Origin of the sequence: Streptococcus sp. ZY19097, from assembly GCF_040731245.1 — a bacterium.
GTDB classification, from domain to species: domain Bacteria; phylum Bacillota; class Bacilli; order Lactobacillales; family Streptococcaceae; genus Streptococcus; species Streptococcus orisratti.
In genome coordinates, this window is sequence record NZ_CP160400.1 from 1730148 (window position 1) to 1787818 (window position 57671).

At 38.3% G+C, this 57671-nt stretch carries 52 protein-coding genes (1 of these 52 only partly in view); 11 read left to right on the plus strand and 41 right to left on the minus strand.

What is annotated here, in order from left to right:
- Positions 1-82: 82 nt before the first annotated feature.
- The 7 genes from ftsX to ABZ559_RS08755 all read right to left on the minus strand — a co-directional run bounded on the left by ftsX (position 83) and on the right by ABZ559_RS08755 (position 8497).
- The gene (gene ftsX, locus ABZ559_RS08725; protein WP_018375907.1) at positions 83-1012 is read right to left on the minus strand and encodes a permease-like cell division protein FtsX; all 930 of its coding nucleotides are present in this window, start codon (positions 1010-1012) and stop codon (positions 83-85) included.
- A complete protein-coding gene (gene ftsE, locus ABZ559_RS08730; protein WP_026217154.1) occupies positions 1005-1697 on the minus strand; it encodes a cell division ATP-binding protein FtsE in 693 nt (230 codons plus the stop codon). The genes ftsX and ftsE overlap by 8 nt, the downstream gene beginning before the upstream one ends.
- Before the next feature lie 129 nt (positions 1698-1826).
- Positions 1827-2922, minus strand: a protein-coding gene (prfB, locus tag ABZ559_RS08735) for a peptide chain release factor 2 (protein WP_156812745.1) whose coding sequence is annotated in 2 segments (ribosomal slippage) — positions 1827-2849 and positions 2851-2922 — 1095 coding nt in all. Because the reading frame shifts where the segments join, the coding sequence is not laid out codon by codon here.
- Positions 2923-2971: 49 nt separating this feature from the next.
- Entirely contained in the window at positions 2972-4090 is a 1119-nt protein-coding gene (gene queG / locus ABZ559_RS08740; RefSeq protein ID WP_367006016.1) for a tRNA epoxyqueuosine(34) reductase QueG, read from the minus strand.
- Between the two features lie 98 nt (positions 4091-4188).
- Positions 4189-4845: an HAD family phosphatase gene (locus ABZ559_RS08745; RefSeq protein ID WP_273413986.1), complete on the minus strand. Its 657-nt coding sequence runs from the start codon at positions 4843-4845 to the stop codon at positions 4189-4191.
- 324 nt (positions 4846-5169) lie between these two features.
- Positions 5170-7851, minus strand: a complete 2682-nt coding sequence (locus tag ABZ559_RS08750; RefSeq protein WP_367006018.1) for a cation-translocating P-type ATPase — start codon at positions 7849-7851, stop codon at positions 5170-5172.
- A gap of 259 nt (positions 7852-8110) precedes the next feature.
- The gene (locus ABZ559_RS08755; protein ID WP_018375930.1) at positions 8111-8497 is read right to left on the minus strand and encodes a DUF1934 domain-containing protein; all 387 of its coding nucleotides are present in this window, start codon (positions 8495-8497) and stop codon (positions 8111-8113) included.
- A gap of 388 nt (positions 8498-8885) precedes the next feature.
- On the opposite strand from ABZ559_RS08755, the gene ABZ559_RS08760 reads away from it, so the two are divergent.
- Positions 8886-10187 (plus strand): HD domain-containing protein, encoded by a 1302-nt coding sequence (locus tag ABZ559_RS08760; protein ID WP_367006020.1) that lies wholly within the window; start codon positions 8886-8888, stop codon positions 10185-10187.
- A gap of 260 nt (positions 10188-10447) precedes the next feature.
- Here the strand turns inward: ABZ559_RS08760 and ABZ559_RS08765 are convergent, their stop codons facing one another.
- Entirely contained in the window at positions 10448-10996 is a 549-nt protein-coding gene (locus tag ABZ559_RS08765; protein ID WP_367006021.1) for a GNAT family protein, read from the minus strand.
- A 139-nt stretch (positions 10997-11135) separates the two neighbouring features.
- Here ABZ559_RS08765 and yidA point away from each other — a divergent pair, with 139 nt between their 5' ends.
- The 3 genes from yidA to ABZ559_RS08780 are packed head-to-tail and all read left to right on the plus strand — an operon-like array spanning position 11136 to position 14379.
- Positions 11136-11945 carry a sugar-phosphatase gene (yidA, locus tag ABZ559_RS08770; protein WP_367006023.1) on the plus strand — a complete coding sequence of 270 codons (810 nt, stop codon included), beginning with the start codon at positions 11136-11138 and terminating at the stop codon, positions 11943-11945.
- Positions 11945-13156: an aminoacyltransferase gene (locus ABZ559_RS08775; RefSeq protein WP_367006025.1), complete on the plus strand. Its 1212-nt coding sequence runs from the start codon at positions 11945-11947 to the stop codon at positions 13154-13156. The genes yidA and ABZ559_RS08775 overlap by 1 nt, the downstream gene beginning before the upstream one ends.
- Positions 13156-14379, plus strand: a complete 1224-nt coding sequence (locus tag ABZ559_RS08780) for an aminoacyltransferase (RefSeq protein ID WP_367006027.1) — start codon at positions 13156-13158, stop codon at positions 14377-14379. Before ABZ559_RS08775 ends, ABZ559_RS08780 begins: the two co-directional genes overlap by 1 nt.
- Before the next feature lie 93 nt (positions 14380-14472).
- Here ABZ559_RS08780 and tpiA read toward each other — a convergent pair whose 3' ends face one another.
- The 5 genes from tpiA to ABZ559_RS08805 all read right to left on the minus strand — a co-directional run bounded on the left by tpiA (position 14473) and on the right by ABZ559_RS08805 (position 19777).
- Positions 14473-15231, minus strand: a complete 759-nt coding sequence (tpiA, locus tag ABZ559_RS08785; RefSeq protein ID WP_018364060.1) for a triose-phosphate isomerase — start codon at positions 15229-15231, stop codon at positions 14473-14475.
- Positions 15232-15462: 231 nt separating this feature from the next.
- Positions 15463-16659 carry an elongation factor Tu gene (gene tuf / locus ABZ559_RS08790; RefSeq protein WP_018375936.1) on the minus strand — a complete coding sequence of 399 codons (1197 nt, stop codon included), beginning with the start codon at positions 16657-16659 and terminating at the stop codon, positions 15463-15465.
- A 119-nt stretch (positions 16660-16778) separates the two neighbouring features.
- Positions 16779-17759, minus strand: a complete 981-nt coding sequence (locus ABZ559_RS08795) for an anti sigma factor C-terminal domain-containing protein (RefSeq protein ID WP_367006029.1) — start codon at positions 17757-17759, stop codon at positions 16779-16781.
- Positions 17746-18252: an RNA polymerase sigma factor gene (locus tag ABZ559_RS08800; protein ID WP_367006030.1), complete on the minus strand. Its 507-nt coding sequence runs from the start codon at positions 18250-18252 to the stop codon at positions 17746-17748. The genes ABZ559_RS08795 and ABZ559_RS08800 overlap by 14 nt, the downstream gene beginning before the upstream one ends.
- 247 nt (positions 18253-18499) lie before the next feature.
- Positions 18500-19777, minus strand: coding sequence for an FtsW/RodA/SpoVE family cell cycle protein (locus ABZ559_RS08805; protein ID WP_367006032.1), 1278 nt, complete (start codon positions 19775-19777; stop codon positions 18500-18502).
- Positions 19778-20083: 306 nt separating this feature from the next.
- On the opposite strand from ABZ559_RS08805, the gene ABZ559_RS08810 reads away from it, so the two are divergent.
- A complete protein-coding gene (locus tag ABZ559_RS08810) occupies positions 20084-20536 on the plus strand; it encodes a universal stress protein (RefSeq protein ID WP_018375940.1) in 453 nt (150 codons plus the stop codon).
- A gap of 48 nt (positions 20537-20584) precedes the next feature.
- Here the strand turns inward: ABZ559_RS08810 and ABZ559_RS08815 are convergent, their stop codons facing one another.
- On the minus strand, positions 20585-21982 hold the full coding sequence (locus ABZ559_RS08815; protein WP_273414012.1) for an HAD-IIB family hydrolase: 1398 nt from the start codon (positions 21980-21982) through the stop codon (positions 20585-20587).
- Positions 21983-22050: 68 nt separating this feature from the next.
- On the opposite strand from ABZ559_RS08815, the gene ABZ559_RS08820 reads away from it, so the two are divergent.
- On the plus strand, positions 22051-23019 hold the full coding sequence (locus ABZ559_RS08820; protein ID WP_367006033.1) for an asparaginase: 969 nt from the start codon (positions 22051-22053) through the stop codon (positions 23017-23019).
- 35 nt (positions 23020-23054) lie between these two features.
- On the plus strand, positions 23055-23228 hold the full coding sequence (locus ABZ559_RS08825; protein ID WP_018375943.1) for a hypothetical protein: 174 nt from the start codon (positions 23055-23057) through the stop codon (positions 23226-23228).
- 448 nt (positions 23229-23676) lie between these two features.
- Here the strand turns inward: ABZ559_RS08825 and ABZ559_RS08830 are convergent, their stop codons facing one another.
- The 12 genes from ABZ559_RS08830 to celB all read right to left on the minus strand — a co-directional run bounded on the left by ABZ559_RS08830 (position 23677) and on the right by celB (position 39575).
- Positions 23677-24591: an aldo/keto reductase gene (locus ABZ559_RS08830; RefSeq protein WP_367006035.1), complete on the minus strand. Its 915-nt coding sequence runs from the start codon at positions 24589-24591 to the stop codon at positions 23677-23679.
- Positions 24592-25251: 660 nt separating this feature from the next.
- Entirely contained in the window at positions 25252-25614 is a 363-nt protein-coding gene (locus ABZ559_RS08835) for a hypothetical protein (RefSeq protein ID WP_367006036.1), read from the minus strand.
- 337 nt (positions 25615-25951) lie between these two features.
- Positions 25952-27967, minus strand: a complete 2016-nt coding sequence (gene recG, locus ABZ559_RS08840; RefSeq protein WP_367006037.1) for an ATP-dependent DNA helicase RecG — start codon at positions 27965-27967, stop codon at positions 25952-25954.
- Between the two features lie 45 nt (positions 27968-28012).
- On the minus strand, positions 28013-29617 hold the full coding sequence (locus ABZ559_RS08845) for a CHAP domain-containing protein (protein ID WP_367006039.1): 1605 nt from the start codon (positions 29615-29617) through the stop codon (positions 28013-28015).
- 83 nt (positions 29618-29700) lie between these two features.
- Entirely contained in the window at positions 29701-30804 is a 1104-nt protein-coding gene (alr, locus tag ABZ559_RS08850) for an alanine racemase (RefSeq protein WP_367006040.1), read from the minus strand.
- Between the two features lie 350 nt (positions 30805-31154).
- Positions 31155-31511, minus strand: a complete 357-nt coding sequence (gene acpS / locus ABZ559_RS08855; RefSeq protein WP_367006041.1) for a holo-ACP synthase — start codon at positions 31509-31511, stop codon at positions 31155-31157.
- A gap of 70 nt (positions 31512-31581) precedes the next feature.
- Positions 31582-32643, minus strand: coding sequence for a 3-deoxy-7-phosphoheptulonate synthase (locus ABZ559_RS08860; RefSeq protein ID WP_367006043.1), 1062 nt, complete (start codon positions 32641-32643; stop codon positions 31582-31584).
- 1 nt (position 32644) lies between these two features.
- A complete protein-coding gene (locus ABZ559_RS08865) occupies positions 32645-33676 on the minus strand; it encodes a 3-deoxy-7-phosphoheptulonate synthase (RefSeq protein ID WP_018375952.1) in 1032 nt (343 codons plus the stop codon).
- 190 nt (positions 33677-33866) lie between these two features.
- Positions 33867-36395 (minus strand): preprotein translocase subunit SecA, encoded by a 2529-nt coding sequence (secA, locus tag ABZ559_RS08870; RefSeq protein ID WP_277291275.1) that lies wholly within the window; start codon positions 36393-36395, stop codon positions 33867-33869.
- Positions 36396-36513: 118 nt separating this feature from the next.
- Entirely contained in the window at positions 36514-37467 is a 954-nt protein-coding gene (gene manA / locus ABZ559_RS08875; protein ID WP_277291274.1) for a mannose-6-phosphate isomerase, class I, read from the minus strand.
- A 75-nt stretch (positions 37468-37542) separates the two neighbouring features.
- The gene (locus ABZ559_RS08880; RefSeq protein ID WP_018375955.1) at positions 37543-38268 is read right to left on the minus strand and encodes a GntR family transcriptional regulator; all 726 of its coding nucleotides are present in this window, start codon (positions 38266-38268) and stop codon (positions 37543-37545) included.
- 38 nt (positions 38269-38306) lie between these two features.
- The gene (gene celB, locus ABZ559_RS08885; protein ID WP_367006046.1) at positions 38307-39575 is read right to left on the minus strand and encodes a PTS cellobiose transporter subunit IIC; all 1269 of its coding nucleotides are present in this window, start codon (positions 39573-39575) and stop codon (positions 38307-38309) included.
- Positions 39576-39721: 146 nt separating this feature from the next.
- Here celB and ABZ559_RS08890 point away from each other — a divergent pair, with 146 nt between their 5' ends.
- On the plus strand, positions 39722-41119 hold the full coding sequence (locus tag ABZ559_RS08890) for a glycoside hydrolase family 1 protein (RefSeq protein WP_367006047.1): 1398 nt from the start codon (positions 39722-39724) through the stop codon (positions 41117-41119).
- Between the two features lie 265 nt (positions 41120-41384).
- Here ABZ559_RS08890 and ABZ559_RS08895 read toward each other — a convergent pair whose 3' ends face one another.
- From ABZ559_RS08895 to ABZ559_RS08920, 6 genes are all read right to left on the minus strand, one after another.
- Positions 41385-41798: a cupin domain-containing protein gene (locus ABZ559_RS08895; RefSeq protein WP_367006048.1), complete on the minus strand. Its 414-nt coding sequence runs from the start codon at positions 41796-41798 to the stop codon at positions 41385-41387.
- Positions 41799-41862: 64 nt separating this feature from the next.
- On the minus strand, positions 41863-42177 hold the full coding sequence (locus tag ABZ559_RS08900) for a PTS cellobiose transporter subunit IIA (RefSeq protein WP_018375959.1): 315 nt from the start codon (positions 42175-42177) through the stop codon (positions 41863-41865).
- Positions 42178-42187: 10 nt separating this feature from the next.
- The gene (locus ABZ559_RS08905; protein ID WP_367006049.1) at positions 42188-42502 is read right to left on the minus strand and encodes a PTS cellobiose transporter subunit IIB; all 315 of its coding nucleotides are present in this window, start codon (positions 42500-42502) and stop codon (positions 42188-42190) included.
- Positions 42503-42532: 30 nt separating this feature from the next.
- On the minus strand, positions 42533-43411 hold the full coding sequence (locus ABZ559_RS08910) for an ROK family protein (RefSeq protein ID WP_367006050.1): 879 nt from the start codon (positions 43409-43411) through the stop codon (positions 42533-42535).
- Between the two features lie 188 nt (positions 43412-43599).
- Positions 43600-44481, minus strand: coding sequence for a fructokinase ScrK (gene scrK, locus ABZ559_RS08915; RefSeq protein WP_018375962.1), 882 nt, complete (start codon positions 44479-44481; stop codon positions 43600-43602).
- 144 nt (positions 44482-44625) lie between these two features.
- Complete coding sequence (locus ABZ559_RS08920) at positions 44626-46563, minus strand: sucrose-specific PTS transporter subunit IIBC (protein WP_273414417.1); 1938 nt, start codon at positions 46561-46563, stop codon at positions 44626-44628.
- A 203-nt stretch (positions 46564-46766) separates the two neighbouring features.
- Here ABZ559_RS08920 and ABZ559_RS08925 point away from each other — a divergent pair, with 203 nt between their 5' ends.
- The 3 genes from ABZ559_RS08925 to ABZ559_RS08935 all read left to right on the plus strand — a co-directional run bounded on the left by ABZ559_RS08925 (position 46767) and on the right by ABZ559_RS08935 (position 51157).
- Entirely contained in the window at positions 46767-48206 is a 1440-nt protein-coding gene (locus ABZ559_RS08925) for a sucrose-6-phosphate hydrolase (protein WP_367006053.1), read from the plus strand.
- Positions 48206-49171, plus strand: a complete 966-nt coding sequence (locus tag ABZ559_RS08930) for a LacI family DNA-binding transcriptional regulator (RefSeq protein ID WP_273414415.1) — start codon at positions 48206-48208, stop codon at positions 49169-49171. The genes ABZ559_RS08925 and ABZ559_RS08930 overlap by 1 nt, the downstream gene beginning before the upstream one ends.
- A gap of 636 nt (positions 49172-49807) precedes the next feature.
- Entirely contained in the window at positions 49808-51157 is a 1350-nt protein-coding gene (locus ABZ559_RS08935) for a hypothetical protein (RefSeq protein ID WP_367006055.1), read from the plus strand.
- Between the two features lie 194 nt (positions 51158-51351).
- Here ABZ559_RS08935 and tnpA read toward each other — a convergent pair whose 3' ends face one another.
- The 9 genes from tnpA to ABZ559_RS08980 all read right to left on the minus strand — a co-directional run.
- Positions 51352-51825: an IS200/IS605 family transposase gene (gene tnpA, locus ABZ559_RS08940; protein ID WP_002891962.1), complete on the minus strand. Its 474-nt coding sequence runs from the start codon at positions 51823-51825 to the stop codon at positions 51352-51354.
- Positions 51826-52023: 198 nt separating this feature from the next.
- Positions 52024-52452 carry a transcription antitermination factor NusB gene (nusB, locus tag ABZ559_RS08945; protein WP_273414414.1) on the minus strand — a complete coding sequence of 143 codons (429 nt, stop codon included), beginning with the start codon at positions 52450-52452 and terminating at the stop codon, positions 52024-52026.
- On the minus strand, positions 52445-52834 hold the full coding sequence (locus tag ABZ559_RS08950) for an Asp23/Gls24 family envelope stress response protein (RefSeq protein ID WP_018375968.1): 390 nt from the start codon (positions 52832-52834) through the stop codon (positions 52445-52447). Before ABZ559_RS08950 ends, nusB begins: the two co-directional genes overlap by 8 nt.
- Before the next feature lie 34 nt (positions 52835-52868).
- Complete coding sequence (efp, locus tag ABZ559_RS08955; protein WP_018375969.1) at positions 52869-53429, minus strand: elongation factor P; 561 nt, start codon at positions 53427-53429, stop codon at positions 52869-52871.
- A 376-nt stretch (positions 53430-53805) separates the two neighbouring features.
- The gene (locus ABZ559_RS08960) at positions 53806-53949 is read right to left on the minus strand and encodes a hypothetical protein (protein ID WP_367006056.1); all 144 of its coding nucleotides are present in this window, start codon (positions 53947-53949) and stop codon (positions 53806-53808) included.
- A gap of 20 nt (positions 53950-53969) precedes the next feature.
- Positions 53970-54431, minus strand: coding sequence for a deaminase (locus tag ABZ559_RS08965; protein ID WP_367006058.1), 462 nt, complete (start codon positions 54429-54431; stop codon positions 53970-53972).
- A gap of 157 nt (positions 54432-54588) precedes the next feature.
- Positions 54589-55650: a Xaa-Pro peptidase family protein gene (locus ABZ559_RS08970; protein ID WP_367006059.1), complete on the minus strand. Its 1062-nt coding sequence runs from the start codon at positions 55648-55650 to the stop codon at positions 54589-54591.
- 281 nt (positions 55651-55931) lie between these two features.
- The gene (locus ABZ559_RS08975; protein ID WP_367006061.1) at positions 55932-56516 is read right to left on the minus strand and encodes a methyltransferase domain-containing protein; all 585 of its coding nucleotides are present in this window, start codon (positions 56514-56516) and stop codon (positions 55932-55934) included.
- A gap of 182 nt (positions 56517-56698) precedes the next feature.
- A protein-coding gene (locus ABZ559_RS08980) for a low temperature requirement protein A (RefSeq protein ID WP_367006062.1) crosses the window boundary here: on the minus strand, positions 56699-57671 show its 3' portion. The gene runs 176 nt beyond the window's last position; 973 of the gene's 1149 nt are visible here — the last part of the coding sequence; its start codon lies off the right edge, out of view — the gene reads right to left on this strand; its stop codon occupies positions 56699-56701.

Genomic DNA, 57671 nt, shown 5'->3' on the forward strand with positions numbered 1-57671 from the left:
TTCGGAACCACTAGCACAGCTAGTGGTTTTCGTGAGACAAAAAATCCCCCTCTCGTTGTTTGACGAGAAGGGGTTATTATTTTTAGAATTTTAAATAACGTCGCATTGAAAGTACCGATCCTATCGCACCGATAATAATACCGATAATAAAGAGAGAACCGACAATTGCTGGGACGAAGTAACCTGAAGGGTAAAGTGATAACCCTTGTACTTGAAGTTGTAAATTGAACTCATCGTATGCAAAATTGTACAAGAAATACACAATAGCAGCTGGTGCAATAGCACCTAAGAAACCAACCCATGCTCCTTCATAGAAGAATGGTCCACGAATATATGAATTCTTAGCACCTACCAAACGCATAATTTCAATATCACGGCGACGTGACATGATAGTAATACGAATCGTATTAGAAATTAAGAAGATAGCAACAAAAATCAACAAGCCTGTACCAACCAAGCCCCATGTACGGATAATACGAGCAACTTTGAAAAGATTATCCGAATCGGAACCACCATAGTTAACTGATTCAACACCAGCAACCTTACGAATGGCTTTAGCAAGTGATTTTACATGTGAAGGTTGATCTGCCTCTACAATGTAAACATCTTGCAACGGGTTAGAATCTCCATCAAAAAGTTTCCAATCATCGCCATAAGTCTCTTTCAGCTTAGCCAACTGCTCATCCTTACTAGAATAGGTTACAGAAGATACATGGCTTAACTTTTCAATTGCTTTCTTAACTACTTGATAGTTTTCATTAGCAACATCTTCACCAGCTTCGTTTTTTACTGTTTGCACATTATCTGTTGAATTAACATCAAGATAAACATTAATTTGAATGTTCTTCTCAACTCCTGTTGCTAAACGTTCTGTATTCAATAGCACTGCAGCAAAAATACCAAAAAGGGTCAGAGTAATTGCCACCGTACTGACAGAAGCCAAAGTCATCCAAAAATTTCGTTTCAAACTTTTAATGGCTTCCCACTGGTGACGGAAAAAATATCTAATCATCGTAACCGTAGTCCCCTTTCTCTTCATCACGAACAATACGTCCGTCTTCAATTGCAATAACACGGTGTCGAAGAGCATTCACAATTTGGCTATTGTGCGTTGCCATCAACACTGTTGTACCTTGCAAATTGATACGCTCTAGCAATTGCATGATTTCCCACGAAATTTCTGGATCAAGGTTTCCTGTTGGTTCATCAGCAATCAAAAGCTTTGGACTGTTGACAATAGCTCTGGCAATGGCTACACGTTGCTGCTCACCTCCAGACAGTTGTTCTGGAAAAGAGCGCATTTTATGTTTGAGCCCAACCAAATCTAATACCTCAGGAACACGTTTTTTGATATTACGGCGTTTTTCACCGATAACTTCCATGGCATAAGCCACATTTTCAAAAACAGTTTTGCGTGGTAGCAGTTTGTAATCTTGAAATACCACTCCTACTGAACGACGTAAGAGGGGGATTTCACGTTTTTTCAATTTATTCAAATCAAACTCGCCAACATGTAAACTTCCACTTGTAATCTTTTCTTCGCGGTAAAGCAGCTTGATAAAAGTTGATTTACCCGCCCCAGAGGGACCAACTATATAGACAAATTCACCTTGATTTACGGAGACGTTGATATCTCTCAAGGCCGTTGTAGAGCGATGATACTTTTTGGTAACATCCTTCATTTCAATTAAAGCCATAATAAAACTTGTTTGAGCGTCATAAGAGTGGCAAGTCAGTGACTTATCCTCATAGTGCACTCAGCCTTTTTCCTTTCGTTAGTGTTCAGAGAAAAATTCTCTCTGATGAGTTGGAATGTTACTTTCTAATCAATCCAAACGCCATTTAAGATAGGCATCAATAAAACCTTCTATATCCCCATCCATGACTTTGTCCACTTGGGCAACTTCAAAACCTGTGCGGTGGTCTTTAACCATGGTATAAGGAGTGAAAACGTAAGAGCGGATTTGACTGCCCCATGTGATTTCCTTCTTATCTCCTTTGAGAGCATTAACTTCTTCAGCCTTCTTCTCTTGTTCCAATTGATAGAGTTTAGCTTGAAGCATCTTCATAGCGCGATCACGGTTACCGTACTGCGTGCGGTCAACTGTTGAAGCTACGACAATTCCTGTAGGAATATGGGTCAGACGAACACCTGTTGATACCTTATTGACATTTTGTCCACCAGCACCGCCTGAACGGAAGGTATCCATCTTGATATCGTCATCACGAATCTCAACCTCAATGGTATCATCCAACTCTGGCATGACTTCAACAGAAGTAAAAGAAGTGTGGCGACGTTTGGCAGAATCAAATGGCGAGATACGCACCAAACGATGAACTCCCATCTCTGATTTTAAAAGACCATAAGCATTAGGACCTTCAAACGAAAGAGTCACCGACTTAATACCTGCTTCATCTCCTGCTTGATAATCTAATGTTTCCACTTTGAAGCCCTTGGCATTTCCAAAACGAGTGTACATACGAAAGAGCATATCCGCCCAATCCTGTGCCTCAGTGCCACCAGAACCTGGGTGGATTTCCAAGATGGCATTATTGTGGTCATAAGGCTCAGACAAGAGAAGAGTCATCTCATAGCTCGTCATCATCTTATCCAGCTTTTCAAGACTTTCTTCTAAGTCTGCTTGAACGCTATCATCTTCGTCTAGCATTTCCAAATAAAGCTCAGTTTCATCGGAAAGCTCCTGCATATCGTTGAAAGTCTGATAGGTTTGTTTCAAATCATTTAATTCTTGCGATGTTTTCTGGGCCGCAATATTGTCATTCCAGAAATCTGGCTCTGTCATTCGATTTTCAAGGAGGGCAATGTCCTCTTCCAAACGATCTAAGTCAAAGAGACCTCCTGAAGCTAGTCAACTTCTCTTGATTTTCTACTATTTTTTGGCGAATTTCAGCCACTTCCATGAGTTTACTCCTTTTTTCTTAAAATCTAATTAATTGTAACACAAGCTATCTAAAATTGCCATTTTGCACGCACGAGTTCCAACTCTTTTTGGCTTTCTTCCTCTTTGGGACAAAGGCTGCGCATAAAGTCCAGCATAGCTTCATCTGGTTTTTTGACAATCTCACCTAGCGCCCATATGGCTGTTGCGGTATGAATCGGATTGTTATTCTTATCAATGATTTCCATGAGTTTGACAATAGCACTTCTATCATGAGCATTAGCGAGCGCAATAATAGCATTACGTTGCAGAATGTTTTTCCCCCGCCAGCTCCCCGCAATCATGCCAAATGTTTCTTTGAAAGACTTATTGGTCAATTCTAGAAAGGGAATGAGCTCAGGCTCTGCTAATTCAGGGTTAATCTCACTCGCCATCGGGTTGCTTAGGCCTTTATTGTAAGGACAGGAAATCTGACAAATATCACAGCCATAAATGACGGTCTTGATTTTCTTACGAAATTCCATAGCCATCATGCCCTTGTCCTGCGTCTGAAAGGACAAACAACGACGAGCATTCATAGTCCCGTCACCAATCAAGCAGGACGTTGGACAAGCATCTAAGCAACGCTGACAATTTCCACAATCATAGCTAACAGGCTGGTCTGGCTCGATTTCCAAATTGGTAATCAATTCACCTAAATACATGTAAGAGCCGAATTCCTTTGAAATGACTAAACCATTTTTACCAATGAAACCAATACCTGCTCGCTTGGCAACAGCTGTGTCAACCAGAGCACCCGTGTCAACCATGCCTTTATACTCAAAATTTTCCGTTAGTTTTTCAATGCCCTCTGCCAGACGTTTGAGTTTATCCTGAAGAACATAATGATAGTCAAGTCCCCAAGAATTTGGTGTGATTTTCCCACGTTTATACTGGGTTTTGAGCGGCTTAACGGGTAATTTATGCGGATAGGCCACTGCAATGGAAATAATGGTCTTGGCGGATTCCAAAGATAACTTTGGATAAATCCTTTCCTCAATCACCTTGTGTTCAAAGCCAGTTGTCCTATCCTCTTCTACTCCCAAACGCAATGATTTTTCCAAATACTGAAAATCGTCTGCTGTGGTAAAACCAATCTTGGAAATGCCAATTTCCTTAGCTATTTGCTGAATTTCCGCCTTAATATCCATGTTCTTATTTTACGGAAAAATTGTAAAAGTCGCAAGTCGCAATGGTTACAAATGATGTCAAAGATGTCAAAAAGATTGAGAGAGTTTCCCAATCTTTTTTAACAATTATTTCTTTCCTCTTTAACATAGGCTAAAACATCCATCAAATCTTCTACAATTATATCAGCCTGAGACTGATCTATCCCAAAAATCTTATCTCGGATAGCCATTACATCTATTCCCGCTGCTTTGCCTGCTGCTATTCCTTTTTCACTATCTTCAATAATCAAAGTCTCAGCTTTATCAAAGCCCAACTTGTCACAGGCAACGTTGTAAATTTCAGGATTGGGTTTTGCTTGTGTAAAATCACTCCCCGACAGCACTACTGAAAAATATGAAGCAATCCCTGAACTTTCCAAAGCCAACTTAATATCTGACAGTTCTGAATTTGAAGCTAATCCCATCTGAATGTTCATTCGATAAAGCGTTTCCAGAACCTCCTTAACATCTGGAAAAATCAAATCAGCATAAGGTGCCTTATGTTGACTTTTATAGGCGGTATACTCTGCTCGAAGTTCTTTAACATCAAAGTGCAAATCATAATGCGCCAAAAATTTTCGCCAAACTTCTTCAAGCCGACCACCAATAAATTCTTTGGCATCAACATGAGAAATCGAAATACCCTTTTCTGCCAAAAATGTTTCCCTACGTTTCAAATAAAAATTTTCCGTATCAAACAGAACACCGTCCATATCAAAAATAATTGCTTTTATCATGCCTACCTCATTTCTGACTTCTATTTTAGCATAATCCCTGCTGTTAGTCATTCCCTTAAAAAGCCTATATCAGGCTGGATATATTGGGATTGTAGAAATCAGAAAGAGAATACTTTTATGGTATTAAATCACCTTTAAAGTTGATATTTGATAAACTTCGTTTGCATCTTTAATTTTTATGCGTACGCATATGTCTCCAAAAGATTATGCAAAAAGAGCTCCCTTACTTCCACATAATTCAAAAATTCAGTGAATCTTTTAAACATGGAAATGAAGTGAACTCTAGATGAATTTGGACTTTCTCACAAACCCTTTTGTATAGTCTTAAATAGCTTTTTCATCTTGTCCAAGTGCTCGTTGCACAGCTTTGACCACTTCAACAAGAACAAGCATTAACAAACTTCCAATAATAACTGCTCCCCATTGTGTCACTGACAAATGCGAAACATGGAACAGAGTGTTAAAACCTGGAACTACGATTGTCAACATCAAAAGAACGAAGGCAACAGGAATTGACCAGTTAAAGGTTTTATTCTTAAAAGCACCAACAGTAAAGATAGATTGGTAAACAGATTTCACATTGAAAGCATGAATCAATTGAATAAGACCTAGTGTGGCAAAAGCCATTGTCAACGCATCTTCGTGCATCATGTGGGTTTCCGTGTGTTCTGGATAAAGGAGTGCCCATCCATAAACACCAAGAACTAAAAGCGTTTGGAAAATTCCTTGATAAATAATAGCTCCCATAACACCACCATCAAAGAAACTTGACTTACGTCCGCGAGGCTTGTGGGTCATAACACCTGGCTCAGCTGGTTCAACACCAAGAGCAATTGCAGGAAGGGTGTCAGTTACCAAGTTAATCCACAAAAGATGGACAGGCTCAAGTACGTCCCAACCAAAGAGCGTGGCAAAGAAAATAGTAAAGACTTCAGCCATATTAGCAGATAGTAAGTATTGAATCGATTTTTGAATGTTTGAGAAGACTTTACGTCCTTCTTCAACGGCAACAATAATCGTTGCAAAATTATCATCAGCCAAGACCATATCTGAAGCACCCTTAGATACTTCTGTACCAGTAATTCCCATACCAATCCCGATATCAGCTGTCTTAAGAGATGGTGCATCATTAACACCATCACCTGTCATGGCAACTACCTTGCCTTCATTTTGCCAAGCTTTAACAATACGAACCTTATGCTCTGGAGACACGCGCGCATAAACAGAGTATTGTTTAAAGACTTTTTGGAATTCTTCGTCGGACAATTCATTGAGTTCTGCACCCGTAAAGACATGATCTTCACCATCATCTTCGATAATACCAAGACGTTTAGCAATGGCTTCCGCAGTATCCTGATGGTCACCAGTAATCATGATTGGACGAATACCTGCTTCTTTGGCTACTTTAACAGCATCTGCTGCCTCAGGACGTTCGGGGTCAATCATCCCAACCAAACCTGAGAAGATAAGGTCTGCTTCAACAATTTCTGTTTCAAGTGTAGGAACTTCTGACACATATTTATAAGCCATCATTAGGACACGTAGGGCTTGTTTGGCCAGATCTTTATTGATTGCGAGGATCGTTTGTTTATCAGCTTCTGTAATCGAGCGAATATTACCATTCTCTTCAATCTTTGTCACCCGTTTGAGCAACTGATCTGGAGCACCCTTAACGGCAACAAAGTAGCGACCATCAGCCTGTTTATGGATTGTTGACATGAGTTTACGGTCTGAGTCAAATGGCAATTCAGCCACACGAGGTTCCGTTTGCAACGCATCACGGACATCAAAACTATGATCAAAACCAAATTGAACCAAAGCAGTTTCAGTTGGATCACCAATAAGTTTGCCATTGGGGTCAACTTTCGTATCGTTGGCAAAGTTCATAATCCGTAAGGTATTGTTATCAGCAGTAATATCGCTAGCAGAACTTTGCAACTGACCATTCGTGTAAACCTTTTCGACAGTCATTTGATTCATGGTCAAGGTACCAGTTTTATCTGAAGCAATGATTTCTGTCGAACCAAGCGTTTCTACTGCTGGCAATTTTCGTACAATCGAATTACGTTTAGCAAGAGTGGTTGTTCCCATTGAAAGAACGATAGTAACAATGGCCGGAAGACCTTCAGGAATAGCGGCAACAGCAAGTGCAACAGCAACCATTAAGCCTTTCAAAGGCTCCTCGCCTCGAACAAAAACACCTACAATAAAAGTCACAAGAGCAATCGCAACAACCAAATAAGTTAGTACTTTAGACAATTGGTTGAGGTTTTGTTTTAATGGTGTGTCAGTCTCATCTGCATTTGCCAACATATCTGCAATCTTACCAACTTCGGTGTACATTCCTGTATTAGTGATAACTCCTACACCACGCCCGTAAGTAACATTTGAATTTTGATAAGCCATATTGACACGATCACCAATACCAGCATCCGCTGCTACTTCCACAGTCAAATCTTTCTCGACAGGGACAGATTCTCCGGTCAAAGCAGCCTCTTCAATTTTCAAAGAAGCAGCTTCTAAAAGACGCATATCAGCTGGAACAACATCGCCAGCCTCCAACATGACAATATCACCTGGAACTAGGTCCTTCGAATCCACTTCAATAACGTGACCATCACGACGAACACGAGCGATAGGGCTAGACATATTCTTTAAAGCTTCAATAGCAGCCTCAGCCTGACCTTCCTGATAAACACCAAAAGCAGCGTTCAATACGACAACAGCCAAGATTATCAGTGCATCTGTCAACCCTTCCATCCCTTCTGTAATAACAGATAGGGCTGCAGCAACAAGCAAAATGATGATCATCAAATCTTTGAACTGATCAATAAATTTAGCCAATAATCCACGTTTCTCACCTTCATCAAGCTCATTACGCCCGTAAGCAGTTAAACGCTGTTTTGCCTCAGCAGTAGACAATCCCTCTTTAGAAGTCTCTAACTCCTTCAGAACTTCATCCTTAGTTTGCGTATAAAACAACGTCTTACTTTGTTCTTTAGACATTCCGTCTCCTCCTTTTTGATACAAGGGTCTCCCCTTAACTGTCTCCAAGTTTCTTTTAAAATAAAAAGAGACCTGTTCCAAAAACAAGTCTCGCGGTTTAAGATAAGGCCGGAAATCAATGATTTCGTAATGACGACCTTATCACGGAAAAATCCGTCTGCTACTCCCTTGATATAACTGAAATTTTATCAGATTTTCAAATGATTTGCAAGACATTCCTTCAAAACAAGCAATCTTTCTCAAAAAGTCAAGTCGTATTTTATTGCCAACTGAGTTCTAGTTGATACTCTGCAAAAAGCGCTTCAGTCTCTAATTGTCTTAACTGATAGTCAATGGCTATCATCTGTTTTTCAAAATCAGTATAAAATTTCTGAGTAACCGTTACTAATTGTTGGAGTCCTAAAGGTGTAGGTATAGTCACAAGAGCTGGACTATCACGATGAAAACGCATAATAGACTTCGGAAGTGAGTAACGAGTCATGAGCATTTCATTTTTTGAGCATTTAATAATTACTTTTTCATTTTCCTCGTTGGTATAAATAAGGTACAATTGATGATTTTTTTCAGTGACTTCAACAGTATAAACTTGTTTGATAAGCTCTGTCTGATCATCGAGATTGATTCGATTTTTGATGGTAAGTTGCACTTTTTCTCCTTTTCCTATATGGCTTTGCCATTTCTGAGAACCAATAATCGCTATAAGCTATTGTAAATTAAAGTCAGGTATTTGTAAAGAAATCACAAGTAAACAACCATGACATACGCATGAAAAAAGTTCCAATAAATTTCTGAAATACAAAAATTTATTCTGAAAAGTTAAGGTGTCAAAAATAATAGTTACAGAAAGCAATTTTTTCAAGAGCTATTTTTGGAAAAGAAGACAACCATTTTTGAGTAAACTCTCTCGAAATACCTAAAAATTTGAGATTTTTAGGTTTTCAAAAGTTTTTCAACAAATGATTTCCTTCATACATTTGTTCTGAGTAAACAACCTATTTTCAGGCTTTTTCAAGACTTTTTGTTATAATGAAAGCATGAATGAAAAAGTTTTCCGTGACCCCGTTCACAATTATATTAACGTTAACAATCAGGTTATCTACGACCTCATCAACAGTAAAGAGTTTCAACGCCTTCGCCGAATCAAGCAAGTGCCAACAACTGCTAGCACTTTTCATGGTGCTGAACACAGCCGTTTCACCCATTGTTTAGGCGTTTATGAAATTGCCAGACGAGTGACTAATATTTTTGACCGCAAATATCAAGAGTTTTGGAATCCAGATGAGTCTCTGCTTACAATGACAGCAGCCTTACTCCATGATGTCGGTCATGGTGCTTATTCTCACACCTTTGAACGACTTTTCGAGACCGATCACGAAGCCTACACACAGGAAATTATTACTAGCCCAGAAACAGAAATCAACACCATCTTAAAACAAGTATCTCCAGACTTTCCCGATAAAGTGGCCAGCGTCATCAATCACACCTATCCAAATAAACAGGTTGTACAACTAATTTCTAGCCAGATTGACTGTGATCGTATGGACTACCTACTGAGAGATTCCTATTACAGTGGTGTTAGCTATGGACAATTTGATTTGACACGCATTCTTAGAGTCATTCAACCTGTTGGCGACGGAATTGCTTTCAGCTCTAGTGGTATGCATGCTGTAGAAGACTACCTAGTCAGTCGCTATCAGATGTATATGCAAGTTTATTTTCATCCTGCTAGCCGTGCGATGGAAGTACTCTTACAAAATCTTCTCAAACGTGCCAAGTCACTCTATCACCTTGATCAGGGCTTTTTTCAAAGAACCTCACCCAATCTTATTCCTTTTTTTGAAAATAGGGCTGATCTAACTGATTATTTAGCTCTGGACGATGGCGTGATGAATACCTATTTTCAAACATGGATGTCATCAGAAGATAGCATTTTAGCTGACCTCGCAAGTCGGTTCATCAATCGAAAAATATTTAAATCCGTCACTTTCAACCAAGAAGCAGAAACAGAATTACATCACTTATCAGAACTTGTCAAATCTGTCGGTTTTGACCCAGACTACTACACAGGTATTCATGTCAACTTTGATTTGCCATACGATATCTACCGACCTGAAAAGACGAAACCTCGCACCGAAATCAACATGCTACAAAAAGATGGGACAGTTGTAGAATTATCAAGTCTTTCAGCACTTGTACAAACACTAATGGGCACAAACTATGGTGATCGCCGTTTCTATTTTCCAAAAGAAATGTTGATCCTTGATGACCTCTTTTCATCCGACAAAGAAACCTTTATGTCCTACCTATCAAACGAACACTTTAATCCTGAAAATTGATGTAAGATTAACTTTTTAAGATGTTTTGACGGACAGACAAATTAAAAATTTTTATCAACCGCTCTTACGCCAGGCAGATAAAAAAGAAATTTTCTACCTAGAATTGTTAAAAACGCTTCTTAGGTTGTCATATACTCTTTTCATCCATCTATTAAGACTTCTACGACTGAGGACTTCGATTCCTGATTTGCCACTTCAAATCGTTCACTGGACATAGAACTCCCCTAATCTCGTACTAAAAACGACATAGTAGGTTATACTTAGTGGGATTTCAACTCATAGGTATAGGTTAAGCAAATCTCACCACGGCTATTGTTTGCTTGGTCATCTTGTGCAATCTTTTGAAAACCACATTTTTTAAGCAAAGCAATTGACGCGTGATTGTCAGCGATAACCGTTGCTTGAACGGCCTGCGCAGCTATTTTATCAAAAGCCAACTGACAAAGAGCACAAACAACTTCAGTCCCCAAACCTTGCTGCCAATAATCCTTGTTCAAAGTATAACCAATTTCCAAGACTCTTTCTTGAGTTGGGCGCAGACTAGCATTACCAATTAGCTTCCCTTCAGATAACAACTCAATACCATAGCGCCCCAATGGCTGAGATAAATTCCACTTAACCAAGGATAATTCACTCTCAGCCAAATTTTTATGAGGGAAATAGTCAAATTCGAGTACCTCTTCATCAGATGTGTACTCATGGTAGTCGGTCAGATCTTCTATTGTCATAGGTCTCAACTGTAGCCGTTCAGTTTGCAACTGCCTATTTTTTGAAAAATCAATTAAAACCTTATCTTGCCACTTCATCATGCTCCTCCTTTTCTTGTTTTAGTATAGTATAAACCTATTCTTTTGGCAAAACATCCACATTTCTACATCACCCATGACAAATATCAGGATTTTTAGTAAGATAGTAGATAGAAAATTTATGAGATAAATGGAGAAAATCATGTCTATCAAACTAGTTGCTGTTGATATTGACGGCACCCTCATTACAAGTGACCGAAAAATAACACCCGAGGTCTATCAAGCTATTCAAGATGCAAAAGCTCAGGGAGTCAAGATCATCATTGCTACCGGTCGTCCCATTGCTGGGGTACAAAATTTACTTGATGAACTTAATCTCAAAGATGCGGGTGACTATGTGATTACCTTCAATGGCGGTCTAGTACAAGATACCTCAACTGGTGAGGACATTGTCAAAGAAATCATGACCTATGAAGATTATCAGGACATTGAATTTCTCAGCCGTAAGTTAAATGTTCATATGCATGCCATCACCAAGGAAGGAATCTATACTGCCAATCGTAATATCGGCAAGTATACCGTTCATGAGTCAACTCTGGTTAATATGCCAATTTTTTATCGAACACCCGAAGAAATGGCTAACAAGGAAATCGTCAAAATGATGTTCATTGACGATCCAGAGATTCTAGATGCTGCCATTGCAAAGATTCCTCAAGAATTTCATGACAAGTATAATATCGTTAAATCAACACCTTTCTACCTTGAGTTTATGAACAAAAACACAAGCAAGGGGAATGCTATCATTCATCTCGCTGAAAAGATGGGGCTTAGCAAGAATCAGACCATGGCCATCGGTGATGCCGAAAATGACCGCGCCATGCTAGAGGTCGTTGGTAATCCTGTCGTTATGGAAAATGGCACAGCAGAACTCAAGAAAATCGCTAAATATATTACCAAATCAAATGAAGAAAGTGGCGTTGCACACGCTATTAGAGAGTGGGTCTTAAAATAATGTACACATATAAAGTTGGGATTTCAGCCCAAGAACACGATGAATTTGCTAAGTCGAGTTCACAAACTAATTTATTGCAAAGTTCAAATTGGGCAAAAATCAAAGATAATTGGGGCAATGAACGCCTCGGTTTCTATCAAAATGGGAAATTAGTTGCCTCTGCATCAATTTTGATTAAGTCCTTGCCACTTGGATTCACTATGCTCTATATTCCACGTGGACCAATCATGGACTACAATAATAAAGAACTGGTTGACTTTGTGGTTAAATCGCTAAAAAAATATGGTAAAAGTAAACATGCTCTTTTTATTAAGTGTGATCCGGCTCTATTATTGAAACAGTATAAGATTGGTGAAGATGTCGAAGAAAATGCAGAGACGTTGGCAGTTGTTGACAACCTCATCTCTGCAGGAGCTGAGTGGACAGGCAGAACAATGGAAATTGCTGAAAGTATCCAACCACGTTTTCAAGCCAATGTTTACACACAATCCGATATGACCTCTGCTTTCCCAAAACACACGAAACGCCTCATGAAAGATGCTATCAATCGAGGTGTTGTTACTAGCCGAGGAAATATTTCCGACGTGAAGGCTTTTGCTGATGTCGTTGCTCTAACAGAAAATCGTAAAGGCGTTGCTCTCCGAAATGAAGAATACTTCCGAAAAATGATGGAAACCTATGGTGACGATGCTTACCTCCATCTTGCAAAGGTTAATCTTCCAAAACGCTTAGTAGAGTATAAAGAACAGTTAGCACAAATCGAAAAAGATTTAGCTGAGACTGCTGAGCACCAAAAAAAACGCCTAACTAAACTTACCCAACAAAAAACATCTGTTCAAAAATATGTAACAGAATTTGAAGAATTTGTTGGTAAATACCCAGATGAACTCATCATTGCAGGCATCCTATCTGTCTCATTTGGTAATGTTATGGAAATGCTCTACGCTGGTATGAATGATGAATTTAAAAAATTCTACCCGCAATACTCCCTTTATCCTAAAGTTTTCGAAGATGCCTTTGCTGATGGCATTATTTGGGCAAATATGGGAGGAGTTGAAGGCACTCTTGACGATGGATTAACGAAATTTAAATCCAATTTTAACCCAAGTATCGAAGAATACATTGGTGAGTTTAACATCCCAGTCAGCCCTTTTTATAAACTTGGCATGCTAGCCTACAATTGGCGTAAAAAAGTAAGGAGTAACCATTAATGGCATTAGAAATTCTAACACCAGAAAGTTTTCAAACATTTTGTGAAAAAGTCCAAACCAAGTCTTTTATGCAGTCTCTGGAAATGGCTGAGCTTCTTTCAAGGCGTGGTTATAAAGTGACTTATCTAGGTCTTAGACATGGTGGTGACATTCAAGTAGCTGGAGTACTATATAGTCTTCCTATGACTGGTGGACTTCATATGGAAATCAATTCTGGGCCAGCTTCTCTTGACCAAAAATATCTGGGACAATTCTACCAAGAACTCCAAAATTATGCCAAAACAAATGGTGCACTTGAGCTTATTGTTAAGCCATACGACACCTATCAAACCTTTGATAAACAAGGTCGTCCACTCAGCACAGAAAACAAAAAAAATATTCAAATATTAACTCACTTAGGATTCATACATGATGGACTTCAAACCGGTTATCCAAATGGTGAACCAGTTTGGCACTTTATTAAAGACTTAACAAATTTTGAAAAAAATAATCTGGTTTCTAGTTTCAATTCAAATGGAAAACGTCTAATTAAGAAGGGACATAGTTATCCTATAACAATTCGCCCTCTAAAAAGAGAAGAACTGAGTATCTTTAAGGATATTCAAGATGCAACTTCAGAAAGGAGAGGCTATCAAAATAAAGAGTTAGACTACTATCAAGATTTCTACGATTGTTTCAAAAATAATGTCGAATTCCTAGTTGCAACCATCAATTTCAAAGACTACTTGGAACAACTAACTATAGAGAAAAGACTTGTCAGGAAAGAAATAAGTCAATTGGAAAAAAATCCAACTTCTAAGAAAATTCAAACTAAACTCTCTATAGAACGAACAAAACTTTTAAAAATTGAAAAGTTACTTGGTCAGGTGCAAAGCTTCCTAGCAGAGGGTTATACCGGTGACACAGCCATAGCTTCCAACCTAATTATCTACACGAAGCAAGAGTCCATCTACCTTTTTGGAGGATTTTATCCTCAATTTAGCCAATTTAACGCTCCCTATTTACTACAAGAATACGCTATGCAACAAGCTATAAACAAACATATCCCTCTGTACAACTTCCTTGGTATTACTGGGGAATTTGACGGATCAGATGGGGTTCTTCGTTTCAAACAGAACTTCAATGGTTACATTGTCCGCAAAATGGGGACCTTTCGCTACTATCCAAGTCCTATTAAATACAAATTTATTCAAGGAATTAAAAAACTCCTTGGACGTCATTAACCATATCTCTCCTTTATCCAAGGAGAGATTTTTTATAAAGCAAGAATACAAAAAAGCCCTAGCCTAGCTAGGACTCTCCTATTTAATTAAAACTTATTTGACAAAATCAAGCAATGCAAGGAAACTTTCTGGGTCAAGTGATGCACCACCAACGAGGGCACCATCCACATCAGGACAAGCCATGTATGAAGCAACGTTTTCAGGTTTAACTGAACCGCCATATTGCACACGAACTTTGTCAGCTACAGCTTGACCAAAGTCTTTCGCAACTACATCACGAACAACTTTACACATTTTTTGTGCATCGTCTTGGCTAGCTGATTTACCAGTACCGATAGCCCAGATTGGTTCGTATGCGATAACAAGTGATGAAACTTGCTCTTCAGACAATCCTGCAAGTGCTGCTGATACTTGAGCACCTACAAATTCTGCTGCTTTACCAGCTTCGTAAGTTTCAAGCGTTTCACCACAACAAATGATAGGAAGCATACCATTTGCAAAGATTGCTTTTGCTTTTTTATTAATATCTTCATCAGTTTCGTGGAAGTATTCACGACGTTCTGAGTGACCAATAACAACATAGTTAACGCCCATTTCAGACAACACTTTTGGAGAAGTTTCACCAGTGAAGGCACCAGCATCTTCAAAGTAACAGTTTTGTGCAGCAACCTTAAGTTCTGAGTCTTTAGCGAACCAAAGCAAAGCATTTAAATCAACTGCAGGCGCTGCGATAGCAGCTTCTACTAAGTCAGCAGAAGGCAATTTTCCTGCAATGGCCTCAACAAAAGCTTGTGCTTCTTGAGGGTTTTTGTTCATTTTCCAGTTACCTGCGATAAATGGTTTACGTGACATTTCACATACCTCTTCTTTTTTTATTTACACCCTTATTTTATCATACTTTAGCTATCTTTTAAAGATAAAGCAAAGCTTTTCTGAAAATTTCCTAGCTTCAATCCATAAAATTCTACTGTTCTTTATTGAAATAAAATTTACACTATTTCTTTATCAAAAAAAGGCCTCCAACAAGGAGACCTTCACAAATAAAGTGTCTGGCTTTAATTGTTCAATGGGAACTTAATTTGATTAAGCTTCGATTTCTGAAACGATACCTGAACCAACAGTACGTCCACCTTCACGGATAGAGAAAGTAGTACCTTGTTCAACAGCGATTGGGTGAATCAATTCAACATCAATTGTAACGTTATCACCAGGCATTACCATTTCAACACCTGCTGGCAATTCGATTGAACCAGTTACGTCAGTTGTACGGAAGTAGAACTGTGGACGGTAGTTATTGAAGAATGGAGTATGACGTCCACCTTCTTCTTTAGAAAGGATGTAAACTTCACCTTTGAATTTAGTGTGTGGGTTAATTGAACCTGGTTTAGCAATAACTTGACCACGTTCGATTTCATCACGTTGCACACCACGGAGAAGCACACCAACGTTATCACCAGCAAGACCTTCGTCAAGTTGTTTACGGAACATTTCAACACCAGTAACAACTGCTTTACGGATTTCGTCTTTGATACCAACGATTTCGATTTCATCGTTGACACGAACAGTACCGCGGTCGATACGTCCTGATGCAACAGTACCACGTCCAGTGATTGAGAATACGTCTTCGACTGGAAGAAGCAATGGTTTATCAGTATCACGTTGTGGTTCTGGAATGTATTCGTCAACAGTATCCATCAATTCCATAACGATATCTTCATAGTGAGTATCGCCTTCAAGAGCTTTAAGAGCTGAACCTTGGATAACTGGAAGGTCATCACCTGGGAAATCGTATTCTGAAAGAAGGTCACGAATTTCCATTTCAACCAATTCAAGCAATTCTTCGTCATCAACCAAATCAACTTTGTTCATGAAAACGATAAGGTGTTTAACACCAACTTGACGTGAAAGAAGGATGTGTTCACGAGTTTGTGGCATTGGTCCATCTGTAGAAGCTACTACAAGGATAGCTCCGTCCATTTGGGCAGCACCAGTGATCATGTTTTTAACGTAGTCCGCGTGTCCTGGAGCGTCAATGTGAGCATAGTGACGTTTAGCAGTTTCGTACTCAACGTGTGCAGTGTTGATTGTGATACCGCGTTCGCGTTCTTCAGGAGCAGCATCGATAGACGCATAGTCTTTTGGTTGGTTAACTGCTGAAGGCAAACGACGTGCCAATACAGTAGTGATAGCTGCTGTCAAAGTAGTTTTACCGTGGTCAACGTGTCCAATTGTACCAATGTTAACGTGTGGTTTACTACGATCGTATTTTTCTTTTGCCATTTTAGGAAAAGCCTCCAATAAAATATATTTTATAGATAGACAGTAGGCAATACGGTCTAACTTTACCTTACTATTTTAACAAATTATAGCGGAAATGCAAGTATTTTATGCTGAATTCTTTATTTTATAAGTTGATGATATGGTTGTATGGTTACGCTTTGTCCAATGTTTGATGCAAAAATCCATTTAGCGCTTTCAAGTTGTGCAAAATTTTCAGAACGACCGGTTAGAATAACTCCTGAAAACTTAGCAGTTTTTAGTTTTTTATTTTTATTAAGGTATTTTTGAGCATCCTCAGCCAAATTAAATGTCTGTTTTTTCCCGTTTTGATCACTACCATTTTCTGTCATATCTAGATACCCTTTGCTTACTGCTTTCTCTAAATTCTTTCTAAACAAAGAGTAACTGTAATCATTTAGTTGTTCTCCATCATATGTAGAAATCCCCAATTGCTTGTCAGGTGTACGTTCCGCAGTATCAAAATCACTACTACTTCCAATCCAATACCAGTTCACAAGTAGATTCTCTGGAATCATTTTTTGTATTTCTTGGTAAGTGTAGGGTTTATCAAATGTTATTGCCATTTCTATAGCTTGATTAGACATTTGTGCTGCAAGAGAGATGTCGTTTGTAGGAGCGAGGTCATCTTTATTTGTATAATCATGGTTAATATTATAAAACATAGGAGATTTATAGTAACTACTATGCGTATAGGCAGATTTTTTATCAGATGACATCGTTAACCAAACATTAGTATCATACGAGTCTGCAAATCTTATTGAATAATAAGCTTCCATTTTTTCATATGGCACCTCAATACCATCTATATTCTTAAATCGATCTGAATGAAACTGTCCTGTATAGCTTGACGTTGCGTTAAAATACCAATTGTTATAAGAGATATTTGGATAGGCGATTTCTGACATTAGCAGGTATGTGTCTTTGACAGCCTCTCCATGACGGCTCGCAATCTCCGTTAAACACCTAACAATTATTCCTAAACTAGCTAGGGCAACTAGAGTACTCAGGACGACTAGTTTAATTCTATTTTTCACTTTGCTTCTTTGTGCTATTTTTTCAAAATCATTAAAAGTCTTCATAACAATAACCTTCTTTCTCTAAAATCTTTCTAAGTTCCTGACGTCCACGCATAAGATCGACTTTGACCTTGCTTACAGAGACATGAAGAACTTTTGCAATTTCCTTGACGGATAAATCTTGAAAATAATACAAATCAAGAACTATGCGAAATCTATCTGATAGTTTCTCAATAGCTTGATGAAGCGGAAGATAATCAGGGGTTTCAAATTTCAGGTCATTCGCTTCATGGAAGAAATCACGTTGTAAAATATCCAAATATTTCTTATCACGTCTGTAATAATCAATATAAAGACGAATAGCGGCACGATACATCCACGCTCTCATTTTTTCAAAAGGGAGTACAATATCACTTTCCAACATTTTCACCAAAATATCTTGACTAATGTCTTTGGCCTGTTCAGGACTAGCACCCGACTTTCGTAAATAGTAGGAAATCTCATGTGCGAATCCTACTAATTCTTTTTCATAATCATCCAGTTTAATCCTCTTCACCCCTCTCTTTAAAAATGATTACTTCCATTCTTCGCTAATATAACGAACAACCTTGAGTTTGGTTACAATTTTTCATTCAAAAGAAAAAATCTCCAAAGGGAGATTTAGAACTTTTATTCATAGGCGGATTCTTCCGTTTAAGACTAGATTTACACTACTCATCATTTTTCAAAAAACTATCCTGAGTATTTTAAAAACTTCCTTAAATCAAAATATGATTCTCACCTACAAATACAATTTCTTGGATTTAATAAAACTCATCAATGTGAACAATTTTGTCATCGGCAACATCCTCTGGCATCGTCTGAAGTTCTACTTCTGCATCTTTTAATATCCGTTCTCGCTTCTCACTAGCATCAATATTAAGAACAAAACCAATTGCCGCTGATAAAACTAAGAGACTGTTTCCTCCTTGTGAAAGAAACGGAAAAGTAACACCTGTAGAAGGAATTAGACCAGAGATACCGCCAATGTTAACAAAGATTTGCATCAACATCATGCCTCCAACACCCAGAGCAATCATTGAATTAAAGGCATTTTTTGATTTTAAACCAACATTCATGATACGTAGAATAAGGAAAAAAACAAGGGCTAATATCAAACCAGCACCAATCAAGCCGAGTTCCTCAATAACAATAGAAAATACAAAGTCTGTTTGTGCTTCTGGTAAATAGCCGCGTTTTTCAATTGAATTTCCTAGGCCAAGCCCAAACCAACCACCATTGCTCATGGCATAGTAAGAATTCGCTAATTGATGTCCTGAGTCACCAAGGTCATGAAAAGGATTAAAGAAAGCGCTAAAACGTTTAGCAACGTAACCAAAAACAGGAACTTTACCAACATTATCAACACCAATAATCGCAATGCTACCTAAAAAAGCTGCTGACAAGGCTGTAATTGTTGTTAGTATAGCGGAAAACCATCTATAGCCAATCCCACTCAACGAATACATAATCAGTGAGGTTAGTACAATAATAGCAGCATTTCCCAAGTCTGGCTGAATAGCTACCAAACCAATCATAAGAAGGGAATAAACCCGCCAATCCCTCAAATCACTCCAGCTATGGAACCACCAGCGACGCCTTGTCAACGCCTGATAATCATAGATACCAATTTGTTCTTGCTTTCTTGCAAAGGTAAAAGCTAGATACCAAACGATAATAATCTTCAGGTATTCTGCTGGTTGAAAACTAAGTGGTCCCACAACAATCCAACCATGTGCTCCGTTAATCTTTGCAGCAAATAACCTTGCATAGATTAACATTAATATTTCGATTAACATCACAACGGTTAGAACTTTAGAGTTTTTTAAAAAGTTTAATTTTAACTTATAGATAAATACGATAGCTATCAAACTAACAATCCAAAAAGCGCCTTGATTAATGACAGATCTAAATGGATTAAGACCATTTTGGATAAGAGTGGTACTTGTCGTTGAATAAACAACAATCAAACCAATAACCGATAAAATTAAATACGGTATAAGTATAGAATAATTTAGCAGATGCCTCTTGTCAATTTTCATAGTGTCCCCTACATTCGAGATAGTCTCCTAGCATTATACCATCTTTCTAAATTTAAAAAAAGCAAAAGAAAATCTACTGATTGTGGTAAAATTTTAAAAAAATTTCAGGAAAATCTATAAAACGCTTTCATTTTAGGTTCTAAAGGAGTATAATTAAGCTGTAAGGATTTAGATTAGCTAACTTACTGCTAAAAATCTAGTTATACTCTGTAAAAATCAAAAGAGTATGTTCAATCTCACTTGAATTGCGATTCCATTATCGACTTTTGGTTTTCACTGAGCGCCATTTGCTAAGGAGGGTACAAAATGTTACAAAAATATGAACGTATTATGGTTGCCATTGATGGCTCTTATGAATCTGAACTTGCTTTTGAAAAGGGAATTAACATTGCCCTCAGAAACGATGCTGAATTATTATTAGTGCATGTTATTGATACACGTGCACTCCAAAGTGTAGCCACTTTTGACACTTATATCTATGAAAAACTAGAACAAGAAGCAAAAGATGTTCTGTCAGACTACGAAAGTCAAGCCCGTAAACGCGGTTTAGAAAAAATCCGTCAGATAATTGAATTCGGCAACCCAAAAACTCTTCTGGCACACGATATTCCTGATAAGGAAAGTGTTGATTTGATTATGGTGGGTGCAACAGGTCTCAATACGTTTGAACGCCTTCTCATTGGATCGTCTTCTGAATACATCATGCGACATGCGAAGGTTGATTTATTGGTTGTTCGTGATACTGCCAAAACACTTTAAAGCTTTTACTATACTATTCAAAATGAAAAGCAAAAGACAGCCGGATTTTTAGTATCCGGCTGTCTTTTGACGTTTAAATGATTTTTGAATCTGCCGATCAATCTCACGTTTGATGGCTGGTTCTGGAGCAAAGCGCTCCTCCCAATCATCTGGTTTGAGGATTTTATGGCTAATCGGATCAAAATGGGCCTTCCCATCTGGGAATATCTTACCCATATTGGCTTCGTGTACAGTATCAAATAGTGGTTTAGGATCAACTCCCATCAATACGAAAGAACCATATGTAAGGTATAATAAATCTGTCAAGGCATCAACCTGACCAACCAGTGGCGTTTCTGGATGTTCCTTTGATTGAACCTTTTCAGCAGCCTTATCAATCGCAGCATGCAAATTCAAGAGGGCTTGAGTGAAAGTTGCTTTATCTTTTTGACTAGCAGCATATAAAAATTCAACAATTTCTTCAACTTTAAAATCTGAGCGATGTCCTGCCTCAACAACGTCATAAGTCCTTGGAGTCTCCAAAGTTTCACCATCCATGAGGTGATGAAAATCTTTAACTTTGTTGAAGTTTTCATCGCGACTTCTGAATATCTTGTCGCTATCTAAGGAAATCAAACCGTAATGAGCCAGTGCTTTCGAAATGCCATCATTATTATTTGTCGCTGTTGTGTAAATTGCCCTTTCTTTAACAACATCAGCTGCATTTCCCATAGCAACCCCTATTCCAACACCAGAAAGCATTTCCAAGTCATTTTCTGAGTCACCAAAAGCCATAACTTCAGACAAATCAAATCCAAAAATCTTACCAAGGCGTTCAATTCCTTTTATTTTGGATTGACCTTTAGAAATTAAATCTGCTGAGTAGGGGCTACTCCTCGTCACCTTCAATTGAGGGAATCGTTTCTGAATATTGGCAGTCTCATTTTCTGTTGCGACTAAAACAATTTGATAAATTGGCTCCCTAATCATCGTTCTAAAACTATCAAGGCTTTGAGGTTTAAAGCGACGAATCAGATGTTTGAAACTACGTTCAACAGTTTTCGCCATTTTTTTGGGAACAACGCTACTCAATATCTGTCCCACCTGACTGGTACCAATTCCAATAATTCGTGAACCAACCAGACCAGAAGCTGTTCCTAAAGAAATCTCACGACGTTTATCAATGGCGTAACGTACAACCTTATATATTACAGGCTTGGTAAGCTGATTATCATAGAGCACCTGATTACGGGTAAAAATATACTGGCCATTATAGGTAACCGCAAAATCTAACCCTAGATTTTCTAAATAGGGTTGTACAAAAGCCGGTCCGCGCCCCGTTGCCACTCCTACAAATACGCCTTGCTGTTTGAGACTTTGAATAGCTTTTTGTGTAGATTTTTGCACATTTTTTCGATCGTTGACCAGTGTACCGTCAATATCAAAAAAGACTGCCTTTATCGTCAAATCAATTCCTTACTTTCTATTCTTTATGATAAAATAAATTATAACATATTTTTGAAAGAAGTATTAGAATGACAAAGAAAATCCTTGTATTACATACAGGTGGTACAATTTCCATGCAAGCTGATGATTCCGGAAGCGTCAAGCCTTCTACTGACAATCCCATGAATCACGTTGGATTTGAGCTTGATGATGTTGAACTAACTGTTATAGACTTTTTCAATATTCCCAGTCCTCATATCACCCCCTACCACATGATGGCCCTTTACCATAAAATTAGAGAAACTACTGGGCAATACGATGGCGTTGTCATCACGCATGGCACTGACACTTTGGAAGAAACAGCATATTTTTTGGATACTATGGCCATTCCTGATATTCCTATTGTTTTGACAGGGGCAATGCGAAGCTCAAACGAGCTTGGTAGCGATGGCATTTACAATTACCTTTCTGCTCTGCGCGTGGCCATCCATCCAAAAGCTGCTGACAAGGGAGTACTAGTTGTTATGAATGATGAAATTCATGCCGCTAAATATGTCACCAAAACCCACACGACCAATGTTGCAACCTTTAACACCCCAACGCACGGTCCGCTAGGTATCGTTATGAAACATGATATTCTTTTCTTCAAGACAGCCGAACCACGAGTCCGTTTTGACCTCAATCAAATATCAGGTACGGTCCCTATCATCAAGGCTTACGCAGGCATGGGATTAGGTGAAGGAATTATCAGTTTACTGGATCCTGATAAGATTGACGGGGTCGTCATCGAAGCCTTAGGCGCTGGAAATCTCCCGCCCGAAGCCGCTCAGGAATTGGTGCGTTTAATGGCAAAAGGTGTTCCAGTTGTCCTCGTCTCCCGTTGCTTTAACGGCATTGCTGAACCCGTTTATGCTTACGACGGAGGTGGCGTTAAGCTTGCCGAATCTGGTGTTATGTTTGTCAAAGAACTTAATAGCCAAAAAGCTCGACTTAAACTGCTCATCGCACTCAATGCTGGCCTCAAAGGACAAGATTTAAAAGAATACATTGAAGGCTAAAGCACCGCCATTTCCCAAAAGAAGGGTTAAAAATCATGAAACTAACCATCACCGCTACCGACAAACCCAAAGAACAAGAATTCCACTATGAGTTGGAAATCTCAAACAAGCAGGTTATCACAACGACCATCTGCACTACTCTCATCATTTGCTCAGCCATCTGGACCAAAGCATCCTTTAAATCAACTATAGCGGTTAGTCACCTTTGACAAAATACCAAATAAGAGAAAATCAGACACATCCTACTTAAAAAATACTTCACAAGATGCCTCGCAATTGCTCCAGTGAAAAGGAAAGCCCCAAAAGACCGTAACTGATGAATAATACTTACTAATGTTCAGAGAAAAAAATAAGTAAGGTCTTATAAAACTCACGTAAAACGGCAATTGGTAGTCTGGGTTGCTCAAACAGGTCAAGGCAAATAATCTGACCATTATAGTGACAAGTTACATGAGTAGAGCAGCGCTTTGGAATTCAATGTTTTTCGAGTTTACTGATATTAGCAAATTCAACCTTATTCGGATAAAAAAGTCTACCGAGAAGAGCAGACTTTTTCGACTTCAAGAACGAAGGATGACTTTTAGAAAATACTGCAAAGCTAAAAATTTTATAACTCGCTCCAAACTCTTATAATTATCAATCCTCTTGTTTTCACTTTTAAGGTAAGCTGTTACCTGCACTGCGATAAATGTCGTACCACTCTGAACGACTTAAAATCACTTGTTCTGACGTAGCAATTCTAGCAATACGCTCAGGATTCATGGAACCAACGATAGCTTGCATTTTAGCAGGATGACGCAAAATCCAAGCCACAATGATTGCTTCAGAAGATAGGGCATACTGCTTTGCATATTTTTCAATTGTTGCTGTCAACTCTTTATAGTTGGGATTTCCCATAAAAAGGCCGCGTCCTAAGTCAATTTGAAAAGGTGACCAAGCCTGAAGAGTAATATGGTGTAAGCGACAATAATCAATAACACCGTTATCACGGTCAATAGCAGAGCTATTTTTCATATTCACGTTCAAACCAGTATCAATCATCGGCGTATGAGCTGGCGATAACTGCATCTGATTGACAGCCAAAGGTTGATCAAGATAAGCTTGCAAAAGAGCAATTTGGTGAGGATTTTGATTACTGACACCAAAATGTTTCACCTTACCAGCTTTTTTAAGCTGATAAAAAGCCTCTGCCACTTCTTCTGGCTCCACCAAAGTATCTGGGCGATGCAAAACTAGAAAATCGAGGTAATCTGTTCCTAAACGCTCCAAGATACCATCCACCGAGGACAAAATGTGCTCTTTTGAAAAATCAAAATATCCCTGACGGATACCGCATTTGGACTGTAAAAGATATTGCTCTCTGGACAGACCTAGAGTCTTCACAGCCTCACCAAAACGTCTCTCCGACTCTCCTCCGCCATAAATATCAGCATGATCAAAAAAATTTATATCATGATTTAGAGCACTGGCGATGACTTCTTGTGCCGCAGTTGTATCCAGAGCCGCCATTCGCATACATCCAAGAGCGATACGTGACCCCTCAAGTCCCGATTGTCCAATTTTTTGTTTCATAAAAGACTTCCTTTAATTTTCTTAGAACCTGTATTCACAAGCGAAGTGCTTGTAAATAAGAGATAGTTTTTCACTAATCAAGGCAGTTTTTTTTGGGGGGGGAGTACTAATTGTACTTTGAAAAAAACTAACGATGAGTGGCTGAAAAATTAGCCTTAGATAAAGGTGCTGAACTGTGAATACAGATTCTTATTATTGTAACACTATTTGAAACCGTTAACAAGAAAAAGGATACTAACTTACCACAAAGGCATACAAATATATTCTCTGTAACCTGTTCCATCTAACCACTGTTAAAATAAAAATATTTTACTTTTTTGAAGTACCCGACAACCTAAGAAATGAAGCATAGTTAACGAAAATCAAAATAACACAAAAAACTTCGCTAAGATTATATTTCTAGCGAAGCACTTTTTTTAATTAACTGTCATTATTTTATGGACAATTACATATCAATAGGCCTATTCTTTGACATCATTTTGAATGATAATAAAGATAGAGTTGCTGTGCTGTGTTCTGTTTAACAAATGTCTTCTTGTAATTCACTTTGATTTTCATAAGCATGACCCCATTTCTTTTTAGTGATTTTAGTATAAAGGGAAAAACTTAAATATAGCTTTCAAAAAACTTACAAAAATCTTAAGGTAGCTTAGCAACACACTACCATTTAAATTGCTTCAGATTATCATGGATACGCTCAATCTTTTCAGCATCTAAATCGTTTCTGTCCTTACTTTCTGGGTCTAGTGCCTTGAGAGTTTCTGTAAAAACATCCACGAGATATTGATACTGATAAGGACTCAATCGCTTGATTTGGTGATTAATAAAAGCAATAGCTAAATCAAATTTTTCATCAATGACTAATTGATTCAAATAATCATTTCCATTTACTAAACGTCCCTCTTCGTCCTCTGTCATCCCCAAATCAATCTGGATATTTTCCAATTTGAAGACTTTTCCAATCATATTCGCTGTGCCTCGGATTTGACTGAGGAGCCAATCACTGTTAAAAACCATATGCAAGCTCCTTTTCTAATAAATCGAAATACCGGTTCCCTTTCCATTGTAGCATTTTTAGCTTTATAAATAAAGCGTTTTCATTTTTGGTCACGCCGTGCGTATGAAGAAAATGCATGTAGCTGTTTTCCAGCTACATGCATTTTTTCAAAAATATTTTCATGAAATTTATATAGTTGCTTTGATTTATCCTCATTTTCACCTACATTATAACAAAATTTCATGATAAAAATATAACTTTTTATGAAAAATCGTTATCTGAAAGCGAAATTTTCTTCATGCGCTTGTCGTAATTTTTGAGCTTTTTTAAATTTTCAGACTATGAACCAGAAATTTAAAATTTTTAATCAAACTCACTCTTTTCACGTAGATTTCGGACGATAGGTGCCCAACGTTCATTAGTCTTCCAATTTTTGTCAGAGACAATCTCCGCTGCAACACGGCGAGCTTCCTCTAAAATATTGTAATCTTCTACGATGTCTGCCACTTGAAACTCTGGAATACCAGATTGGCGTGTACCAAAAATCTCTCCTGAACCACGCATTTTGAGATCTGCTTCTGCCAATACAAAACCATCGGTGGTCTCGCACATGGCTTTCATCCGCTCCTTGCCACTATCTGTCTTAGGATTGGCAACCAAGATACAATAAGATTGCTTATGACCACGACCCACGCGACCGCGCAGCTGGTGCAGTTGGCTGAGTCCAAAACGGTCCGCATCCATGATAATCATCACAGTGGCATTTGGCACATTAACCCCAACTTCAATCACGGTCGTGGAAACCAGAATTTGGGATTTCTTGTCCTTGAAATCTTGCATGATTTGGTCTTTTTCCTCATTTTTCATGCGACCATGCATGAGGGCAACCGTGGCTTGACCCGCAAAATGGTCAGACAATTCTTGGTGCAGAGCGACAGCATTTTTCAAATCCAAGGCCTCAGACTCCTCAATCAAAGGTGAAATCACATAGATCTGAGCTTCTTTGGTCAGCTCTTTCTTTACCCAATCCAAAACCGTATCCAGCTGCTCATGCCTGACCCAACGCGTGATGATAGGCTTGCGTCCCGCAGGCATCTCGTCAATAATGGACACGTCCATCTCACCGAATGCCGTAATGGCCAAAGTCCGTGGAATAGGTGTTGCAGTCATCATGAGAACATCAGGATTTTCACCCTTTTCACGAAAAATACGACGCTGATTGACCCCAAATCGGTGCTGTTCATCCGTGATAACCAACCCGAGCTTGTGATATTGAACGGCATCCTGAATAAGAGCATGCGTTCCCACAACCATGTCCACAGAGCCATTGGCAATCTGCTCTAAAGCGGTGCGCCTAACTGGTGCTTTCATGCCAGATGTCAAGATAGCAATAGACAAGTCAGGAAAGAGCTGTGACAAACTTTCAAAATGCTGCTCAGCTAGAATTTCCGTGGGCACCATGAGAGCAGATTGAAAGCCAGCCGTGTAAGCAGCATACATGGCCAGACTAGCAATAACAGTCTTCCCAGAGCCCACATCTCCTTGCAAAAGACGGTTCATGTGAGCACCTGAGTGCATATCTGCCAGAATTTCCTCTAAACTGCGCTTCTGAGCAATTGTCAATGGAAATGGTAGAGCTGCAATCTGATCAGCCACTGCATGTTCATCATAAGCGATGACTTGACCATTTGTTTCCGATTTATTTTCTGCCTTTAAAACTTGAAGATTCATTTGGAAGTAAAACAGTTCTTCAAACTTAATACGACGCAAAGCCTGCTTATAGTCTGCCAAATCTCTTGGAAAGTGCATAGCAGCTGTCGCCTGACCGCGACTAAGTAGCCTGTATTTGTCAATCAAGGTCTGTGGTAAATTTTCTGGTAGCCAATCCACTGCGCCAGCATCAAAAGCTGCTTTGATAGCTTTAATCAGAGCAGTCTGTGAGATGCCTTGAGCAACTCGATAAACAGGTTGCATGTCATCTTCCACCTGTGCCAAGATTTTCATCCCCGTCAAAGCAGACTTAGCTGTATCCCATTTACCAAAAATAGCCACATCTTGCCCCAATTCAACCTTATCAGCTAGATAGGGCTGGTTAAAGAAAGACACAGCAATCACTGCCTCCCCTTGCTTGATTTTAAAGGACAGACGATTACGCTTGAAACCATAATATTGAACATTGGCAGGTGTGATAACAGTCCCCGTGACAACTGCCTTCTCACCGTCAGCCAATTCAAAAACCGATTTACTCTTAAAATCCTCATATCGAAAAGGGAAATAAAGCAACAAATCCTCAATGGTATAGATACCCAATTTATAAAATTTTTCAGCAGACTTAGGACCCAGCCCTTTGAGTTCTGCAAGTGATGATTGTAAATTCATAGTTTAATTATAACAAAAAGACGCACCAATAGGCGTCTTTCAGATTTATTTTTGTCCAATAACATATGTCAATTGGCTAGCTTGGGCTGCAGTAAAAGTACGGTACGACACCACACCACGTCCAATAGCATTCGATTCAGAAATGAGAATTGAACCGTCTTCTCTTACCTGCTCAACAATGGCTACGTGACCGTATGTGCCATCAGCGCCTGCCTGACCAGGAGCGAAAGAAACCGCGAAACCAACTTTTGGTTCATGAGTTGTTTCATAACCAGCTTTCAATCGCCAGTCACCACCGTTACCCATGTAAGGGTCAAAACTATAACCAAGTTCCTTAGCGCGGTTGTAAACATACCAAGTACATTCTCCCCAAGCGTAACTTGTTACACTGTAAAGTGTTGTATTAGCTGCAATATCAACATCAAAACCTTCAGGAATACTTGTCAAACTAACAGTGTTGAGTTGACGTAATTCTTCAGGGATTTCAGGTGTTCCTCCATGCTCATCAATCCAACGATCCAAATTCTCCATAATTTGAGCACGTCTTTGACCTGTACCGGATGTATCAGTAAAATAGACCCCTCCATCTATCGCAAAGTTCAGAAGACCTAAAGCAGCTTTTTGAGCTTTTTTATCTTGAACTTGGAAAGTTAGGTTTTTATTTTTGATAATGGTTTCAGTAGCCAACTTACGAATAGCCCTATCATCATTAAAATTCAAAGCAGTTTCAGGAGATAAATCAAAGGCAGCATACCCAAACATATTGGCACCGCGATATGTAGCTATTCCCTGAGTTCCAAGTGAACTTTCAGCCATAGCTATTGCTACAATAGCACGAACGTCCAATCCACTCTTTTTTTCCCACTCTAACAATTTAGTGCCATTGATACGTTGGCTGTCGTAAGCAATTCCTGTAGATTTCAAAAAACCATCTAACTGCTCAGCGGTAATACCATAGCGATGTGACAATAAATTATGACTATAAGCATCCTTACCAGACCAATGCTCAACATAAGTTGTGTACGTTAATATATTGTTATCATCAAGAACAGTGTCCTCGTAGTTATTTGATACAGCATAAAGAGAATTAAACTGTCCAACTATTGGCTGGATGGGTTGCTGAGGCTGTGTTTCTATCGGAGTTTCAGAAGATGCGACTACTTGCTCTGAATTGGTTCCATTAGAGGGAGTACTAAAAGTTTCTACCTTATCTGATTTTGCCTCTTGTGACGAAGAAGGAAGTGTCTCGTTGGTTTCTGATGATGAACTTGGAAGTGTAGTACTTTCAGTCTGCGAAACATCACTAAAATTTTTCGTGATTGACGCCTCAGTAACTTCATCTTTTACATCAGTTGAAATAGAACTTTCTTCATTTGTTATCTCTCGATTAGGATCTAAGACCGTCTCTGTTGTATCTGTACTGGCTGGCAAATTTGTCTGTAAATCATTTGAAGTTGCTGTTTCTGTTGTAGTTTCAGATAACTCTGGGACACTTTCTTGAGTTGAAACAGTTGTACTTTCATCGTTAACCTCTTCAACAGTGGTTGGAGAAGTCGCACTTACAGTTTCGGCTAATACAGGAAAACTCGATATATTTGAAGACAGTAGAATAACTAATAAACCTAGTGCGCTCATCTTATTCTTTGTCATAATTTATCCTTTCTAAGACATATCTATTATCGCTATTATATCACAAAATACTAATTTTTCCTAATATTTCTATTGTATTAGCACTACTCATAATACCTAGGAATACGATCACTCAATAGGCACAAAACTTCGTAGTTGATTGTCTTACGTTTCTGAGCCACATCTGTTGCTGAAATTTCATGATCCCCTTCATGACCAATTAAAACGACCTGTGTCCCCAACGGATAATTCTTAGGTAGTCTAACTGTAATCTGATCCATTGAAACACGCCCTACAATTTCACAAAATTGCCCATCAATTAGAACTGAAAAGCCTTGTAAATCTCTTGTCCAGCCATCTGCATAACCAATCGGAATGGTTCCAATAAATTGTTTTTCTTTAGCTACATAAGTTGCCCCATAACCAACACTTGAACCTGGAGCAATTTCCTTAACATGGACTAAGACAGATTCTAAGCGCAAAGATGGTTTTAAAGGGTAAGGTAAAGCCAGTTCCGTTCCACTTGGATTTAAACCATAAATGACAATTCCTAAGCGAACAGCGTTAAAAATTGTTTCACTATGCCAAATACTAGTAGCTGAGTTACTAGCATGAACTAGGGGAGGTTTATCTGAAAGATTGTTGACTAAATTGGTGAAGAACTGTAACTGTTCATTGAATTTTGTCTGATCAACTTCATCAGCCGTTGCAAAATGCGTAAAAATTCCTTCGACTTCAGCACCAGCCTTTTTTAGACCAGCAATTAGTTTTTCTGCATCATCTAAAGAACGTACACCAATGCGTCCCATGCCAGAATCCACTTTAACATGAGCTTTGAGACCCTTCAACGAAATTCCTTCTGATAAAGCTAATTCTAACCATTCTAAGCTCGCAACTGCTATGCTAATGTTACATTTAACAGCCAAAGGTACTTCGTCAGGCATGACAACCCCTAGTATCAAAATAGCTTCTTCTATATCTGCCTCACGCAGCTCTAAAGCTTCATCAATATTTGAAACACAAAATCCATCAACTAAGGAATGCACATGCTTAGCAACTTTGACAGCCCCATGACCATAGGCATTTGCCTTGACAACTGCAAAGCTTTTTTTCCCTTGTGGAATATGCTTCTGTACTACCTTTATATTTTCTGAAATAGCATTCAAATCAATAATCGCCTTGGTAGGGCGATGAAAACTTGAAATCATCTGATTTCCTCCTTCTTTCAAAAAGAGACTTCGGTTACTCTATTATACTCTTTTAGTCTATCTTTTATGACTTCACTCACTGAGGAAAACTCGTCTCATGCCTCCTCACTCTCATTAATCCACTGGATCATTAGAATTTCTTTTCCCTACCCCGCGATACATTCCATAGATTGCAACGACGTACGGAGGTAAAGACCATTTATTTTTTCAATTAAAGTGAGCTAGATGACTAGGAAGCGTACTATAGTGATTGCTGTTAATTCATTAATGATTTTAACAGTTATAAAGTTTACTAAGTTGCCTCATACTAAAGTCTAGAAGACTACATTTGCTAATGACAGAGATGATTGTTACTTTTCTTCTAAGATAACACTTGCTTGTGCAAAACCGCCACTATGCGAAATGGACAAAAAAACAGTTCCACCAAAAGGAGATTTAGTTACAGAAGGGCGTTTTTTCTCATCAGGCAAAATCTCTATGTCGTGAAAGCCAAGTTTTCCAATACCTGTTCCCACAGCTTTTGAAAAAGCTTCCTTGGCAGCCCAGCGACCCGCTAGAAATTCCATTTGTCGCTTATCGGACTTAAACGACAAAAATATAGCTAGTTCATTATCAGTCAAAACACGTTGGGCAAATTTAGGATTTTTTTGATAAGCTTTTTTTACTTCAGAAATATCCTGTAAATCAATTCCATGTCCTATTATCATAGCTACTCCTCTTATAATGCACAAAAGGAAGAAGCTGAGATTTTTCCCAGCTCCACTCCTTTATCATGTCTTAGTCTTTAACAATAATATCTTCACCAGATGTTTGACTTAATGTAGCATATATTTCATGGATTAATTTTTCGGTTTTATCCCAACCTAAGCATGGATCTGTAATTGATTTTCCAAATACTTCAGGACTATTTTGACGTCCATCTTCCAAATAAGATTCAATCATGAAACCACGAACATAACGACGAATATCTTCACTCCATTCGCGATTTGTCAACGTTTGACGCACAATACGAACTTGCTCCAAATAGTCTTTACCTGAATTATCATGGTTAGTATCTAAAACGATAAAAGGATTCTTCAAGCCCATTTTTTTATAACTAGCTATTGCCTTTACCAAGGTATCGTAGTAATAGTTGGGTTCATTTTCACCATGTTCATTGGTTGCACCACGTAAGATGGCGTGTGCTAAAGGATTACCATCCGTCTCCACCTCTGCATTATGGTAAATGAAATTTTGTGAATTTTGAGCTGCGTAAATGGCATTGAACATGACATTAAGGTTTCCTGAGGTAGGATTTTTCATTCCGGTCGGAGCATCAATTCCAGAAGCGACGAAGCGATGTTCCTGATCTTCAACCGAGCGGGCACCAATCGCGTGATACGATACCAAATCATCTACGAGTGGCAAATTAGCTGGATAGAGCATTTCATCGGCTGTTGTCAACCCCGTTTCAGTAATGACACGGTAGTGTAAATGACGTACAGCAGCAATACCGTTAATCAAATCAGGCAACTTGGAAGTATCTGGTTGATGCATCATACCTTTATAGCCATCACCATTTGTCCGCGGTTTAGCAGTATAAACTCGCATAACCATAAAAATTTTATCATCAACTTCTTTTTGAAGGGCAGACAGACGTCTGGCGTATTCCAGAACAGCCTCTTCATTATCAGATGAGCAAGGACCTATAACCAATAGCAGACGTTGATCATCTCCATTGATAATAGCCTGCAATTCCTGATCTCTTAACTCTTTACGCGTTAAAAATTCGCCTTCAAGTTTAGAAAGTTGCTTAACCTGTGAAATGTTAATACTTTCACTTTTTTGATGTATTCCCATCTTATTCTCCTAAAGTCTTGTAAATTTCACGAATAAGTTCTTCAGTCTTATCCCAACCTAAACAAGGGTCAGTGATAGATTTTCCGTAGACATCAGGCTGATTTTGACGACCGTCTTCTAAATATGACTCAATCATGAAGCCACGAACATATTTCCTAATTTTATCATTCCAGTCTTGATTAATTAAAGTTTGACGGACAATACGAATTTGTTCCAAATAATTCTTACCTGAATTATCGTGGTTGGTATCAATAATGATAAACGGATTTTCCAGTCCCATTTTCTCATACTGTTCAATGCTATCAAGCAAATTATCGTAGTAATAGTTTGGAATATTTTTCCCGTATTCATTAACTGCACCACGCAAAATAGCATGAGCAAGAGGATTTCCTGAAGTCTCAACTTCTTCACCGTTAAACAAGAAATTCTGTGAAGATTGGGCCGCGTAAATCCCATTAAACATGATATTAAGATTTCCTGAAGTAGGATTTTTCATGCCTGTAGGCACATCAATACCTGATGCTACAAAACGGTGTTGCTGATTTTCTACTGAGCGTGCTCCGATGGCAATATAGGATACCAAATCATCAATAAGTGGTAAATTTTCAGGATAGAGCATTTCATCAGCTGTTGTTAAACCTGTTTCTGTAATGACACGATAGTGCAAGTTTCTAACTGCACGAATACCATTAATCAGATTAGGCTCACCCTGTGCATCTGGTTGATGGACAAGACCTTTATAGCCATCACCATTTGTTCGTGGTTTAGCAGTATAGACACGCATAACCATGAAAACACGTTCCTTAACTTCTTCTTGGAGTTTTGCCAAGCGGTTAGCATAATCTAGGACAGCTTCTTCATTATCTGATGAACAAGGTCCAATGACCAAAAGTAAGCGGTCATCTTCACCTTTAATAATAGCTTCTAATTCACGATCACGCGCCTCTTTATTTGCAAGAATACTACCAGTTAAAGTTGATTCTTCTTTAACCTTTTTGAAATCAATTTTATCACCAAGAGCCTTAAATGACATTGTTTTTCCCTTTCAACTTACTGAATATGTAAACCAATAGATTTTAAAAGTACTTTAGACACACTCCTTGTGCGGTCACCGAAAAAAGTATCTAAATCAATCTATTGAAATTTTTAAATTTTTTCTATTATACCATTTTAGAACTCTTTTTCAAGAAATTTTTCAGAATTTTCAGCACAAAGCCACATCTCTAAAACTTTTTACGTCCATGACAGTTTTTAAATTTTTTCCCAGAACCACATGGACAGAGGTCATTACGACCAACATTTTTAAATTCTGTAGTTTCTTGTGTTCCCTCAGAGATAGTCTGAGCTGAGATATTTTTTTCTGCTGTTGTGGTTGCCTTTTGGCTAGCATGTTCACGTTCGCGTTCATGAATTTGTGCTTTCATCATGGTACGAGTCACATCAAATTCAATTGAACCAATCATATCTTGGAACATGCGGAATCCTTCAGACTGATACTCAACAACTGGATTATTTTGAGCGTAGCCTCGAAGTCCTACAGCTTGTCGCAATTGATCAAGAGCATCAATATGATCAGTCCATTTATTGTCAACAACCATCAAAATTAGGACTTTTTGGAATTCCAGTTTAGCATCTTCATCACGCAACTTAGCCATCTGGCTGTCATAGACTGCTAATGCACGGTCGTAAAGTTCAGATTTTATTTCACTAAATTTCAATTCTTCAATGTCCGATAAGGTGATTGATTCTTCTGGAACCAAACTTGTTTTAGCAAAATTTAAAATAGCTTCTAGGGCTTCTTTTCGATCGTTACTACTATGTCCATCAACAGTCCTATTGATAGTTCGTTTAATCATAGCTTTAATTTCAGGGCCAAGATCACGTTCAGCAGTGATAACATCGCGACGCTCCGCATAAATGATTTCACGTTGTTCGCGCATAACATCATCGTATTGGAGGACTTGTTTACGTGTATCGTAGTTGTTACCTTCAACACGTTTTTGAGCGCCTTCAACTTGTTTAGTTAACATACGTGATTTAATAACCACGTCCTCTTCACCATCACTCAAACGTTCCATGAAAACTTTAATGCGATCTGAGCCAAAACGGCGCATCAAATCATCTTCAAGTGAGAGATAAAATTGTGATTCTCCTGGATCACCTTGACGTCCTGAACGTCCGCGTAGCTGATTGTCAATACGACGGCTTTCATGGCGCTCTGTACCAATAACACAGAGTCCGCCGAGTTCACGTACACCCTCGCCCAACTTAATATCAGTACCACGACCAGCCATGTTGGTAGCTATAGTAACAGCTCCGCGCTGTCCAGCGTTCATGATGATTTGAGCTTCCTTAAAGTGGTTTTTAGCATTAAGAACTTCATGCGGAATACCAGCTTCAACCAACTTTTTAGAAATTAAATCAGAAGTTTCAACCGCTACTGTACCAACGAGAACAGGCTGCCCTTTGGCATGGCGTTCTTTCACATCTTCAATTACTGCTCTAAATTTAGCTTCCAATGTTGGGTAAAGAAGGTCAGTGTTATCAATACGAATAACTGGACGATTTGTCGGAATTGGAATAATTCGCATGTTGTAAACTTCACGAAATTCTTCTTCTTCTGTTTTCGCTGTACCCGTCATCCCTGCTAATTTTTTATACATGCGGAACATGTTTTGATAGGTGATGGACGCACTTGTTTTTGACTCTTCTTGGATTCTAACCCCTTCTTTAGCTTCAATAGCCTGATGAAGACCATCTGAGAAGCGGCGTCCTGGCATGGTACGACCAGTAAATTGGTCAACGATGAGAATTTCTCCATCTTCAGAAACCACATAGTCAATGTCCAGAAGCATAATGTAATTTGCACGCAAAGCATTGTCAATGTAGTGAGTCAAAGCAACATTTTCAAGGTCATAAAGATTTTCCAAATGGAAATAATCTTCCGCTTTATCAATACCATAATCAGTCAAACCAATGGTTTTTGTTGGAACATCTATGATATAGTCTGTACTTTCCAACGTTTTCACAAATCGGTCTGCCCTAATATAAAGCTGACTTGTTTCTGAGCTAACTGCCCCTGAAACAATCAGAGGAGTACGTGCCTCATCAATCAAAACAGAGTCAACTTCGTCGACAAGTGCAAAGTTCAGCGGACGTTGCACCATGTCTTCTGCACGAACAACCATATTATCACGAAGGTAATCAAAGCCTACCTCTGAGTTAGTCGAATAGGTGATATCACAATTGTAGGCTTCACGTTTTTCAGCAGGTGATTTTGCGGCAAGGTTAATCCCTACAGAAAGACCAAGCCAGCTATAAACTTCACCCATTTCAGTTGCATCGCGTGTTGAAAGATATTCGTTAACTGTAATAACATGAACCCCTTCTCCAGCAAGTGCATTTAAATAAACAGGCATAGTAGCTGTCAAAGTCTTACCTTCACCAGTACGCATTTCTGGAACATCACCGTTATGGAGAACAATCCCCCCCATAATCTGAACATGATAAGGATAGAGTCCTAAAACACGTTTTGCCGCTTCACGAACAACTGCAAAAGCTTCCGGTAAAAGCTGATCTAAAGTTTCTCCTTTTTGATAACGTTCTTTAAATTCTGGTGTCTTCGCTTGTAGTGCTCCATCAGATAAGGCAGACATCTCATCCGCGTATGCCTCAACTTTTTTAGCAATTTTTTCTAATCTTCTTAATTCGCCTTTGTCATTTTCAATGACAGTTCGTAGAATATTTGCCATCCTAATTCCTTTCGAAAGTCTTATCAGTTCATTTTATCACAAAAATACAGTCAATTCAAGGATTGTATGCAATTCAAAAGAGCCAAAGCAAGCTTTGACTCTCGTATTTCATAATCTTTTATCGAACGTTGTTTGGATGGCTAACAATCATCTCTAAATTGCCATCAAATTCCCATTCTGAAATCGTATGAGGTAAGATTAAATGGCTTCCTTTTTGAAGATTGTACAACTTATTATCAACAAGTAAACTCCCTTGCCCATCAATCACACTAAGCAAAAGATATGGAGCTACTCGGCGCATTTGAACAAGTCCTTCAACCTCCCATTTATAAACTGTAAAAAATTGATTTGAAACTAAACAAGTTGTTCTTAGATGATGAAGCTCCAAGGTTGCCGGAACACTATTTTCAGGCTCTCCGATATTCAAAACATCAATAGATTTTTCAATATGTAATTCACGAAGATTCCCTTGCGCATCTTTACGATCAAAATCATAAACACGATAAGTTGTATCACTAGATTGTTGCGTTTCAAGAATAAGAATTCCTTTGCCAATGGCGTGCATCGTTCCACTTGGTACATAGAAGAAATCACCAGCTTTGACTGGAATTCGCGTTAGCAAATGCTCCCAATCTTTTTCTTCAATCATCTGACGTAGTTCTGCCTTAGACTTAGCATTGTGACCATAAATAATCTCAGCTCCCTCATCTGCAGCAATAACGTACCAACATTCTGTTTTTCCCAATTCTCCCTCATGCTCTAAACCATAGGCATCATCTGGATGGACTTGGACGCTAAGCCAATCGTTAGCATCTAAAATCTTAGTTAGTAGGGGAAAGACTTTCTCTTTTGGATGACCAAACAAAGTCGGTTCATTTCGATAGAGTTCATCGAGCTGACGCCCTTCAAATTGACCATTTGCTACTACCGAAACACCATTGGGATGAGCTGAAATAGCCCAATACTCTCCAGTAGTTTCTGTTGGAATATCATATCCAAAAACCTCTCTCAACTTGGTTCCACCCCAAATTTTATCGTGCATTAGCGATTTCAAAAATAAAGGTTCAGACATTGTTCTCCTCTTTTCTTTTAGTTAAGAATAATCACTAAGAAACCAAATTTCAATCAGGTTTCCTAGTGATTCATGTTAAATATTTTTGACATCCAACAGTGAGTATCCTCTGGTGTCGAAACGATTGCGACTCCGTGAATATTCAATCGGACGTCCATTTTCTAAATAAACAACTTGTTCAACTTCCAAGGTCGGATCATTATCCTTGCAGTTCAAGTATTGCTTATCATAATTATCAGGCTTATCTGCCGTGATGTGTTTATAAGAACCGGCAAATTTTAATCCCAGATGATTGATGAGAAAATCATAAATAGAACTCTTCAAAATGGACTCATCCAATCCTGGTACTAAATCCACAGGCATGTAAGTATGCTCTATAACATAAGGTTGATTATCAAGAAGTCGAAGACGAACAATGCGATACACAGGAGCAGTTGCATCAAGCTGCAATCTTTCTGAAACTTCTTTTTTGGGGAATTCAACCTCAAATTCAATCACTTCGCTGCTCAAGCTGACGGCCCGTTCCTTCAGATCCTTGCTAAGACCATTGTTGTTATTAAGCCGAAACTTAGCATCTTCCTTATCCCAAAATGAAGAATTAAGAACCTTTGTCCCATTTCCCTGTTTCGAAAATACCAACCCTTCAATCGTTAGGATTTCAATTGCTTTTTTAACCGTCATACGACTAACACCAAATTCTTTGGCTAAATCTGACTGAACGGGTAATTTTGTATCTACTGGATAGATCCCTTCGGAAATTCTCTCTCTGATTATTGTGGCTATTTCTTCGTACTTGGGCATGAGCTACTTCCTCGCAACTTTGATTACTTATTACATCATTATAACTCAGGATCTACCTGTCTGTCCAGTACAAGAAGGAATGGATACCAGATGATTCCAACCAGAAGCACATCAATCAGTTGGAGAATACCACCCATAATAGAGTTCGTAGCCATCATACCACTAAAGAATACTGGCACCGTCCATGGAACAGATACCCCTGTTGGCGCTGGAACAATACCTAGAGCCATTACGGAATAATTGAGCGTTGTTACAATTAAAGGAGCTATTAACCAAGGAATCAAAATGGTAGCATTCATCACGATTGGAAGACCAAAAATAACAGGTTCATTCACGTTAAAAATACCAGCTCCGAGTGCTAAACGACCAACATCTCTGTACATTTTTTTCTTTAACACAAAAGCCATGATGATGATAACTGCTAAGGTCATACCAGAACCGCCCAGACCGACAGTGAAGGTTTCCATAAATGCTTTTGAAATGATGTGCGGAACTTCTTTTCCAGCATTGTATGCTTCAAGGTTTTCAAGATTAAGTGTATTCCAGATTGGATCCATAACAGAGTTGACGAGGATTTGACCGTGCAAACCAAAAAACCACAGCAATTGAACAAAGAACAGAGCAATCAAAGTCGCTCCAAGACTAGAACCTAGCCCCACTAAAGGTTTTTGGATAACTTGATAAATAATATCGTGCAGATTAACATTGAAAACACCTGTTACAATAGCATTTATTCCTAAGAAGATTGATAAGGTCAAAGTGCCAGGAATCAATGCTGCAAATGATTTAGCCACTGCTGGTGGTACCGTTTCTGGCATCTTGATTTGCCACCCCTTATTACTAAAGCGACTATACAATTCAGCAGCGATAAAAGCGGTAATCATTCCCAGAAACATTCCTTTAGCTCCTAGACGATCAAGACTAAGAACGTTTGAAACAGTTTCTCCACCATCTGTCTGAGTGTAAAAAGGTGTCAACAAAAGGAAACTAGACAAAGCAACTGCTCCACCAAAGACCCCCTCAACGTTGTAACTTTTTGAAAGATAGTAGCCAATACCAAAAACAACAAAAACTGTCATAATTGACATCGTTGCCAACTGACCATTACCTAACAAGTCATATAAAGTTCCTTTTAGATTATCACTAAAGAATGGCAGATTGTTGATAACAACAATGATAGAACCAAACATAGTGATAGGGAACGCCAACATGAAAGCGTCTCGCAATACTCCCAAATATCTGTTGGAGCCAAGAACATTCGCTAGCGGAAGTAACTTCGCGCTAATTGCATCTAAAAACTTATTCATAAGTTTTACCTACCTTTTTTGTTATTTGTTGATTAAATTATATAATATTATTAAATAAATGTCTATACATTTTATATAAAAAGATTGATTTTTTTAAAAAAAGATATATAATATACCTATAAACAAAAATAAACAAGGAGTATTTTATGTCAAAGTATACTTTTCCGAAAGGATTTTTCTGGGGGACTGCATCAAGCGGGCCTCAAACTGAAGGGCGTTTTGAGGGCGATGAAAAAGGCGATAGCATTTGGGATTACTGGTATGAAAAAGAACCTGAGCGTTTCTTTAATCAAGTAGGACCAGATAAAACCTCTTATAACTACAAACGCTATAAGGAAGATGTCCAATTAATGAAAGCAACTGGACACAATTCGTTTCGTACTTCCATCCAATGGAGCCGCCTAATCCCAAATGGCATCGGTGAAATTAATCCCGAAGCTGTTAAGTTCTACAACGCCTATATTGATGAGCAAATTGCAAACGGTATTGAACCTTTCATAAACCTTTATCATTTTGATATGCCAATGGTTCTGCAAGAAAAAGGAGGCTGGTTAAATCGAGAAACAGTCGATGCTTATGTCACTTTTGCCAAAACCTGTTTTGAACTTTTCGGTGACCGTGTTAAATATTGGTTCACTCATAATGAGCCTGTTGTTCCAGTTGAAGGTGGTTATCTCTACGACTTCCATTATCCAAATGAAAAAAATCTCAAGCACGCTGTTCAAGTTGGTTTCAATGAAACACTCGCTAGCGCACTTGCCATCAAAGCATATCATGAAACACAGGATGGAAAAATCGGTATCATTCTCAACCTGACCCCAAGCTACCCACGAGATGAAAACAATCCTGAAGATGTCAAAGCTGCACAAATTGCCGATGCCTTCTTCAATCGCTCCTTCCTAGATCCAGCTATTCACGGCACATTCCCAGAAGAACTTTTAACAATTGTCAAAGAACTCAACATTATACCTAAACATAGCAACGCAGATCTTGAAAACATTAAAGACAACACAATCGATATCCTCGGTGTTAACTACTATCAACCCCGCCGTATCAAGGCTAAAGAAAATCCTGCATACAAAGATCCTGAAAATCCTATGCCTGAAGATTACTTTGATAATTATGACATGCCAGGTAAAAAAATGAACCCTTACCGTGGTTGGGAAATCTATGAAAAAGGGATCTATGATATCATGATTAATGTCCGTGACAACTATGGTAATATCCCTTGCTATATCTCAGAAAATGGTATGGGGGTCGAAGGTGAAGAGCGTTATATTAACGCAAACGGACAAATTGAAGATGACTACCGTATTGCATTTGTCAAAGATCATCTTCGCTACCTTCATCAAGCTATCCAAGAAGGAGCTAACTGCCTAGGATACCATATGTGGACTTGCATGGACAACTGGTCCTGGACCAACGCCTACAAAAACCGCTACGGCCTCATCGCCGTTGACCTTGATAAGGAAGGCAAACGTACTATTAAAAAATCAGGTTACTTTTTCAAAGAACTTGCTGATCAAAACGGTTTTGAAGACTAAATCAGTTATAAAACGCAAGAAGCTGGACACTTTCGTTCCAGCTTTTTATGTTTTATAAACTTTTGCCTCGCACAATGCAGTAGTTAGGAGATATTTTTCTTCGAAGGTTAAATTCAGACATTCTCGCCTTGATAGACTTGACAAATGGTAGAAAACAGAGTTCTACCGGTAACTGCATCGCCTAGTCTAATTTTGATTTTCAGTAAGCATTAAAACGGAGCTTACGAAGCAAGTGTCAAAAAGGTCTGAGATAGATTATTTCTGTTCAGTTTTTCAACACTGTTTTGATAAGTTCTTCACAGTCACATTTGTCATTCTTTATGATATCGGCTTGATCAATTCCTTGAGGAACAAATCGAAACACAATAAAAGAGGCAGATTCACGATTTCTATTCACCAGTCGATGGATGCTATTTTTCACACGCAGAACATCGCCTTGATTCACTTCTCTTGTTTCTATTTTTTCATTTTCTATTGTCTCTACAGATATTTTTCCGCTAGTAACGACAATCACTTCTTCAATCTGACGATGGCGATGCCAATCTTGAATACTTCCGGCCGGAATTTTGTTTGTATGTACTTCAAATTCTGGGTATAAAAAATAATGAACCTCTGTCCCATTTTCCTTAACGACCGAAAGAGCTTCTTTACTTTGTTTGATTTCAATTTCTTGTGCCATTATTTCCCTCCAAATCAAAAAACTCTATTGAAAGTAAATCAATCAGTAGAGTTTTTTTAATGCGCTAAACTACTTTTTTGTAGAGCTCCAACATCTCTAATGCTACTTCACGAAGGGTCATTGTAGTCATCAGATGATCTTGAGCATGAACCATGATAATTTCCATGTTAATCTCAACACCACCAGCGTAATCTTGCAGCAATTTTGTTTGAGCATGGTGCGCTTCAAGTAATTCTGCATTAGAGGTTTCAAGTTTTTCAGCTGCTAAGTCCAAATCGCCCTCACGCATAGCAGCAAAAGCCTCGTGAACCGTTGTTCTAGCATTACCACTGTTTAGGATAATTCCAAAGGCCGCAAGCTGTAATTCTTCTTTATCCATGGAGCCCCCTTTAAATGCTATCCGTAATCAATTTAGCCATCTTTTCAACCCCCATTGGAATTGGAACATAGGCTTGAGGCGGAACTTGAACAACTGGTTTACCGACTGTCTTACCTAGCTCTGCAAATTGATTGAAATACATTTTTGTTTGAGGACTGATAAGGTAAACATCAAACTGCGCTTCACCAATCACTTTATTGCCTTCGGTCGAGCTGATAGCTTCTACAGTAATATCTTTTCCTTCTTTTTGAAAAAGTTCCGTTGTTTTTTTAGCCATTAGAGATGAAGACATCCCTGATGCACAGATAATTAACGCTTTTGTCATAATAAAAACTCCTTTTTAGTTATTAAATCATTACAAATTTGGGAAGGTGGACATAAACTTACTCACTGCACCGAGCAGGTTGGCATCACTTCTGAAATGACAAATTTCCAACTCAAATGATAAATCAGATGCCCCTGTTTCTTTTTGAATCTGCTGAATTCGCTGAATCAATGCGTCTCTTAGATTTTTTCCAGCAGAGACAGCACCACCTATTGCAACTAACTCAGGATTGAGGACAACGAGGGTATTAAAAATGCCTCTCGCCAAATCATCATAAAATTGATTGACAGCTTCATTAGCAGATACATCTCCCTGTTCAGCCAAATCAAACAGGTCTTTACCAGAAAAAGATTCACCTAGTCCATGTTTTTGAGCGTAACGCTTTGCTACTTGAACTGGGCTAACCGTTTCACTCAAAGTATCCTTGCTTGTCAGTCGCATAAGACCAAATTCTCCAGCAAACAAATCTGGACCTTTTCTCAACTGCCTATCAAGAACAACAGCTCCTCCAACACCCGATCCGATAATAAAGAAAAGAGCATCCTTAACATCCTTTGCCACTCCGAATGTAAGTTCAGCCAAAGCAGCACAGTTAGCATCATTTTCAATACTTACCGGCAAACCAAGAAGAGATTCAAGCGCTTCCAAAATTTTGAAGTGATGGATATAAGGAACCGCACTTAGTCCTTTAACAATACCATTCTCAGAATCCACTGCACCAGGTGAACTGATAGCTACACCTTGCAATGGAAAATCTTTACTAAATTCTTCTTTCAAAGAAAGTAACTGCGCTGTCATTTGTTCCCAGGTTTCTGGTGTTTTAAAAGACGATTTACGGTGTAATTCATCATCTTCATAGACAGCATACTTTACCGCCGTTCCACCAATATCAATTGTCAATATTGCCATAACAGCCTCCTTATCTTTATGTTTTAATTATACCATTCTCTTGATTAAATGTATAGTCTTTTTTATAAAAAATATATATTTTAAAAAGGATTGAAATCATTTCAATCCTTATACAATATAAAAAGCTACAGTGAATGCTAAAACTTATCAAAATAAATCAACAACTATAAATTATAACCAACTCAATCTTATCGTTCAGATATTTTCTTAGCTAAAGCAAAATTACCAAATGTTGCTGAGCCATTTTCAGCAATAGCCGGTGTTACAATATAATCTTCAAGATCTGGCACTGGAAGATATCCGTTCAATAGCGAATCAAATTTTTCCCGAACACGTTTAAGCATATGTGGTTGCGCCATAACACCTCCACCAAACACGATTACTTGTGGTCGATAAAGTAATGTAGCCTGTACTGCGGCTTGTGCAATATAATAAGCCTGAACATCCCAAACATCAGAATTCTTCTCAATCAACTCTCCACGAATCCCCGTACGTGCTTCAAGTGAAGGACCAGCAGCCATCCCCTCTAAACACCCTCTATGGAAAGGACAAACACCTGTAAACTCGCGTGCAACATCATGCGGATGAAGTGAGACATAGGTGTGACCAGCTTCTGTGTGGCCACTTCCACCGATAAACTCACCACGTTGAATAGCACCAGCACCGATACCTGTACCAATAGTATAATAAACCAGACTATCCACACCCTTGCGCACCAAAGTTTCTCCATAAGCAGAACTATTAACATCCGTCGTAAAATAGAACGGAATTTTGAAATCTTTGGCAATTAGACCAACTAGATCAACGTTAGCCCAATTTGGTTTTGGTGTTGATGTAATATAACCATAAGTATCTGAATTTTCATCAATATCAATCGGACCAAATGAACCGATAGCAACTGCTGCTAATTGATCCTCAAAACGTTTAAAGAAAGCAACGGTCTTTTCAACCGTTTCATAAGGCGTTGTCGTAGGAAATTGTACTTTTTCCACCACTTCAAAATTTTCATCACCAACGGCACAGACAAATTTTGTACCTCCGGCTTCCACGCTTCCGTATAGTTTCGTCATAACTTCTCCTTGTTCAGTAATTAGTATATACTTATTATATGTTTTTTCTTAGAATGTTGCAACTTTCTGTTTGAACACATTTTTAGAAAATCACCCTCTAATATCAGCAAAAAGAGGAATAGTTTCCTACTCCTCTGTTGGAGGCTATTTAACCTCTAATAAAGCATCACCTGTTGCAACTTTTCCTGAAGCAATTGAAGCAACATCTGCATAATCAGCTGTATTTGTCACGATAACCATTGTTGTATCATCAAGACCTGCTGCCGCAATTGCTGCACTATCAAATGTTCCAAGGACATCACCTTTTTTAACCTTTTGATCAGCTTTCACTTTTTGATTAAAACCTTTTCCATCCATAGAAACTGTATCAATACCAATGTGGATGAGAATTTCGGCACCGTTATCTGATTTGATACCATAAGCGTGACCTGTTGCAAAAGCAATTTGTACAGTACCATCAACTGGTGAGACTACTGTGTTTCCACTTGGTTTAACAGCAACACCTTTACCCATTGCTTCTGAAGCAAAAACTGGATCATTTACAGAAGTAAGAGCAACTGTTTCACCAGCAAGTGGAGCAAAGATTGTTTCGGATGTTACCTTAACAGCATTGTCAACTGTATCAGAAACAGTTTTTGCTTCAACTGTTTCATTTACCGAAACGCTTGCAACCGCTGCTTCGGCTTCAAAAACACTCGCTGCTTTTGTCTTTCCATAGAAGTAAGTAATTGCAAATGCCGCAGCAAAGCTAATAAGTTCACATACTACATAGAACGGAATAGAGGTTGCATTAATTGACAAGAAGCCAAGGAATCCAGCTGAACCAAGTGAAACCGCAACAACTTTAAGCAATCCTGCCACTGCCGCTGCAATAGCAGAACCAATCAAAGCACAGAAGAACGGGAAGCGATATTTCAAGTTAACCCCAAATAGAGCAGGCTCAGTGATACCAAGAAGTGCCGATACACCTGCAGATGAGGCCAAACCTTTAGTTTTAGAGTTCTTAGTCAAGAACCAAATAGCAAATGTCGCAGCACCTTGTGCAACGTTTGCCATGGAAGCAACTACGAAAATGAAATCTCCATATCCGACACCCTTTTGCCATGCTGAAAGCAATTGTGTCTCAATTGCTGGAAATGATTGATGAAGACCAGTCATAACAATGAGAGAGTATGTGCCACCAAAGATACCCATTCCAATAAATCCAGTTGTATTATACAACCAAACAATAGCATCAGTAATACCATTAGATACAAGTAACATTACTGGACCAATAACAGTAAAGGTTAAGAAACCAGTAATCATCACCGAAAGTAATGGTGTAAAGGTAAAGTCAACAGACGATGGAAGTCTCTTGTGAAAGAACTTTTCCAACACTGATAATAACCATACAGCTGCTAATACTGGAATAACTTGATAGGCGTAATTCGTTTGTGCCACATGATAACCAAAGACATTCCAATACTCACTTGCTCCACCGAGGTCTGGAGTGGTCATAATCATACCAATCGCAGCACCTAGAAATTGGTTTGCTCCAAATCTTTTTGCCGCCGATATACCGACTAAAACTGGTAAGAACATAAATGGCGCAGCTGACATCAATTGAATCATTGCAGAAATTCCCTTAATTGCAGGGTACATCTCTTCAATTGACTTAGGTCCGAATAAACCAGCTGAAGTCAAAAAGTTCCTTAAAGCCATCAACAAACCACCTGCAACCAGAGCAGGAATGATTGGCACAAAAATATCTGATAGTAATTTTATCAATGCCATAATTGGATTGAACTTCTTACCGTTGCTGACAATTTGTTTCAAATCATCAGTTGAAACCTCTGACAGACCTGTTTCTTTAATAAGTTCATCATACACAAAGTTTACATCTCCGGCACCAATAATAACTTGATATTGTCCATCAATTTTGAATGTACCTTTAACATCGGGGTTATCATCCAATGCTTTTTGGTTAACTTTTGTATCGTCCTTCAATACCAGACGAAGCCGTGTCGCACAATGTGCAGCTGCAACAAGATTTTCTTTTCCGACTGCTTTAACAACGTCGGAAGCTACCTTAGCATAATCCATCACAGTAACTCCTTTTTACATTTTTCTTTTCAGTGATCGCTTTTTGAAAGCGTTTCACTTCATTACACTATCTATTCTAACATCTTTTAAAAATATGTCAAGCGTTTTGCATATTTTTTTGATTTTTGCGTTAAATTATTGATTTTTAAGTAGAAAACGTTTACTATATAGATAAAGAGTTTTACACAGAAAAGGAGATCCTTATGAATCTACCAACGGAAGTCCGTTACCGCCCCTACGCAGATTGGAGCGAGGATGAAATCAAACAAATAAATGAAAATGTTGCGCGCTCTCCTTGGCATGCGACCTATCACATTGAGCCAAAAACTGGGCTTTTAAATGACCCAAATGGCTTTTCCTTTTTTAACGGGAAATTTACTTTATTCTTTCAAAACTGGCCTTTTGGTGCAGCCCATGGGTTAAAATCTTGGGTTCACACTGAAAGTACTGATCTTGTTCATTTTAAGGAAACTGGTGCTATTTTACTTCCTGATAATCCTCACGATAGTCATGGGGCTTATTCTGGTTCAGCTTTTGAAATTGATGGTCGCCTTTTCCTCTTTTATACAGGCAATGTTCGAGACGAAAATTGGGTTCGTGATCCTCTTCAAGTAGGCGCTTGGATGGATGCAGATGGAAAAATTAAAAAATTCGATGACGTTCTGATTCAACAACCCAGTGACGTTACAGAACATTTCCGTGATCCTCAGATTTTTGATTACAAGGGACAATTTTATGCCATTATTGGCGCCCAAAGTCTTGACAAAAAGGGATTTATCAAGCTGTATAAAGCGGAAAATAATGATGTTAAAAATTGGAAATTCATCGGAAATCTGGATTTTGGTGGCACAGGTTCAGAGTATATGATTGAATGTCCAAATCTTGTTTTTGTTGATGATAAACCCGTTCTACTCTACAGTCCACAAGGTCTTGATAAATCAGAATTAGATTATCAAAATATTTATCCGAACACCTACAAAATCTGTCAATCGTTTGACAGCACTCACGCCAAACTTATTGGAGCTTCTCAAATTCAAAATCTTGATTACGGTTTTGAAGCCTATGCCACACAAGGTTTCAATGCCCCTGATGGACGGGCTTTAATTGTCAGCTGGATAGGACTACCTGATGTTGATTATCCAACCGATCAATATGATTATCAAGGTGCTATGAGTTTGGTGAAAGAATTATCTCTAAAGAATGGTAGACTGCATCAATACCCCGTTGATGCGATTAAAACTTTACGTACAACATCAGAAACATTTTCAAATAAAGTAAAGACCAACAACACCTACGAACTTGAATTGACTTTCCCAGCTAGTGAAAAATCTGAACTCCTTCTCTTTTCTGACGGAGAAGGAAATGGACTTCGTCTAACAATCGACACTGAAAACGGTCAGATTATCCTTGATAGAAGCCAAGCGGGCATTCAATATGCAACAGATTTTGGTACAACTCGTCAGTGTGACATTGATAAGAAAGAGACAACAGCTAACATTTTTGTTGACAAATCAATCGTTGAAATTTTTATTAACAAAGGAGAAAAAGTATTTACAAGTCGTGTTTTCCCTGAAAACGAACAAAATGGTATCCAAATAATCTCTGGTCAGCCAACCGGTAAATACTTTGAACTGAAGTACTAATGGTCGCCAAATTAACAGACGTTGCAAAACTTGCTGGAGTTAGCCCAACAACTGTTTCACGCGTCATCAATAACAAAGGATACTTGTCTGAAAAGACAATCCATAAAGTAAGAGAAGCCATGAAAACCCTTGGCTACAAGCCCAACAATCTTGCTAGAAGCCTACAAGGAAAATCTGCGCAGCTTATTGGCCTTATCTTTCCTAATATCAGTAATGTCTTCTATTCTGAATTAATTGAGCACCTTGAGATAGAACTCTTTGCTAATGGCTATAAATCCATTATCTGCAATAGTGAAAATAATCCTATAAAAGAAAAAGAATACCTTGAAATGCTAGAAGCTAATCAAGTTGATGGTATCATCTCCTCTAGCCATAACTTAGGTATTGATGATTACGAACGTGTCGAGGCTCCAATTATTGCTTTTGACCGTAATCTTGCCCCTAATATTCCGATAATTTCCTCAGATAACTTTGAAGGTGGAAAATTAGCAGCTAAAACACTACAAAAAAATGGTTGTAAAAAAATTATCATGATTACTGGTAATGACAACACAGATTCACCAACAGGATTACGTCAACTCGGATTTTCTTACCAACTGAATAAACAATCTGAGATTATCAAACTTCCAAATAACCTTTCGACGATTCGACGTGAAATGGAGATTCGTTCTATCTTAGCAACACGTCAGCCTGATGGCATCTTCACATCGGATGATCTGACGGCCATTCTCACAATGAAGGTCGCCAAACAATTGGACATGTCAATTCCTGATGATTTAAAAATTATTGGGTATGACGGCACTAAATTTATTGAAAACTATTTCCCACAACTCACAACCATCCAACAACCTGTACAGGAGATTGCGCGACTAACTGTTGAGGTTCTTATCAAAAAAATCAATGGTGAAAAAACAAGTAAAGACTATGTCTTGCCTATCACTCTACTCCCAGGCGGTAGCATTTAGCTGATGAACCTGTTCAATTATAGATAAAAGTCAGATTTTAGTAACCCTTGATTTTGCACCAACCTTAGAGTGAATGAAAGATTTCCTAGATAGGTTTGGCATGCTAATTTTTCGCATCTTCTTTAAATTTTGAATTTGCTAAGTCTTTGTATCATCTTTATAAAACATAAGCTCCATTTTTTCTGTGTTGCCTAACCTTCCTCAGAAACGATGGAGTTTTTTGTAGTACTATAGTAGAAATCTACGAATAGAAGCACCAAAGAAAAAACTTGTTAGAAGCCGCCCGCAAATGTTGAAATAAAAAGAAATCACCTCATAATACGTCATTACATTTTTCTATCATGACCATCTGAAATTTAACTTGAGGTAAGAGCAAACACTGCACAATATCTCGTATAAGCGCTGACCATACCAGATTAAAACTGAAAAATTTATCTAATATTTTACTAAAGTTGGAAGTAAAAGAGAAATTATAAATGTATTATTTCCTATAATGAGCATTACCAAGAAGAACAAAAAGGAGCCATGCTCGTTAGTTTGTTAAATGATATTTTTAAAAACCAACAGTTCTAGCAAAACTTGTCGTTTTATTCTTATCATAATGTTTTATAATAAGAATAAATAGGAGGTATACACATGCTTGAACAATTAAAACAAACAGCCAATAAATTAGATCGTATGCGTAAAGAACATCTTATCAACCAATCAGGCTCAACTGCTGATGATAGCTTGGATAAGGTACGTTCAGGACAATCTTATCTTTATATGAGCCAAGGCATGGATAGCGAAGTTTTTGAGGTTCGTTTTAAAGAACATGTCTCTGGTAGCGATTTGACCGAAGTCATTCGTTATGCCTTAATGCGTTTTCCATACATTAATACACGTTTGATTGAATTAGACGGTGACTTTTACATCGTACAAAATCCTGTCGCCATGGTTGCACATCCCACAAAAAGCCTTGGAAAGCTTGGCAGTCTGCACACTAATGAACACTTGGTAGAAGTAACTTATCATAAAAACTCTGCTTATTTTGCTTTTCACCATGCCCTTTGCGACGGTCGCGGTGTCAAGCCGTTCATTGAAACAGTCATTTACTACTATTGCCAACGTTCTTATCATTCCAATGCGTCAACCAAAGGCATTCATCTCAAAGATATGCCACTTTTACCAAATGAAACCGCTGATGCTTTCTGGGAGTTTTACGATTATGATGACAGCAAAGACTTTCCAACTTTCTCTCGTGATGCCTATGAAATTCCTGAAAGCAAGCCAAATGATGACATCAACGACTATCGTTTTGAGATTACCATTCCACAAAGCGACTACATGGCAGTTGCAAAAGTTAACAACGCAACACCTGTCATTTTACTAAGCTATGCGATCAGTCAAACCATTGCCAAACTTTTCCCTGATTTTGATAAACCAATCAATGCTAACATTGCCACCGATATGCGTGCAGCACTTGGTTATGAAAACACCTTTAAAAATACTGTCAAATCAATGACTCTACCATACACTAAAGACGATACAAGCAAAACGTTTAAGGAAATTGCAACTAATTATCGTACCTATCTCAATCAACAAAAAGATATTGATTTCTGTAAAAGAGAAGCCAACAATATGGTAATGCTCTTTAATAAACTAGATGAAGCACCATCATTTGAAGAGAAACAAAAGCTATTAGCTTTCATGGAGAACATTCACCTCAACACCTATACCATCAGCTATATTGGTCAATTTATTCTCAACGAAAACGAGCAATATATTGATAGTATTCACCTTTATAGCGCAGGAACAATCGGCCTTTCTATCAATATGATCTGCGCTAGCGATAAATTCACTATCAATGTCGAACAAAACTTTCCAGAAGATACCTACGTCAAAACCTTTCTTGAAACCTTGGCTGAATTGGGTGTAGCAAATGTCCAAGTTTCTGAAAGTATTCCATTTACCACACCAAAGGATGGTTTAAAAAAGCGAAAATAAAAGGACTCAATAATCTCTATAGTCGGGAAATTACGCTTTAGCATTATTGAACCGAATCAAAACCACCCGTGAGAACGGGTGGTTTGCTCTTCGGCTGAAAGCCTCTGCTACCGGCCGAGGCCTAAAGGCCTACCGAATGGTTTCCCTTCAGCACCACCTTTGCTAGCTGACCCGACTAGCGGGTCTCTTTAAGACTACTTTCTTTTATTCTTCTCACCTGTAAACGGATCATATTCCTCGAAAAGACTGAGCTGATCTGCTATCACGTCTTCTTGTAATTGATTACGAATATATTCTTCAATTCGCTTCTGATTTCGCCCAACCGTATCAACATAAAACCCTCGACACCAAAATTTGCGATTCCCATATTTATACTTTAAATTAGCGTGTCGGTCGAATATCATTAAGCTACTTTTACCCTTTAAATATCCCATAAATGAGGAAATACTTAGCTTCGGTGGTATACTCACCAACATGTGAATGTGGTCTGGGCATGCTTCTGCTTCATGAATTTCAACGCCTTTTCTTTCACATAATAACCGTAAGATTTGACCAATACTTGCTTTGTATTTCCCATAGATTATCTGACGTCTATATTTTGGGGCGAAAACAATATGATACTTACAATTCCATGTAGTATGTGCTAAACTATTATTATCCTGTCTCATCAGGGGTCCTCCTTTTGTATATTAGTTAGTGGTCGGGAAACCTTATCTAATATAACACTTTAGGGGGACTTTTTGATACATCGCTAAAAGCTTTTCGGAACCACTAGCACAGCTAGTGGTTTTCGTGAGACAAAATAAACCCCAGAAGCGACCAACACTTCTGGGGTATTTTTAATTGCTATCATTGACATTACTTCGTTAATTTTGAACGAATTGGCTTAGCAAACCATTCACAAACTTTGCCGATGTGTCATCTGAATATTTTTTTGCTATTTCAATAATTTCATTCACAGCGACACGACCTGGCGTTTCATCGAAATAGTTAATTTCATATAGTCCTAGGCGCAATAAATTCTTATCTGTCAGGGTCAGACGTGATAGTGACCATCCAGCTTTTAATTTACTTTCAATAACGCTATCTAACTCTGTTTTATGAGAACATACACCGTTTACCAGATTAAGTAAAAATAATGGAATGTCTAAAACCTGATCTTCAGGTAAATTTTTGTCATACTCATAGGCAAATTGGGTGGCTGTTAAAGCTTCACCACCAAATTCAAGGCTAAAAAGGGCTTGAAAAGCACGTTCACGTAAATCTCTTCTTGAATTAATAAATACCTTAGTCATCCAGAAAATCCTCATCAAATAAGGCTTTCAAATCTGGTTTCGGTGTCTTTTCTGGAACAATGCCCACAACGTGGACATTAACCGCAGTAATGGTTACTTCTGCCATGTCAAAAACAGCTGCTTTAACGGCTTGTTGGATAGCAATAGAAACTGCTGGAACATTTACACCATATTGTAGATAGACATAGATGTCAGCATTAACAGTACCATCTTCATCTGTGCGCAAGTAAACACCTTTACCAAGTGTAGTTTTGCTCAAACCGTCCGCAACCGTTTTATTATGAAGAGAATGAACCCCATCAACTTTGGCAGTTGCAATGCCTGTAATTACTTCCAAAACGCGTGGTGAGATGACGATTTCACCAATATTTTCGTTTGTCATAGCTCTTCCCTCTCTATTTTAGAAATCGCTGATTTTAAGCACGTGAAACGTAAGTACCTTCAGCAGTATTGATAATCAATTTTTGACCCGCTTCAATGAAATCTGGGACGTTAACCACAAGTCCTGTTTCAAGAGTAGCTGGTTTACCTGAACCTGTAACAGTAGCACCTTTGATTGATGGTTGTGTTTCAGTAACAGTTAACTCAACAGTTGTAGGAACTTGAACACCAATAACTTCAGTTCCGTAAAATTGAATTTTTACGTCAGAATTTTCAAGAATATAAAGCAATTCATTTTCAACATTAACAACTGGAATTTCATACTGATCGTAAGTTTCAGTATTCATGAAATATGCTGTATCATCCATTTTGTAAAGGTATTGAGCTGGAACTGTCTCAATGATAGCTTGTTCAAACTTTTCTTCTGGACGATAGCTTGTATCAAAAGTTGAGCCAGTACGAACATCACGCAATTTCATGCGCATGATTGTATTACCTTTACCTGGTTTATGGTGACTAGCTTCAAGAACACGGATCAATTTTCCATCTGCTGTTTCAAAAGTCATACCTGCTTTAAGCTTACTTGCTTCAATCATTCGTTAATTACCTCTTATAAAATATTTATCACTTCATTTTATCATAAAATCCATCGAGTCTCAAATGTTTTATGAGGCTTTTGAAAAATGGCAGAGCTTTTACAAGCTACTTATGTTATCCCCTGATGAAATCATTTTAAAACCTGTATTCACAAGGGAATGCTACCTGTATTTTGAAAAAAACTAACCTTATACTCTTCGAAAATCAAAATTATCCGTTGTCAACTTGCCTTGATGAACTCAAGTTCTATCGTCGGCTTCGTTTCCTAGGCTACTTTTGATTTTCATTGAGTATTAGATGGAAGTGCAAAACTGTGAATACAGGTTCTTAACCCTAAAGCGCAAAAAAACTCACTGCCTATACAGTGAGTCAATTTTATAGAGGTAAGTCTTTTTTAGAAAAAGCCAGACCGCCAACTGCAAAAGTTGTTGCTCCAATTCCACCTAAAATAGCCAATTGCGGTAACCATTTAGTCCCTTCCTCTAGGATATCTTTAATATTAGCAATTGGGCTAATCACAGATTGTCCATAATCAAAACCTATTGATTATCATCCATACCCAGACGCACTTCCGGTACATCGTGTTGTACATATTCAACGCCTTTTTGTTCCATCAGTTCAATGGCAAAAGGGTGAATACGATAGGCATGTTTATAAGTAATTTTTTTAACTCCTGCTTGCAAAAGTGCCTTGGTGCAATTGATACAAGGAAAATGCGTAACGTAGATTTCCGTTCCATTTGTTGAAATGCCTTCTTTGGCACATTGAATCAAAGCATTCATCTCAGCATGAACAGTACGAATACAATGTCCATCTTCCATTTGATGTCCAACTTCATTACAATTATCTGTAGCAGCAACACCGCCATTATAACCTGTGGCAATAATACGATTATCTTTGACTAAAACAGCACCAACAAAAGCACGGTCACAAGTCGAACGTTTGGAAATTAGCTCAGCATTTGCCATAAAATAATCTTGCCAAGAAAGTCTATCAGTCATCTTCTTTCCTCTTTTTTATCATTTCATTTTCAATTTTCGCCAAGTCGCAGTTGTTCCTAAAAGACTCGCAAGAAGGAAAATCATGCCTGCTATTACAACCCCAATAGAACTAGCATTATCAATCACCAAACAAGTCAGCAAAAAGATTAGTATATTACTATAGAACAATCAACTCTTTTGGTGCTAATGTTAAGACCTCACAACCAGTTTCAGTCACAACGAGGTCGTCTTCAATGCGAACGCCGTATTTACCATCCAAATAAATCCCTGGTTCGTCTGTCAATACCATTCCAGCCTCAATAGGCTCATCAGAATAGCCAAAATAAGGAATTTCATGGATATCAAGCCCAATCCCGTGACCAATTCCATGTGTAAAGTGGGCTCCATAACCTGCATCATTGATAACTTGACGTGGTACACGGTCATAGTCAATACGACTCATTCCTGCTTTTGCTGCTTCAATCAGAGCCTTATTGGCACGCAAGGCCACATCATAAATCTCACGCTCTTCATCACTCGTCTGACCGATATGAATTGTTCGCGTCATATCACTAACATAATGATTATAGTAGCACCCAAAATCCATCGTAAGAGTCTCTCCAGATTGGATAATCTTGTCACTTGCCACGCCATGAGGCATAGCAGAGCGTTCACCAGATGCAATGATAAAATCAAAAGAAGCACCTGAAGCACCTAGTTGACGCATGCGAGCATCAAGAAAATTCATAACATCAAGTTCAGATGTTTTTCCTGGTTTGATAAAGTCAAGAACATCAAGAAAAGCACGGTCAGATATGGAACAAGCATGACGAATCGTTTCAATTTCACCAGCATCTTTAATCATACGAATCTTTTCAATAAATTCAGTCATTGGCACTAAAGAACGTCCTGCAAAAACTTTCTCTAATGTTTTAAAGTAGTGATAAGAAACTTGGTCATCAAACCCAATTTTCACTAGCTGATCATCTGCTGTTAACTTAGCAATCTCAGCCAAGGCATCACGTGTTTCAATAATATCAAAACCTTTAACAACGCCCTTAGCAATTAAAGTATAACGCGAATCTGTCAAAAACAAGCGTCGGTTCTTGCTAATAAAAACGGTCGCTTCTGTTCCCGAAAAACCAGTCAAATAATAAATATTTTTCAGATTAGTTACCAAAACTGCATCACAATCAGTCTTAGCCAATGCAGCCTCTAATTTTTGAACTCTATTTTCCATGAAATACTCCTTTGTTTTCTTTCCTTTAAGTTTACCACGATTGCAAAAGATTGGAAAGGGAAAGTAATACTTTGTTTGTACTCGTTTTTCTCTCCTAAGGTTCATTAAATCCACACCTATTACATCAAATCCCATTTGGTCATCTAAATAGGTGTAGCCCTCTCTAGCTGTAACAAGGTAATACGACCCCTTCTGTCTCGTCTTCAATCAAACCTATTTTTTAACTTTGATAATCAAAAAATCTAGCCGATGAAATAAATCCTCGTATTCAGGGTGTAGTTTCAGAATATCGTTATCGGGTAGAGGTTCCATAATTTTTTCAATTTTGAATCCTGCATCAACAAGAGTGTTGATAATTGTCGAGAAAGTACGATGATACTTTTGAACATGTTCAACAAACCAGACAACATCTCGCTCCCCTCTCTTCCATAGTTAGAAATATTCGCATAAAGTTTCATCCCATTATCATTTTTGATCCATCTTTCTCCCTGTGAATGGCTTGTCACTAATGGATGTTCTTGTGAAAAGAGCAAATAGCCTCCATCTGTTAATAAGTGATAGATATCTTTAATTAGTTTCGGATAGGCTTCAACATAGTGAAAAGCCAATGAACTCACTACTATGTCGAATTTTTGATTTAAAGTTGCTAAATCCTCCATAGATAGATGGATATCGTCAATTTTTGGACTATGATTTTCTAATTTAGCCTCTTCTATCATTTTTTGTGATATATCCAAGCCGACTACTTTTTCAGCACCTATTTCTACAAACAGTTTACAGTGTTCACCAAAACCACACCCTAAGTCTAAAATCCTTTTTCCAACCATGTTTGGCAATATAGATAATAAGGCGAGAATTTCAATCAAGTATTAGCATTAACTTCTTTGTCTCTGATTGTCTTGTAACCCTCGAAAAATACTGGATTATCATATATATTTTGTTTAGCCATACTACTTCCTCACTTCTAATTTACTTCCCACTATTATATCAAATTTCTCACTTTGACATGTGAAAACCCTGACACGTATCATGGAATCAGGGTTAAATATCAAATAAAATAAATCTCATGCGGGTCTTGAGAGGCTTTGTGCTGTCTGAGATAGAAACGAATAAAGGTCAGCCAGATGAGAAAGATAACTGCGGTGGTGATGTAAACGACCATATGACTAGAAGCTGCAAAGGCCAAACTTAGGATTAGACCCATCACAAAGAGTACAGCTGTTTTCACGAGGTAGTCTCTTGTCCATTGGTAAGCTGGTTTGTTGTAACTACCGTTTAACAGAACAGCTATTAAGAATAAGAAAACGCCTGTATAGAGGAAACTGACAGCAAACCAGTGATTGACCTCATGCTCTGCCAAAAAACTCAGTGACACGGTCATCATGAGAATACCTGTGAAAATCAGGTAATGACTGTAAATGAGACGCATGCCCAAAGTCTTTTTACTTTCATCGAGGGCATGGTCAAATTCACCAAAATAAAAGAGAAAAAGGAAGACAACTATAAGTAGATAGCAAACTGAATTGATACTAAAAGTTGCTGGCGTGAAGAAATTAGCCACTCCCATAATCATCTCCCCAAAGGTGATAATGACTAGAAGCGAAATTCGCTCCACTAAGTGTGGGAAATTGATAGGCACCTGATTCATCTTCTTACTGAAAAAGAGAGGCATGACAAAGGAAATCAAGATAGCCGAAAAGTAAACCCATATAGCTATATCATAAGGCAGTAGAGCACTGAGAAAGACTCCACCCGTTCGTGTTCCTAGAATATAAAAGAAGCCTTTGATCATCTCCTTATCTTCTGGATTGCTACTTGGCTGTCTGTACTGCACCCAATATTGCAGGAAAAGGGTAAAAGACAGGATACCAAGCACCCAAGCAAAGAAATAAAAGTTACTCTGCCAATGCAAGGTAAACATATTGGACAAAAGCATGAGCAGACCCATATCTGCAAACATGACCATCATGTTAAAGAGAGAATTTCTCCCGTAACGGTTAGTAAACATAGTCTGCAACATC

Coding starts and splice junctions, on each gene's coding strand:
- ftsX (WP_018375907.1), bottom strand. CDS start 1,012: ATGATTAGATATTTTTTCCGTCACCAGTGGGAAGCCATTAAAAGTTTG.
- ftsE (WP_026217154.1), bottom strand. CDS start 1,697: ATGGCTTTAATTGAAATGAAGGATGTTACCAAAAAGTATCATCGCTCT.
- queG (WP_367006016.1), bottom strand. CDS start 4,090: ATGGATATTAAGGCGGAAATTCAGCAAATAGCTAAGGAAATTGGCATT.
- ABZ559_RS08745 (WP_273413986.1), bottom strand. CDS start 4,845: ATGATAAAAGCAATTATTTTTGATATGGACGGTGTTCTGTTTGATACG.
- ABZ559_RS08750 (WP_367006018.1), bottom strand. CDS start 7,851: ATGTCTAAAGAACAAAGTAAGACGTTGTTTTATACGCAAACTAAGGAT.
- ABZ559_RS08760 (WP_367006020.1), top strand. CDS start 8,886: ATGAATGAAAAAGTTTTCCGTGACCCCGTTCACAATTATATTAACGTT.
- ABZ559_RS08765 (WP_367006021.1), bottom strand. CDS start 10,996: ATGATGAAGTGGCAAGATAAGGTTTTAATTGATTTTTCAAAAAATAGG.
- yidA (WP_367006023.1), top strand. CDS start 11,136: ATGTCTATCAAACTAGTTGCTGTTGATATTGACGGCACCCTCATTACA.
- ABZ559_RS08775 (WP_367006025.1), top strand. CDS start 11,945: ATGTACACATATAAAGTTGGGATTTCAGCCCAAGAACACGATGAATTT.
- ABZ559_RS08780 (WP_367006027.1), top strand. CDS start 13,156: ATGGCATTAGAAATTCTAACACCAGAAAGTTTTCAAACATTTTGTGAA.
- tpiA (WP_018364060.1), bottom strand. CDS start 15,231: ATGTCACGTAAACCATTTATCGCAGGTAACTGGAAAATGAACAAAAAC.
- tuf (WP_018375936.1), bottom strand. CDS start 16,659: ATGGCAAAAGAAAAATACGATCGTAGTAAACCACACGTTAACATTGGT.
- ABZ559_RS08795 (WP_367006029.1), bottom strand. CDS start 17,759: ATGAAGACTTTTAATGATTTTGAAAAAATAGCACAAAGAAGCAAAGTG.
- ABZ559_RS08805 (WP_367006032.1), bottom strand. CDS start 19,777: ATGAAAATTGACAAGAGGCATCTGCTAAATTATTCTATACTTATACCG.
- ABZ559_RS08810 (WP_018375940.1), top strand. CDS start 20,084: ATGTTACAAAAATATGAACGTATTATGGTTGCCATTGATGGCTCTTAT.
- ABZ559_RS08820 (WP_367006033.1), top strand. CDS start 22,051: ATGACAAAGAAAATCCTTGTATTACATACAGGTGGTACAATTTCCATG.
- ABZ559_RS08825 (WP_018375943.1), top strand. CDS start 23,055: ATGAAACTAACCATCACCGCTACCGACAAACCCAAAGAACAAGAATTC.
- ABZ559_RS08830 (WP_367006035.1), bottom strand. CDS start 24,591: ATGAAACAAAAAATTGGACAATCGGGACTTGAGGGGTCACGTATCGCT.
- recG (WP_367006037.1), bottom strand. CDS start 27,967: ATGAATTTACAATCATCACTTGCAGAACTCAAAGGGCTGGGTCCTAAG.
- ABZ559_RS08845 (WP_367006039.1), bottom strand. CDS start 29,617: ATGACAAAGAATAAGATGAGCGCACTAGGTTTATTAGTTATTCTACTG.
- alr (WP_367006040.1), bottom strand. CDS start 30,804: ATGATTTCAAGTTTTCATCGCCCTACCAAGGCGATTATTGATTTGAAT.
- acpS (WP_367006041.1), bottom strand. CDS start 31,511: ATGATAATAGGACATGGAATTGATTTACAGGATATTTCTGAAGTAAAA.
- ABZ559_RS08860 (WP_367006043.1), bottom strand. CDS start 32,643: ATGGGAATACATCAAAAAAGTGAAAGTATTAACATTTCACAGGTTAAG.
- ABZ559_RS08865 (WP_018375952.1), bottom strand. CDS start 33,676: ATGTCATTTAAGGCTCTTGGTGATAAAATTGATTTCAAAAAGGTTAAA.
- secA (WP_277291275.1), bottom strand. CDS start 36,395: ATGGCAAATATTCTACGAACTGTCATTGAAAATGACAAAGGCGAATTA.
- manA (WP_277291274.1), bottom strand. CDS start 37,467: ATGTCTGAACCTTTATTTTTGAAATCGCTAATGCACGATAAAATTTGG.
- ABZ559_RS08880 (WP_018375955.1), bottom strand. CDS start 38,268: ATGCCCAAGTACGAAGAAATAGCCACAATAATCAGAGAGAGAATTTCC.
- celB (WP_367006046.1), bottom strand. CDS start 39,575: ATGAATAAGTTTTTAGATGCAATTAGCGCGAAGTTACTTCCGCTAGCG.
- ABZ559_RS08890 (WP_367006047.1), top strand. CDS start 39,722: ATGTCAAAGTATACTTTTCCGAAAGGATTTTTCTGGGGGACTGCATCA.
- ABZ559_RS08895 (WP_367006048.1), bottom strand. CDS start 41,798: ATGGCACAAGAAATTGAAATCAAACAAAGTAAAGAAGCTCTTTCGGTC.
- ABZ559_RS08900 (WP_018375959.1), bottom strand. CDS start 42,177: ATGGATAAAGAAGAATTACAGCTTGCGGCCTTTGGAATTATCCTAAAC.
- ABZ559_RS08905 (WP_367006049.1), bottom strand. CDS start 42,502: ATGACAAAAGCGTTAATTATCTGTGCATCAGGGATGTCTTCATCTCTA.
- ABZ559_RS08910 (WP_367006050.1), bottom strand. CDS start 43,411: ATGGCAATATTGACAATTGATATTGGTGGAACGGCGGTAAAGTATGCT.
- scrK (WP_018375962.1), bottom strand. CDS start 44,481: ATGACGAAACTATACGGAAGCGTGGAAGCCGGAGGTACAAAATTTGTC.
- ABZ559_RS08920 (WP_273414417.1), bottom strand. CDS start 46,563: ATGGATTATGCTAAGGTAGCTTCCGACGTTGTTAAAGCAGTCGGAAAA.
- ABZ559_RS08925 (WP_367006053.1), top strand. CDS start 46,767: ATGAATCTACCAACGGAAGTCCGTTACCGCCCCTACGCAGATTGGAGC.
- ABZ559_RS08930 (WP_273414415.1), top strand. CDS start 48,206: ATGGTCGCCAAATTAACAGACGTTGCAAAACTTGCTGGAGTTAGCCCA.
- ABZ559_RS08935 (WP_367006055.1), top strand. CDS start 49,808: ATGCTTGAACAATTAAAACAAACAGCCAATAAATTAGATCGTATGCGT.
- tnpA (WP_002891962.1), bottom strand. CDS start 51,825: ATGAGACAGGATAATAATAGTTTAGCACATACTACATGGAATTGTAAG.
- nusB (WP_273414414.1), bottom strand. CDS start 52,452: ATGACTAAGGTATTTATTAATTCAAGAAGAGATTTACGTGAACGTGCT.
- ABZ559_RS08950 (WP_018375968.1), bottom strand. CDS start 52,834: ATGACAAACGAAAATATTGGTGAAATCGTCATCTCACCACGCGTTTTG.
- efp (WP_018375969.1), bottom strand. CDS start 53,429: ATGATTGAAGCAAGTAAGCTTAAAGCAGGTATGACTTTTGAAACAGCA.
- ABZ559_RS08965 (WP_367006058.1), bottom strand. CDS start 54,431: ATGACTGATAGACTTTCTTGGCAAGATTATTTTATGGCAAATGCTGAG.
- ABZ559_RS08970 (WP_367006059.1), bottom strand. CDS start 55,650: ATGGAAAATAGAGTTCAAAAATTAGAGGCTGCATTGGCTAAGACTGAT.